Genomic DNA, 57,671 nt, shown 5'->3' with positions numbered 1-57,671 from the left:
AAGTGAATATGCTTAAAGAGGAAGTCATGCAGATCAGCGAGGTCACCTCTGTTATCAGCGCGATTTCAGACCAAACCAACTTGCTGGCACTGAATGCGGCAATTGAAGCCGCCCGCGCTGGCGAGCAAGGGCGAGGGTTCGCTGTAGTCGCCGATGAAGTGAGGCAACTCGCAAGTCGCACTAGGCAATCGACCGAAGAAATTCAAAACACGATTTCATTATTGCAACAACGGGCCGTGAGCGCCGCTAAGGCAATGGATGCAAGCCGAGCTTTGGCAGAAAACAGTGTGAGTCAATCGGCAAAAGCGGGGAAGGATTTATCGCTTATCGTTGCTCATATAAAACATGTGAGTGACATGGCAACCCATATCGCCACCGCCGCAGAAGAACAAAGTGTGGTCGCAGAAGACATGAACAGAAACGTGTGCGGGATTAATAACTCAGCGCTCGAAGTCTCTGAATCGGCAACTTATTTGGCTCAAGAAAGTGAAAGTTTGGCCGAATTATCACTGAATTTAAACAATAAACTGGCCGTATTCAAACTCTAGTCATGTATTTAGTTACACCCACAAACCTGTGTCAAACCGTTTAGCCAAGATAAGGCGCATAAAAAATTACGCGATTATCTTGGCATTTCGTTAAACGTGCCGACGTCACTAAACTCATGTTACCGAACACGTATACCAAGCTTATTTTACCAAGCTAGAAATCAAGGCACGTAGCGCGGCAGGTTTTATCATTTTCGCCATATAGTGATAGCCGCGGCGTTGAACATCTTCCACCAGCTCTTTGCGAGTATTGGCGGTAATCAAAATGCCGGGTAAATCTTGTCCATAAAGCGCGCGAATACCGTCCATCGCATCGACGCCATTTTGGCCATCATCTAAATGGTAATCCGCGAGCACAATATCAGGCGCGACGCCTTTCAGTCCTAGTTTAATGCGTGCATCAGATAAATCTTTTGCACAGATAACCTCACACTGCCAGCGGCTTAATAGGCTTTCTAATCCAGCTAAAATGGCCTCTTCGTTGTCGATACACAACACTTTGATACCCGACAATGGCTGCAGCAGCGACGGCAACGCTTTCACTTGTGGTTGACGCACAGTTTCTCCAAGTGGAACACAAATGGAGAAGACCGAGCCGCGCCCTAAATGGGATGAAACCTGAATACCGTGTTCTAACACTTTACTAATGCGATCAGCAATCGCCAGACCTAAGCCCAAGCCGCTAACATTGTTGCTCTTAGGATTATTCAACCGCTTAAATTCTTTGAAAATTTCTTGGGTTTCTTTTTCATCAATACCACAACCCGTGTCTAACACTTGGATTTCAAGGTAATGACCTCGATGACGACAACCAAACAAAACTCTGCCACCGCGAGCATAACGGTAGGCATTGGTTAAAAAGTTTTGCAGGACACGCCGTAACAGCGAAGGATCGGAATTAACGGTTGCGCTGCATGGGATCATCTTAAAACGAATTTGGTTATCCGCCGCCATCGCTTCAAATTCAACGGATAAGCCATTGATCAGTTCTGAAATCGCAAAGTCACGGCGATTAACATCCACCATACCTGAGTCGAGTTTAGAAATATCCAATAGGTCGGTGAGCAATTCACCGGCAATTTTTAGCGAGCTATTCACATGGGATAAGGTGGTTCTGGCCTCACGATCTAGATTGGGATACTGAGATAACGACGCAGTGAACAGTCGCGCAGCATTAAGTGGCTGCATTAAATCATGGCCGACGGCGGCCAAGAAGCGACTCTTAGAAGCGTTGGCAATTTCTTCCTGCGCTTTAGCCTCCAGTAACTCACTGTTTAACATGGCTAATTCATAGGTACGTTCGTTAACACGGCTCTCTAAGGTTTCATTGGCCTCAAGCAGCGCGCGCTCCTGTTCGCGATACTGAGTAATGTCGGTAAAAGTCATCACAAAGCCGCCATCTGGCATAGGATTTCCCTGAATTTTTATCACTTTACCGTCCCTGCGATGGCGCTCAGAAGTGTGCGGCGTGCCATTACGCATGTGCTGCACCCGCTGCTCAACCTGCTGTTCTATTTCCCCTTCACCACAATAACCCCGCGCCGCATTAAAGCGAATCACTTCACTGATCGGCATGCCCTGCTGCAAAAATCCATCGGGATATTGATACAGCTCCACATATTTGTAATTCCATGCCACAAGATTGAGATCGTTATCGATAACACTCATGCCTTCATAGGCGTGTTCAATCGCGCCGCGCAACATGTCTTGACTGAGCATAATCTTCGATGAGGCTTCATCGACCAGACTAAAGACTTCATCCAGCGCTAAATCGCGCCCTTGCAGCACGGAATCCATCACCAGCGCTGCGCTTGAAGCGCCAAGCACCCCCGCCAATAAACGTTCAGTGTGGGAAATCAACTCCGGCGGCGCCGCTTTATGCCAACTATCACTTTTTACCGCATCAATCGAGAAACGGCTAAAACTCTCATAGGCGCGTGTTGGGCTAACGAAACGACTCGCCAGTATCAGTAAGTCCTGCTGTGAAATCGGACCATTTTTCTTATTGGCGCTGTTTTTTAATTTACCCGGACTCACAAAAGCACTGGCCTGAATACGCTCAGCCACACCGGCTCTAAACCAAATAGAACCCAAAATATAACAGGCAATATTGGCAAAAAGAGCCGTCAGCGCATCACGCACATTGGGCGTTATCGCATCTAGCAGGCCTTTCTCGCTCGCGACACTAGACAAGAACGCCGATGAACTTTGCACATCGGTCATGCCCTGCAACATGATGTAGAACCACAGCGAAAAGCCCACGCCGAGCCCTAAAAATACCCCTGCCCGATTGCCGTGTTTCCAATAGAGTCCACCGACTAAAGCTGGCGCGAGTTGGGCAAACGCACCAAAAGACAACATGCCTAAATGGGACAAGGAATCACTGTCTGATAATGCCAAATAGCTGCCATAGCCTAAGCCCAGAATAATCACGATGGCTAAGCGGCGGGCATTAAGTAACAGGTGCGAGAACTGACTGAAGTTTTTCTCACGGATATGGCCCGTACGCAGCATCACAGGCACCAGCCATTCGTTACTCACCATCACACTGATAGTCACCACCGCCACTATCACCATGCCAGTTGCCGCCGAAAGTGTGCCCAGTAGCGCAATCACCGCCAGTAAAGGTTGGTCTAAAGCGAGTGGCAAATTAATCACATAGGTATCGGCCGACACTGAATCGCCGAGGATGATCTTCCCCGCCAAGGCGAGCGGCCCAACGAATAAACCAAAAAGCGCTAAATAGATAGGAAACAACCAACGTCCTTTCGACAACACAGACTCATCGGCACATTCCACCACCATCACATGGAACTGCCTTGGCATACACAAAAACGCCGCCATCCCAACAAGTAACTCAGGCATTAAAGCTTCAATACGGGGATTGGGATAATTGATCAGCGACTGCGCATTCGCCTGCTGCCAAATATCCCAAAAACCATCGAATACCCCGAAACTGATGACAACACCGACCAACAAAAATGCGGCGAGCTTCACCAGAGACTCAAAGGCAATCGCCAGCATCATTCCAGGATTGTGCTCAGTCGCATCAAGTTTGCGGGTACCAAATAAAATGGCAAATATAGCTAACAAAGACGTGATCAGTAGCGGAATCGTCACCCCATCGAGGGGATCGTCTGCAGGTTGAAATAGATTAAGGCTAAACACCATCGCCTTAAGCTGCAGGGCGATATAGGGCATGATGCCAAACAAGGCGATTAAGGTGACTAAGGCGGCTAAGGTTTGGGATTTGCCGTATCGAGCGGCAATAAAGTCGGCCACGGAAGTGATATTTTGCGCCTTAGACACTAATACCATCTTGCGTAACATGCCAAAGCCTAAAGTAAAAATCAGAATAGGGCCGATAAAAATCGGTAAGAAAGACCAAAAATCCTTAGCCGATTGCCCAACTGTGCCTAAAAAACTCCACGAGGAGCAATAAACCGCTAAGCTCAGACCATAGATAACGACCTGAAGCTTTTTAGTGATCTGAGTAAACCAACGCTCCGCCCCCCAAGCCAATAGGAATAAAAGCGAGACATAACAGACGGCAATAACAGCAACGACTAAGGTTAAATTCATACTTTGCTCTTTTTTCTGATTATTGTGCGATAAAACCTGTCTAAAATCTAGCCGGATTTTTAATGCAACAGACTAAATATAAAGGAAAATTTAACACTAGACCAAGGTCTAATGGAGTTGCCGCCCCCTTGCATACCATACTCAGTCCACGCAATTTTTCAAAAGGGAAGCCCTATGAGCTCGCAGTCTCTCTACAAAGTCTCCGGCAATATCGCTGCCAATGCACTTGTAAACAACGATAAATATAAAACAATGTACCAAGAGTCGATTGTCAATCCTGAAGGTTTCTGGAGAGAACACGGCAAGCGTATTGATTGGATTAAACCTTATACCAAAATTAAAAAAACCTCTTTTGATGACCATAACTTATCGATCAATTGGTTTTACGATGGCACCTTGAATGCTTCAGCCAACTGTTTAGACCGTCACTTAGCCGAGCACAGTGATCGCGTGGCGATTATTTGGGAAGGCGATAACGCCAGCGAACAACGCAAAATCACCTACGGTGAATTACATGCAGATGTGTGTAAGTTTGCCAACGCACTGCGCAGCCAAGGCGTGCGCCGCGGGGATATAGTCACAATTTACATGCCTATGGTGCCAGAAGCCGCAGTGGCTATGCTCGCCTGTGCCCGTATCGGCGCTGTGCACTCTGTGGTCTTCGGTGGTTTCTCACCTGATTCTATCGCCTCTCGCGTCATTGACGGAAAATCCAAAGTCATTATTACCTCCGATGAAGGTATGCGCGGTGGCCGTGCTATTCCATTGAAGCGCAACATCGATGATGCCTTAAAGCACCCTGATGTCACTACGGTTGAAAAAGTCATCGTACTTAAACGCACGGGTGGCAAAGTAGATTGGGTAGAAAGCCGTGATGTGTGGTGGCATTCACTGATGGAAACCGCATCAGAGCACTGCCAACCAGAAGAAATGGACGCCGAAGCACCGTTATTCTTGCTTTATACCTCAGGTTCAACCGGTAATCCCAAGGGCGTATTGCACACCACTGGCGGCTACATGGTTTATGCGTCTATGACCCATGAATATGTGTTCGACTACAAAGCGGGTGAAGTGTACTGGTGTACCGCGGATGTGGGTTGGATCACTGGCCACTCTTACATGGTTTACGGCCCGCTCGCCAATGGTGCGACTGTGCTTATCCATGAAGGTGTGCCGAATCATCCAAGCCCTGCCCGTTTAGGCGAAATGATTGACCGCCATAAAGTGAACATTCTATATACAGCGCCAACGTTAATTCGCGCATTGATGGCAGAAGGTAAGCAACACTTCGATAAGTTCGATGGTAGCAGCTTGAGGATCATGGGCTCGGTAGGTGAACCTATCAACCCAGAAGCGTGGCGTTGGTACCATGAGGTCATAGGTCATGAACATTGCCCTATCGTCGATACTTGGTGGCAAACTGAAACGGGCGGCATTTTGATCACCCCACTGCCAGGCGCGACCGATACTAAACCCGGCTCAGCTACCCGCCCGTTCTTTGGCGTTCAACCCGCCTTAGTGGATAACATGGGGAATATTTTAGAAGGTGAGAACGAAGGTAACTTAGTGTTACTCGATTCTTGGCCGGGCCAAATGCGTACTGTGTATGGCGACCATGAACGATTTGTACTGACCTACTTTAAAACCTTCCGCGGCATGTATTTTACCGGTGACGGTGCACGCCGTGATGAAGATGGCTACTACTGGATCACTGGCCGCGTCGATGACGTGATCAACGTGTCCGGCCACAGATTAGGTACGGCAGAGGTCGAAAGTGCGCTGGTATCACACGAACTGGTTGCAGAAGCTGCGGTAGTTGGCTACCCACACGATATTAAAGGCCAAGGTATTTATGCGTATGTCACGCTAACCCGCGGCACTGAAGAAACCGAAGAACTACGTCAAGAGCTGCGTCAATGGGTTCGTAAAGAAATTGGTGCGCTGGCCACCCCAGATCTCATCCAATGGGCGACGGGCTTACCTAAGACACGTTCAGGCAAGATTATGCGCCGCTTCCTGCGTAAGATTGCCGCTAACGAAGTGACCAACTTAGGGGATGCATCAACCTTGGCCGATCCAGCTGTGATCGAGACCTTGATTGAATCACGTTTAAATCGTACTGAGTAATATCCGAGTTAAGAATAACGTCCACAACGCTTAGTCTATGCCCAATAGGTTAAGCGTAACCTGAACCTCCCTTTTTAAACCTCAGGTTAAAAGTGAACCCTGTTGAGAGAGTGTGTGTGATTGCTCCTTTCTCTAGCTTGCCCCTCCAACCAGGGGCATTTTTTTTGCCTGTTATGTTAAGCTTGCAACTTCACTTTTATTCAGCATAGATTTTTTATCAGCGTGTCAGTCAAACTCAGAGACTATCAACAGCAAGCGGTTAATGCCGCCATCGCCCATTTTAGGCAAAGCCAAGCTTCCGCCGTACTTGTATTGCCCACAGGCGCCGGCAAAAGCATAGTGATCGCCGAACTGGCGCGCATCGCCAAAGGCAGAGTCTTAGTGCTCACCCATGTGAAAGAATTAGTTGCGCAAAATGCCGAGAAAGTCGGCCTCCTCACAGCACAAGCCAGTATCTATGCGGCGGGACTCAATCAAAAAGCCACCGACGGAAAAACCGTCGTTGCCAGTATTCAATCGGCAGCGCGGGGATTAACGCAGTTCGATCAGCCGTTCTCGTTAGTCATTATTGATGAATGCCACAGAGTCAGCCTAGAAAAAACCAGCCAATATCAGCAAGTACTCAACCATTTACGCACGAAAAATCCCCAATTAAGATTGCTCGGTCTCACCGCCACGCCCTATCGCCTTGGCACTGGCTGGATTTATCAGCAACACTATCACGGCAAAGTGGGGTCTCCCGAACATGCCGTGTTCAAACATTGTGTGTTCGAGCTGCCCATAAGGCCGCTCATTAAGCAAGGTTACCTCACAGCGCCAACCCTGTTTGATGGCCTCAGTGCCCAGTACGATTTCAGCCAACTTAAAGCAAACGAGAATGGCGAATATGCCGAAGCCGAGGTTAACGATTTACTGGGACATTACGGCCGCGCGACCACTGCGATTGTGAAACAACTCATTGAACTGAGCCAACATAGAAAAGGTATTATCATTTTTGCGGCAACGGTGCGCCACGCTAATGAGATTTTTGACCTACTCAACCAAGCTCACGCTGCACAAAGTGCCATTATCACAGCACAAACGCACGACAATGAACGTGACGCGACGATTGAACGCTTTAAAGCCCAAGAGCTTAAGTTTTTAGTCAACGTGGCTGTGTTGACGACAGGCTTCGACGCGCCCCATGTGGATTTGATTGCAATTTTGCGCCCTACCGCCTCAGTCAGTCTGTTTCAACAAATGATCGGCCGTGGATTGCGAATCGCTGAAGGCAAAAAAGATTGTCTTATCATCGACTATGCTGCCAATGGTTATGACTTGTATTTCCCTGAGGTCGGCCAAGCGAAACCCAACAGTAAATCGGTCCCCGTGCAAGTGCATTGCCCAGTATGCGATTTTGCCAATATATTCTGGGGACTCACGGACGACGATGGCGACATTATCGAACACTTTGGTCGCCGCTGTCAGGGCATAGTCGAACTGCAAGGTAAAAAGCTGCAGTGCGACTTTCGATTTAGATCTAAATCTTGCCCTGATTGCGGCGAAGAGAATGATATCGCGGCGCGCATTTGCCAGCACTGCCAATCGACCCTCATCGATCCCGATAAACGCCTACGCCAAGTGCTCAGCCTGCAGCACCATCATTTATTCCGCTGCCAGCATATGAGCCTCATCGACGATGACGGCAATCTGAAAGTGCAGTACCTCGATATCGACGGTAATGAATTCAATCGCCGCTTTAAATTACAAACACCGGCCCAGTGGCGAGCCCTATATGCCTTATTCATCTTTCCCCATAGCCGTACACCGGGATTAAAACCGAAAAAATACACTAAGGTGACAGAGTTAATCAGCGACGCGGATAAATTCCGCATGCCCGATCTCTTGCTGCTGAAGAAACATAAAAAAGGCTGGGATCTGCTCGAAAGCTATTTTGATTATCAAGGTCGCTATCAAACTGAAAATAAACGTGGCTGACATTATCAATTCACTTAGGCCTATGGTATAAAACGACTAAAGTAATCCTAAGGAGCTATTATGTTCGTTGTTATTTTTGGCCGTCCAGGCTGTCCTTATTGCGTTCGTGCTGTGCAATTATCTGAGCAACTCGTTGAAAAACGTGATGACTTTAAGTTCAGATATGTCGATATCCATGCAGAAGGCATCTCTAAAGCAGATTTAGAAAAAACTGTCGGTAAGCCAGTTGAAACCGTACCGCAGATTTTTGTCGATGAGAAGCACATAGGTGGCTGCACAGATTTCGAACAATATGTTCGCGAAAACAATCTGTTAGATTAAACTCTATAGATATGTGATCCGCTTAATGCAAAAGGAGACCTAAGGTCTCCTTTTTAGTCTTTATCACAACCAAGTGGGATTAGAGCTTTCCATAAATAGTGCTCGGTACATAAACTGCCTAGACCCCCCCAGAATTATACGCACCATTGTCATCATCACTGCACATAATGTCAGCTTTAATATAATCGCCAAACTCAAGATACATTTCTTTTTAAAGATGCTGCATTAGTCGAACTTGCTAATGCCAATAATTATGTTAGAAAAATATTTTGCAGTGGAATAAGTAAAACGAAGGTATTAAATTCGGTACTCAGTATTGGAGTTTAACGAGGGACATTCAGGGAGAAATTCGAGAGAGATACAGCTGAAAAATAAGTGGTGGGTCGTGAAGGATTCGAACCTTCGACCAATTGGTTAAAAGCCAACTGCTCTACCGACTGAGCTAACGACCCATCGAGGTATTACGATAAAAATGTTCACTTATTTTGGCATCAACAATGCGAATAATAAGTGGTGGGTCGTGAAGGATTCGAACCTTCGACCAATTGGTTAAAAGCCAACTGCTCTACCGACTGAGCTAACGACCCATCTAGGTATTACGATAAAAATGTTCACTTATTTTGGCATCAACAATGCGAATAATAAGTGGTGGGTCGTGAAGGATTCGAACCTTCGACCAATTGGTTAAAAGCCAACTGCTCTACCGACTGAGCTAACGACCCATCTGATGTTGCGCTGATTTATGCACTTTCAGTAAAGTGGTGTGTCATTAAGGATTAGAACCATTCGACTGATTGGTTAAAAGCCAACTGCCCTAGCTTTATAAAAAAGCGACTGAGCTAACGACAAATTGTACTACTGACTATCTCGTTAAATACCACTAACTTATTCTATTTATTAGATTAAGTGGTGGGTCGTGAAGGATTCGAACCTTCGACCAATTGGTTAAAAGCCAACTGCTCTACCGACTGAGCTAACGACCCATTTACTGGTATTTCACGCCCCGAACGACCTCGCCGCTCTGAGGGCGCCTATAATACCTTTTTCATCTTCTCATGCAAGCGCAAATTCCCAATTTTTTGTCGTTTGCATGAAAAACAGACTAAGAGTATGTTTTTTAGTTAATTACGCTTTAATTGCAGCCAGTTGCTGCTGTGCAATGCGTGCTGCGGCGCTATTTGCGTAATCTTTGACAACTTGTTGGTAGTATTGCATCGCACCAGCTTTATCACCGGTTTTCTCGGCGATCATGCCAAGCTTCACTAAACTATCGCCACGTTTATTAGAATCACTAAAACGATCAACCACAGTTTTGAAGGCTTGTTTGGCTTCTGCAAATTCGCTCTTATTAAATAATAGCTGTCCTAACCAATAGTTCGCATTCGCGGCATACACAGAGTCTGGGTATTGTTTGATAAAAGCACGGAAGGCAGGAATGGCATCGTCATACTTACGCTCTTTTAAGACTAAGTTAACGGCATTTTCATAACTTGCAGTTTCACTTAAACTACTTGCGGCAGCATTGGTCGATACCACAGAGGGGATAGATGTCGCTGCAGCTGCAGGTGCGGCAGATGCCTTTGAGGATAAATTAGCAAGCTCATCATATAACTGACGCTGACGCTCTTGCATCTGCTCAATCTGATAATTCTGTTGTTCGGTTAAACCGCGTAAATCGAGAACTTCCTGCTGCAGTGTATCAAGACGACGTTGCATCTCGAGCTCACTTTGTTGTCTCGATTTTACAATACGTTCGATACGAGCAAGTCTGTCATCACCCGAACCACCAGCAATATCTTCCACAGGAGCAGGCGCTGCAACTGCAGCGCCCGCACCAAGGAACATTGCCGTAATTAAGACGGCACGTTTCATTGTGTTACTCTCCGAGATTCAATCTTAGTAAACTAAAACTGCACGACGGTTTTTGCCAAAACCTTCATCAGTGCGAGAAAAATCAAGTGGTTTTTCTTCGCCATAGCTGACTACGCTCATTTGGCTTGGCTGTACGCCCATACCTTGTAGGTATTTAGCAACGGCTTTAGCACGACGTTCACCCAGAGCAATGTTGTACTCAGGAGTGCCACGCTCGTCCGCATGACCTTCAATCAGTACGCGCACACTTGGGTGCTCAACTAAGTAAGTACCATGAGCTTCTAATACAGCGGCGAATTCAGTTTGAACTTCACTGCGGTCGAAATCGAAGTAAATGATGTGTTCTTTTCTCAACTCTTCTAACTGCTGACGTTGCTGCTCTTCAGATGACAACATAGCACCCACACCACCAGTTTGAATGCCACCATTCAGTTCGCTACCTGAACCGTTTGTTGAGCCCATTGCATCAGTTTCTGATTCTGAAGTTGAGCTACATGCACTAATAGCCATAATTGGAAGTGCTACCAACATAGCTTTTAACAACTTATTCAGATCCATTACGTGTTCCTTATAAAATTAAATGTGATTAAATCAAGGTATAACATTAGAGAAACGGAGACCAAGAAGGTGATTTCACCTCGCCTTGACCCACGGGTAATCTCGCTTTAAAGCGTCCATCCGTAGAAACAGCTGCTAATACTTGCTTACCTTGGTGTGTAGTGCCATATATGACCATAGTACCATTAGGCGCCACACTTGGGGATTCATCCAAGCGTGTAGAGGTTAGCACCTGCATAAAACGCGTATTTAAGTCCATACGCGCAATATTAAACTTACCGTTAGTACGGTTAACAAAAATCATACTACGTCCATCTGGCGTAATTGAACCGCCAAGGTTCCATTCACCTTCAAATGTTTCACGACTCACTTTACCTGAACTTAACTCTACGCGATAAATTTGCGGTCTACCACCACGTTCAGAGGTGAAAATCAACGACTTCCCATCAGGATACCATGATGGTTCAGTATCGATAGCATAGTGATTGGTAATACGCTTAATCGCTTTTGTCGCAATATCGATAACATAGATCTCAGGCTGACCATCCTTAGACAGCGTCACAGCCAAAGATTTGCCATCAGGAGAGAAAGCCGGCGCACCGTTAATACCAGGGAAAGAGCTCACTTTAGTGCGCACTTGGGTATAAAGGTCTTGTACGAAAATCTCTGCTTTTTTATTTTCAAAGCTAACATACGCCAAACGACGCCCATCGGGTGACCAAGTAGGTGACATTAATGGCTCAGGTGAGCGCAGTAACATTTGCTCGTTAAAACCATCATAGTCCGCAACCATCAACTGATAAGGTGCTTTTTGAGTATGATTGACCACGACGTAGGAGATCCGCGTTAAGAATGCACCGCGAATACCGGTTAACTTTTCATAGACGATATCGCTAATTCTATGACCATATTGACGAAATTGCGCTGCTGAAATCACAGTTTGGCGACTGTCCATCAAAAATTCTGTAGCACTGACTGAGCCTTTCAATGCTTGGTTTTGTGCTTTAACTAAATCGATTAAATCAAAGCTCACCAAATACTGATCGGTCCCGTAAGGTTTCACAGTACCTAACACCACAGCTTCTGCGCCAACGCTAGACCATGAACTAGGTTGAAACTGAGCCAAAGCACCAATATTGCGCTGAGGTAGTCCGAGCTCGTCTAAAGGTTTAAAGGTACCGCTACGAGCTAAGTCAGACATCACCACATCAGCAATCGCTTGTGGCGGTGCGCCAGGACCTTGCCATACAAAAGGCATCACAGCAATCGGACGCGCTGCATCAACACCTCCGGTAATTACAATATCCAGCGCCGCTTTTGCGGGGGTGGTGCACAGCAGAATCGCCACTGTTAACCATTTTGCCAAAATCTTCATGTGACTCCTTGTTAATTAAACGTTGGTTCAACGATTAAGTTAAGTTCTTTCATAAAATTATATACTTGTGGATCCGGTGACACTGGCAGTTTACCCGCCTTTAAAATCGCGCTCTTAGCAGCACGGCAAACCGATTCATCACCGCTTTTTGTTTGACTACTGATTACAAAACCATCGCTGGCTAAACGTACTGAAACAGTACAAGTCTTGCCCCGCATCGATTCATTCTTCACTAAATTACGTTGTATGACAGATTGAATCATCGAGGTGTACTTACCCACTTCGCTTTCCACTTGTTTACTCATGGTTTGCGACAATGCCGCCTGCTCCGCCGCTAATGCATCGGCCATTTCCTGCTCTTGATCGGCACGGGCTTTGGCATCCGCTTTAGCTTTAGCATCCGCTTTAGCTTTAGCATCTGCTTTAGCTTTAGCATCTGCTTTAGCTTTGGCATCCGCTTTAGCTTTGGCATCCGCTTTAGCTTTGGCATCAGCCTCCGCTTTAGCTTCCGCATCTGCTTTTTGCTTACGGTCAGTTTCAGCTTTCACTGCAGCAGCTTCTTCAACCTTGCGTTTTTCAGCGGCTTTTTGTGCAGCGTCTTCAGCAACCTTACGCTCCTGCTCTTTCAGCTTGCGGTCGGCTTCGGCTTTGACCGCTTTTTCCTTTTCCTGCTGCTGTTTCACCTGGGCTAATTTGGTCGCTTCATTGGCTTTTTGAATCTCAATTTCCTGCTGCTTACGTTCTTGCTCTAGCTGTTTAATCTGAGCTTGTTCGCGCTCGCGTGCCTGTTTCGCTTCTTGAGCTTTGCGTTCAAGCTCGGCTTGACGTTCTTGCTCACGGCGTTCGGCATCACGCTTTTCTTGCTTAAGTTTCTCAACTTGATTAGCCACTTTTTGCTGATCAACCATAACCGCTTTGATTGCTGGTGCGCTAACTTGTTGCATAGGCTCAGGTTTGTGAGAAAAATCTATTCCTAATGCCAGAATAATTATCACGCCAATATGAATACCCGCTGAAATTGACAGAGGTAATGTTACATCTGACTTATCTGCCACCTATTTCTCCTTGGGTGAATCCGTCATCAAACCGACTGATGGCACGCCAGCTTGCTGCAGTGTCACCATCAACTGAATCACTTTATCGTAAGGAATATTTCTATCGGCTTTAACCACAACAGGACGCTCAGGTTCAGTCACGATAAGTGCAGCCACTTCCGTTGCCAATTCTTCCAAATCCATAGGCACATTCGTTGAACCGCCTTTATTGAGGAAGTAATCACCGTCACCATCGATTGAAGCAACAATGGGCGGCTTACTGTCATTGGGTAACACTTCTGCCGCCCCTTGAGGTAGCTCAACTTTGACCCCTTGGGTCACTATGGGTGCTGTTACCATAAAAATAATTAACAGCACGAGCATGACGTCGATATAAGGCACCACGTTGATTTCAGCAACGGGGCGACGACGTTTGCGCTGATAAGCTGGTTGCATTATGCCCCTTCCTTCTCACTGTATGCTTGGCGATGCAAAATGCTGGAGAACTCTTCCATAAAGTTTGCGTAAGCCATTTCTAATTTATCGACTTGGGTCGAGAAACGGTTGTACGCAATTACCGCTGGAATTGCAGCAAATAAACCCATAGCCGTTGCAATCAAAGCTTCAGCAATACCGGGTGCAACCATAGCTAAGGTGGCATTTTCCATCGAACCAATAGCGATAAAAGAATTCATGATCCCCCATACCGTACCAAATAAACCGATATAAGGGCTAGTCGAACCAATCGTTGCTAATAACGGTAAGTTAGCTTCTAACTTTTCCATTTCGCGAGACAAGGTCACACGCATAGCTCGCGATGTACCATCCATGACGGCATCGGGCACTTTGCTATTTAATTTATTCAGGCGTGAATATTCCTTAAAGCCAGTCACAAATAATGACTCTAAACCGCTATTATCTGGACGAGATGATAATTCTTTATACAAACGGTTTAAATCAACACCTGACCAAAATTTGTCTTCAAACTTCGCCGATTTACTTTTTGCGGATGTCAGTAAGCTACGGCGTTGTAAAATCACCGTCCAAGACATCACCGACAAGCAAAGTAAAGTGAACATAACAAATTTCACTAATAAACTGGCTTGTAAAAATAACCCAACAATCGACATATCAGCTTGCACTGTCAAACTCCTGCACAATATTTAAGGGAATAGCTCGGGGACGCATACGTGATAGCGCAACACAAACAACCAGCACTGTGCCTTCACAATAACAGTCTCCCTGTTTATCGACCAAGCGTTGATGAAAGATCAACGAGGCCTTTTTCAACTCTATGACCTTAGTTTCAACAATAAGGTTCTGTTCAAAACGTGCTGCTTTGCGAAAATCGAGTTCCGCACGCTTTACGACAAAAGCGGTGTCGTCGGCTAATAACGCAGTCTGACTCACGCCAAGGGCTTTTAGCCACTCGGTTCGCGCGCGCTCAAAAAAGTTGAGGTAGTTCGAATGATAGACAACGCCACCAGCGTCGGTGTCTTCGTAATAGACTGAAATTGGCCAATGAAACATAATTTGAAAATAAGCAAATTTTGGTTGAAAAATTGACGCTTACTATACCTAGGGAAACAAGACTTGTGAATGACCCGATGAAGATATAGATAGGAATAGCGCGGGTTTCAGATGAATAGGGGCAATTGTAAAAGAGAATGGGGTCAAACGACCCCATTTTATTAACATAGTTAGTTATTTTGCGATAGCTTGTGGCAAAGTTAAGCCAAAACTCTGCCACAAGAAACTGTAGATGTCGGCAAATTCGTCGATCTTCATCGCCGTGGGCTTACCCGCTCCATGACCAGCATTTGACTCAATACGCATAATGACTGGTTTATTGCCCTGCTGTTTCTCCTGCAGCATGGCCGCAAACTTGAAACTGTGTAATGGCACAACACGATCATCATGATCCGCAGTCATTACCATAGTCGCAGGATAAGCTTGCGCTTTTACATTGTGATAGGGCGAATAAGCCAATAGCGCAGGGAATTGCTCTGCTTTATCGGCACTGCCGTATTCACTCGTCCAAGCCCAACCAATAGTGAACTTGTGGAAACGCAGCATATCCAACACGCCCACCGCAGGTAATACGGCAGCAAAAAGTTCAGGACGTTGAGTCACAGCAGCGCCCATCAACAGACCACCATTACTGCGGCCATAGGCACCGAGTTTAGAGCTGTTGGTGTATTTTTCGCTGACCAGATATTCAGCAGCAGCAAAATAGTCATCAAACACATTTTGCTTTTTGTCGAACATCCCCGCTTGATGCCAGCTTTCGCCATACTCAGCACCGCCACGTAAACTCGGCACGGCATAAATGCCACCCATGTCTAACCAAGCGATATTGGCAGGGCTAAAACGTGGTGTCATCGAAATGGCAAAACCACCATAGGCATAAAGTAATGTCGGATTTTGACCGTTTTTCACTAAGCCCTTTTTATAGGAGAGCATCATAGGCACACGCGTACCGTCTTTGCTGCTATAGAAAACCTGTTCAGAAACATAGTCATCGGGATTAAACGAGACTTTGGGTTTAGCAAAAACGGTTGAACCGCCAGTTTTAAAATCAAACTTATAGGTGGTTTCAGGCTGAATATAACTATTAAACACATAGTAGAAATAATCTTTGCTGGCTTTACCAAAAGGCCCTGTCACATTGCCAAGACCAGGTAATGCCACATCTTGACGCTTCTGACCACCCATACTGTAAATCGATAATTGACCTAACACATCATGTAAATAACTCACCACTAAATGGTCATTAATAATGGCGACATTATTAATCGGATCTTTAGACTCAGGAATAATCGTTTGCCATTGCGATTTATCACTATTGCGGGTGTCAATCGCAATCACTTTACCGTTAGGTGCCTCTAAGTCAGTTTTGAAATAAAACACTGAACCATCATTACCGAGAAACTCATATTCAGCTTCTAATTTGAGGATCAATTCCACCACTTGGGATTTAGGCTCAAATAACGATTTATAGAAGAAACGATTACGCTTATCCGTACCTTGAGAAATCGACAGTAATAAGTATTCACCTTTCTCAGAGACATCAATGCCAAAGCCCCAATCTTTATTCTGTGGACGCTCATAAATCAATAGATCTTGATGTTGGTCTGTGCCTAATTTGTGGTAATACACTTTTTGGTTAAAATTAACGTCAGCTAAGACATCCCCCCCTGCTGGGGCATCATAACGGGCATAAAACACGCCTTGGTTTTCTTTATCCCACACTGCGCTAGAAAATTTAATCCATTTCAGTTCATCGCCCAGTTTCTTACCGGTTGCAATATCAACGAACTGCCATTGCTGCCAATCTGAGCCAGAATTTGAAACGCCATAGGCTAAAATTTTACCGTCATTACTCACAGCAACGCCGGATAAGGCAACAGTACCATCCGCAGACAGTTTATTTGGGTCAAGAACAGGCTTTTCAACACCATCTAAACCTTTAACGTACAAAACCGATTGCGCCTGTAGGCCATCATTACGGTAGTAAAATTGATTGTCGCCGTTTTCAAACGGAGCAGAGACTTTTTCGTAATTCCAAAGTTCTGTAATACGTTCGACCACAGCTTGTTTATTGGGGATCTTAGCGAGGTAGGCTTGACCAAAGTCTTGTTGTTCTTTTACCCACTCTTCAGTTTCAGGCGTATTGGCCTCCAGATGACGATAAGGGTCGGCCACAGCGACACCATGAATGGTTTCGACGAGGTCATCTTTTTCAGTAACAGGGTAAACGAGTTTAGTTGCGCTTGCCTGCTCAGTCGAATTTTGCTCAGGTGCATTGCCACTTTGGCAGGCACCGAGTGCCATCCCCAATGTGGCCACTAACAAACCTTGCTTTGCAAGGCGAAATCTTAATGCCATCGTGTTGTCGTCCTTCTTATGGTTTCGGGCTTAAGGCCTTTTCAGCAAGTACTATACAAGCAAAAAAAATCATGGCAATGGCGTAACTTAATATGAAGTTTTTTAAGCTGTATCGTGAATTTAACAAAATAGCAGCAAGGATAAGCTTATTGAAGTGTATTATTATGCATTAATAGTGAGTTATAAGTTATTAATCAAGGTAAATAGTGACTTAAGTGATATAAATCACCTTTGTAGCCATTAGAATTACTAATGTTTATGGGCAATTTTTCTCGTTTGTTTTACAACAGGTTTCCCAATAGAATGTGCTTGTTTTCAGGAGATAACTGCTTGCAGATATCGAAAACAAAGAACTTTTAAACTGGTGTGTTCCCAACACTTCAGTTTCTTTTCTGGTTCTTATGCTTGACTTCCTTCCTTCAATTTGTTGATTGCAAATGCATTATTTTTGCGGCCCGCTTAGTTTAAGCGGGCTTTTTTTTAGCATTTCAAACACAATCCTGATTATTGCAACGGCCAAGTTTTATACATCATCGATATTACTCGTACTTATCCCACTCTCGCTTTCTGCAGTACTTGTTGAGGTGGATATGTCATCACTACAAATTAAAAAATCTCATTATTTTTACCCATACTCGCAAATTGAGCGAATCATTCGATTAAAGTGGCATACTGCCTGAACTCTCCTTCTTTTAAAAACGACAATGCCAAGTCATAAACTTGGCATTGGAAAACACTTAAAACCTAGGTAAAAAAATCACTAAAAAGGTTTACTGATCCGTATAACAACGCGACGGTTACGCGCCCTTTCATCCATATCATCATTGGAAGCCACATGACGACGCTCACCATGCCCGAATGTGACAATACGATCTTGAGGAATACCACTGGCAACAAAGAACTCTTTTACCGACGCAGCTCGTGTATCCGATACTTTCTGGTTTACTGAACGGCCACCATAACTGTCGGTATATGCATCCACCAGCACTAACTCTACCAAGGGATCATAAGCTAAATATTCTTGCACCCGAGACAGTTGTTGCTGGGAGAAACGAGTTAAATCGGTTCCGCCTTCATCGTAATTTAATACAGTAAAAGCGATATCTTCAAAGCTATAGGGCAATAAATGCGCTAGACAAGCTTTAAACTCAGTATATTTACGGCCAAAATTAGCTGAAGACAAACCCACAGCTATCTTATTCGACTCGTTATACCAATCAGCATAGTAAAACGTTGGTTCCATACCGCGACTCAACTCTGCCAACATAGACCAAGCTGCGCGCTTAGGCACTTCACCGTTAAAGTACTTTTGATAATGTAATGAAGTGATCTCTTTCGATACCACACCAGGACGCCACTGCGGCGCGCGGCTAATTAATTTCGCCTGCGTCACTTGATCAGGTTTTACCCACATATCTAAGGTAAAAGTCATATTCTGCTGTTTACCCGCTTCACTGGTAAAAATCGCTTTACCGTAAGAAGGAATATCATGCTCAAGGCGACAGACGATGGGAGTATTTTCACTCACTCGCCACTGGGAATCACTTAAAGAGGCGACATAATGGCGCAACTCTGCCATTGCAGTTGCTGGAACGCATAAAATTGATACTAATATCAGTTTTCGCCACATAGCCTTTACTCATGTTTAATCGGTTACATGGCTTTATCGGCAAACTATTTAGTTCCTTTAGCTCATAAAACCACCAATCAAGCATGACACACCCCAACACATTTAGCATAATAGCGCCCTGTGAATTTTCTTGAGTACTTTATGAGTGACATTTGCGACGCGAACAAATTGAAATACCGATTTCGAGGCTACTTTCCCGTAGTTATTGATGTCGAAACTGCGGGCTTCAACTCTCAAACCGATGCGTTGCTAGAAATTGCCGTCACCCTACTAAAAATGGACAATGAAGGTGTGATAGGAATCGATAAAACCCTACACTTCCACATTGAGCCCTTTGAAGGCGCAAATTTAGAACCCGAAGCGTTAGCATTCAACGGTATTGATCCCACTAATCCGTTACGGGGAGCGGTGAGCGAGAAAGAAGCCTTTTTAGAAATATTTAAAGCCGTGAAGAAAGCCCAAAAAGCCTCCGACTGCCATCGCAGTATCATAGTGGCGCACAATGCGGCATTCGATCATGGTTTTGTGAGTAAGGCGATAGAACGTTGCGACTTAAAACGCTCGCCGTTTCATCCTTTTGCCACCTTTGACACAGCAACGCTCGCCGGACTCGCCATTGGTCATACCGTACTTGCCAAGGCATGTATTATGGCGGGTATTCCCTTCGATAATAAAGAAGCCCATTCGGCGCTATATGATACCGAACGTACCGCGGAGCTTTTTTGTCATATCGTGAATCGTTGGAAATCATTAGGTGGCTGGCCATTACTGGCTGTGGATGCGCAGGATGCAGAAAGCGGTACTGTGGAATAAATTGAACAGTTAACAATAGATCTTCAGCAATGAAAAACAAAAAAGCTGCCATTGGCAGCTTTTTTCATTTAACAGGCGACTGTGATTAGAAAAGTACTAATTACAGTGAGCTTGCGTTTTCAGACAGGTAAGCAGCAACACCTTCAGTGCTTGCATTCATACCTTTATCGCCTTTTTCCCAACCAGCAGGACAAACATCACCGTGCTCTTCATGGAATTGCAGTGCATCGATCATACGTAGCATTTCATCAACGTTACGGCCTAATGGCAGATCGTTAACGACTTGATGACGAACCATGCCTTCTTTGTCGATCAAGAATGAACCACGGAAAGCCACACCCGCTTCTGGATGCTCAACATCGTATGCTTTACAGATTTCATGTTTAACGTCAGCCACTAGCGTGTATTTAACTTGGCCAATACCGCCTTTTTCAACTGGGGTGTTACGCCATGCATTGTGGGTAAACTGAGAATCGATAGACACACCAATCACTTCTACGCCACGCTTAGTGAACTCTTCCATACGGTGATCAAAAGCGATCAACTCTGATGGGCAAACGAAAGTGAAGTCAAGTGGATAGAAGAATACGACGGCTGGTTTGCCTTTGATGGCTGCAGTCAAGTTAAAGCTATCAACGATTTCGCCAGAACCTAATACAGCTGCAGCAGTAAAATCAGGAGCCTGACGGCCTACTAATACGCTCATTTTATATCTCCATCTATGAGTTGAACTAAGTGTAAGGCAAGATGCCTTCTAGCCAGTATGTTCTCAACCTAGGTCAAGTTAAATCCTTACTGATTAAAAGGTGTTCTTACCAATCAAATCCTTAGGCATTATAAGTCGTGTGCTGTGCCTTACAACCTATTTAAGACCAATATCACATTTTTCAAGGGTATTTCCGTTTTGCCTGACTAAGGATAGAGCATTCTGCGTACCGAGTGTGCGGAGCAATCCACATTCGGCTAACAGACAAAACCCAGCATGATCACATTTTCAGATATTTTTCAGATAAGCCCTCGGCAAACTGGACATCCACTGCCTTTGCAGTCGAAAATAGCTCCTTTGGCTTAAAGAATTAAGAAAATTGATAATGAATGCAGTCGTAATTGCAGTGTGCTTAATGTTAGCACTCAGTTTAGCTAGGGTGAATGTGGTTATTGCCCTGACCGTGAGCGCCCTCGTGGCGGGATTGGTAGGCGGAATGGATCTGCACCAAACTATAGATGCCTTTAATACAGGCTTAGGTGGCGGCGCACAAATTGCGCTCAGTTATGCATTATTAGGCGCCTTCGCTGTCGCACTATCGCATTCAGGCTTAACGACGCTGATTTCTAGAAGCATCATTAGTAGCCTTGGACAAGATCCTAATCCCACTAACACTAACTGGGTACGCTGGTTACTGCTGTTATCGCTACTCGTTATGTCGATGGCTTCACAGAATATTTTACCGATCCATATCGCCTTCATTCCGATTTTAGTGCCACCACTCTTACATGTGATGACCAAACTGAACATCGACCGCCGCCTTGTGGCTTGTGTTCTCACCTTCGGCCTAGTCACCACCTATATGATTTTACCGATTGGTTTTGGTGGCATTTTCTTAAATGATATTCTGCTTTCCAACTTAACCAGCAATGGCTTAGCCGCTGCTCGCGAGCAAATTCCGCCAGCCATGTTAATTCCAGCGGCGGGTATGGTCGTAGGGTTACTCACAGCAGTATTCATCAGTTACCGTAAACCTCGGACTTACGACGAGGCAAAAGTGTTAGTCGCTGAACCTGAAGAAAATCTCAACAAACGCAATATCATCATTGCTGCACTGGCGATATTAGCCACTCTCGTCGTACAACTTGAAACTGACTCTATGATTTTTGGTGCCTTAGTCGGCTTCATGATTTTCAGTTTTTCGGGTGCCTTGAAGCATGTCGCCGACCAAGATATCTTCAACCAAGGTGTGCGAATGATGGCCAATATCGGCTTTATCATGATTTCAGCCGCAGGCTTTGCCGCTGTAGTGAAAGAAACCGGTGAAGTGGGTACGCTTGTGGCCTCGCTTAGCGACATCATTGGGGATAATAAAGCCCTCGCAGCCTTCTTGATGTTACTGGTTGGTCTACTGATCACTATGGGAATTGGGTCGTCTTTCTCCACCATTCCAATTATCGCGACGATATATGTACCATTGGCATTAAGTTTTGGTTTTTCAGTAGCGGCCACAATCGCGTTAGTTGGCACTGCCGCCGCGCTGGGTGATGCGGGCTCGCCAGCATCAGATTCCACCTTAGGTCCCACTGCAGGTTTGAATGCCGATGGTCAACACGATCACATTCGTGACAGCGTGATACCAACATTTATCCACTACAATATTCCACTATTAGTGTTTGGTTGGATTGCAGCAATGGTGTTGTAACACCGGACAACACACTCAATAAAAAGGCCGAATTGTATTGCAATTCGGCCTTTTAGATCGAGCGCCCAAATATTAACAAGCGATATGAATAGGCATGTTAACAAGCACAGGAACGATTATTTAGTACCAAAGATTTTATCGCCCGCATCACCCAAACCAGGCAGGATATAACCTTTCTCGTTTAAGCATCTATCGATAGCGGCAGTATATAGTTCGATATCCGGATGCGCTGCCTCTAAGGCTTTAATGCCTTCAGGCGCAGCCACTAGCACTAAGGCCTTAATTGAAGTACAACCGCGCTTTTTCAATAAATCGACGGTCGCAATCATAGAACCACCCGTCGCCAACATAGGGTCGACAACTAAGGCGATACGCTCGTTCATGTCGCTGGCCAGCTTCTCAAAATAAGGCACAGGCTCAAGGGTCTCTTCATCACGGTAAATACCGACAACTGAGATACGCGCACTTGGAATGTGCTCGAGTACGCCGTCCATCATGCCCAAACCCGCACGCAAAATTGGTACGACAGTGACTTTTTTACCTTTGATTTGATCGACTTCAACCGGACCATTCCAGCCTTCAATCGTCACCGTTTCAGTTTCGAAATCTGCGGTAGCTTCATAGGTTAATAAACTACCCACTTCGGCGGCTAGTTCACGGAAACGTTTAGTGCTAATGTCACCTTCGCGCATTAAACCGATTTTGTGACGCACTAAAGGATGTTTAACCTCGACAACTTTCATTTTTCTCTCCTGCTTATTTTTCGGCGTATTATTTTAGGCAAATTTTTCAGATTCTAGTTGATTTGTTTACTAGGTAAAACAGAAAGTTTTGCCATTCGGTCTAATCGTGAGCTATCTCGCAAGAATAATCCCCAATCGTCTAAGATACCTACTGTGATTTACTATTTTGTGACCAAACTCAAGACCTCTAAAAATAGAATATCTCGCATTCAGACCAAAAAAACTCCGCCAAGGGGCATAAATCCAAATCATGACTTTCGACCCCTAGCACAAGCTGGTAGAATACCGCCGCATAAAATCCAATAACGATGTACCCGAGAGGATCCCTCCGTGAGCACACCTACCCCACTGAGCTATAAAGATGCCGGCGTTGATATTGATGCAGGTAATGCACTGGTAAGTAACATTAAAGCAGCCGTTAAACGTACCCGTCGTCCAGAAGTTATGGGCAACTTAGGTGGTTTTGGCGCCCTATGTGAAATCCCCACTAAATACAAACAACCGGTTTTAGTGTCTGGCACCGACGGTGTTGGGACTAAATTACGTTTAGCTATCGACTATAAAAAACATGACACTGTCGGCATAGACTTAGTCGCCATGTGTGTGAACGATCTGATCGTTCAAGGCGCTGAGCCACTGTTTTTCCTCGATTACTACGCAACAGGCAAGCTTGATGTTGAAACGGCAACGTCCGTCGTCAACGGCATCGGCGAAGGTTGTTTCCAATCTGGTTGTGCGTTAATTGGCGGTGAAACCGCTGAAATGCCAGGCATGTATGAAGGTGAAGATTACGACCTAGCGGGTTTCTGCGTGGGTGTAGTTGAAAAAGCCGACATTATTGACGGTAGCAAAGTGGCAGCGGGTGATGCGCTTATTGCATTAGCCTCAAGCGGCCCTCATTCAAATGGTTACTCTTTAGTACGTAAAGTATTAGAAGTGAGCCAAGCAGACCCTCAACAAGATCTCAACGGCAAACCGCTGATTGAACATCTACTTGAGCCAACCAAAATTTACGTAAAATCATTGCTCAAACTGATTGAAGCATCTGATGTCCATGCGATGGCGCACATTACTGGCGGCGGCTTCTGGGAAAACATCCCGCGCGTACTGCCAGATAATTTAAAAGCGGTTATCCAAGGCGATTCATGGCAATGGCCTGCTGTTTTCAGTTGGTTAATGGAAAATGGCAACATTGCAGAATACGAAATGTATCGCACCTTCAACTGTGGCGTCGGCATGTTAGTTGCGCTGCCAGCCGATAAAGTGGATGCAGCACTTGCATTACTGGCTGCAGAAGGCGAACAAGCATGGCTTATCGGTGCTATCGCACATCGTGAAGGCAATGAAGAGCAAGTGGAGATCCTGTAATGCCCCAGAGCTGTCGTGTAGTTGTATTAATTTCCGGAAATGGCAGTAACCTGCAAGCGGTTATCGACGGTTGCGACGATAATCTGCAGGCCGAAGTTGTCGGAGTCATCAGTAATAAACCCGATGCCTATGGCCTAGTGCGCGCCCATCATGGCGAAATTGATACCAGCTGCGTGATAGCTCACCAAGGTGAATCTCGCTCTGAATACGATGCACGTTTAATGACTGTGATTGAAAAGTATCAGCCCGATTTAATCGTGCTGGCGGGATTTATGCGGATCTTAACTGATGATTTCGTGAATCATTACCTAGGTCGCATGATCAATATTCATCCTTCGCTGCTACCTAAATATACTGGCTTAAACACCCATCAACGTGCCATAGACGCGAACGATAGCGAACATGGTGCTAGCGTGCATTTTGTCACGCCTGAGCTGGATGCAGGCCCGGTGATTTTACAGGCCAAAGTGCCTGTTTATGAAGACGATACGGCTGATATGCTCGCCGCCCGCGTGCATGAGCAAGAACATGCCATTTATCCGCTCGTGGTGAAATGGTTTAGTCAGCAACGTCTTAACATGCAAAATGGCCAAGCCTATCTCGATGGCAACCTTATCGGCCCAAGCGGTTACGCGCCCGATTAGTTCCACTTGATAGTAAGTTGTACCAATCAAAAAAATAGAGACCTTCTGGTCTCTATTTTTTTAACTATTTTCAACAAAAGCATTGTTTTCTTAGGCAATGTGGCATTAGATAACTTAACGAAAAAGTGATTTTTGATCGGCATGACAAGAGACTATTAGATGAAAAATATTATCTGCGATATCGATGGTGTACTACTGCACGACAATAAACTGATCCCCGGCAGCGACAAATTTATCCAGCGCATTTTAGAGCAAGGCAATCCGTTAGTGATATTGACTAACTATCCCGTACAAACGGGTAAGGATCTGCAAAACCGTTTAAGTGCCGCTGGTATTGATATTCCTGAAGAATGCTTTTACACCTCTGCCATGGCCACCGCCGACTTTTTAAAACACCAAGAAGGCAGCAAGGCCTATGTCATTGGCGAAGGCGCCCTCACCCACGAACTCTACAAAGCAGGCTTTACCATTACCGATATTAATCCCGATTTTGTGATTGTCGGTGAAACCCGCTCCTACAACTGGGAGATGATCCATAAAGCGGCAGGCTTCATCGCACGCGGCGCGCGCTTTATTGCCACTAACCCCGATACTCACGGTCCAGCCTACAGCCCTGCTTGTGGTGCACTCTGCTCACCCATCGAACGTATTACCGGTAAGAAACCTTTCTACGTGGGCAAACCGAGTGCTTGGATTATTCGCTCGGCGCTTAATCATATTGATGGACACTCGGAAGATACTGTCATCATAGGCGACAATATGCGTACCGATATTTTGGCGGGCTTCCAAGCTGGGCTTGAAACCATTCTGGTCACCAGTGGTGTGAGTAAGCTCGAAGATATCGACAAAGAACCCTTCCGCCCGAACCATGTGTTTGCCTGCGCTGGCGATATCGACGTTGTTTAAACAGATGTCTAATCCTACGTCTAGCAATTCATCCTTGCCAGTCGCTTAAACATTACCTATGCAACACGCCTCGCCCAAAGGCGTATTGCATAGGGTAAAGCAACATTAAGTAACATATTCGCCTTCTTCTCAGCCTTGTGGCTCACAGCGGCTTGCTTCATGATAAGCCTCGCTTCTGATTGATTAACATAAATCTAAAATACCGTAATTAAAACAACAGTAGGATTAACCTATGCGACGTCTGTATCCCCTCTGTGCGTTGGCCATGCTCAGTGCCTGTAGTCCAAATGTATCAGAGCCTGATGGCAACAGCACTTTGGCTGAACTCAAACCAGTACAGTTTAATGAAGCGCGCTTTAGAAATGATATTAAAGCCCTGTCATCCGATGAATTTGAAGGCCGTGCGCCCACCACTCACGGTGAAAAACTCACCTTGGATTATTTGACCAAAGCCTTTACAGAGATGGGACTCAAGGGCGCGTACCAAGGCAGCTTTTTACAACCTGTGCCTATGGTGAGCTATACCGCAGATGAAGCGCAGCAAGTCACGCTGGCAGGATTACCCTTTAAATACCGAAAAGATCTAGTGCTCAGCAGTCGCCACGATAACGGTGGTATTAGTATTGAGAACGCGCCATTAGTCTTCGTCGGCTATGGGGTGAACGCCCCTGAATATGGTTGGAATGATTACCAAGATCTCGACATGAAAGGCAAAATCGCGGTGATCTTAGTGAACGATCCCGGCTTTGCTCGCCCTGACTCGGGTAAATTCAACGGCAAAGCCATGACCTATTACGGCCGTTGGAGCTACAAATTTGAAGAGGCCAGTCGACAAGGCGCACTCGGCGCACTGATTATCCATGATACCGAGCCCGCCTCTTACCCTTGGTCCGTGATAGAAAATAGTTGGACTGGACCACAGCAAGATCTGGTCCTCAGTAAAGCAGAACAAGATAGCCGTATCCAAGTCGAAGGCTGGCTTACACTGGACGCAGCTACACAACTGTTCGATAAAGCCGGTTTATCACTGCCTAATTTAATGGCACGCGCCGCCGACAGCCCCATCAATTTATCCCTTGAACAAACGGCCAACATCGCCTTTAAAAATAAAGCCGAATACGCGAATAGCTACAATGTGGTCGCCACACTCCCCGGCAGCACACAAGCCGACGAGCAAATCCTCTACACCGCCCATTGGGATCACATAGGTAAAGACGAGACAAAAGCAGGCGATCAGATTTATAACGGTGCAATGGATAATGCCTCGGGCACTGCCGGCATTCTCGAAATCGCCAGACAATTAGCCGACAATGCGAAACAAGGCCATGGTTTAGCGCGCTCGGTCACCTTTATTGCCACCACAGGTGAAGAACAGGGCTTACTCGGTTCACGCTATTACGCCGCTAATCCACTTTATCCTATCGACAAAACCGTGGCAGTGTTAAACCTCGACAGCACTAATATCTATGGCAAAACCAAAGACTTTACCATCGTCGGCAAAGGTAAATCTGAGTTAGAAACTTATCTTATCGATGCGGCTAAACAACAAAACCGCATCGCCATGGGTGAGAAAAATCCCGCTTCGGGCGGTTTCTTCCGTTCAGATCATTTCAGCTTTGCCAAACTAGGCGTGCCCGCCGTCTTTGCCGGCGGCGGTAGCGACCCCGTTGATGAAGCCACGGCTGCTTATAAAACTCAGATGCAAGCGACAATGAAAGGCTGTTATCACAATGTCTGCGATGAATATCGTGAAGATTGGGATTTGAGCGGCGCGCTGCAAGACTTGCAAATCTACTACCAAGTCACACGCACATTGGGCAACAGTGAAGATTGGCCGGGATATTATCAAGGCACAGAATTCAATAGCCTGCGCCCAGCCAAAACAACGCTGGTAACGGACGCAAAATAACAGGCTAAGTCAGTGGCTTCTTACGAAAGGCAGCTGGGTTAGTCGTCTCTTATTGACGCCTGCTAGTCGCACCTGTGAAATAAAGCGCCAGCTGAATAAAGAGCCTCCTGCGCCAGCCAAAGCGCCAAACAAGACCTACAAGCACGTGAACCATTCACGTGCTTTTTTGTTTTCAGCTCACAAAAATGCAGTTATCGCGAAATATCCATTCCACAACGCCATTATGAATAGGCTTATGCCATTTGTTGATGTCAAACTCGACGCATTAATTGATTAAAAATAAAACACTTAAACGAGCCAACTCATTATTTATGGTCTTTTTTAACGGTTTTTCTGTCATCGACACTTTTTTAAAACACATTGTGAATTCCCCAAAACCCCTCACACCAAATCAAAAAATAAAAACAAATCATCAAAAATAACTCGAATTAAATGAATTATTCTCAAATAAAACCATAAAACATAAACACCTAAATCAACAAAAGCGTCAATAAACAGATAAAACATCAAAAATAGTGTTTGGCAAATGCCTAAATTGCTGGCACATTAAACCTCAATTGAGACATCCTCAAATGACAGACAGTGTGGGAGTTGTACTATGTGTTCAATCTTTTCGATTTTAGATATCCAATCTGATGCCAAAGAACTGCGCCAAGTCGCGCTAGAAATGTCTAAGCTCATGCGCCACCGTGGCCCTGACTGGTCAGGTATTTATGCCAGTGATAAGGCAATTCTTGCCCACGAACGTTTAGCGATTGTTGACATTGAACACGGTGCCCAGCCACTGCTGACCGAAGATGGCAGCTTGATCCTTGCGGTCAACGGCGAAATCTATAACCACAAAGAATTGAAAGCCCAATTAGGCGATAAGTACAGCTATCAAACCAACTCTGACTGCGAAGTGATCTTGGCGCTGTATCAAGAATACGGCACTGAATTTCTTGATAAATTAAACGGTATCTTCGCCTTTGTGTTATATGACAAAGCCCAAGACAGATACCTTATCGGCCGCGATCACATGGGTATTATCCCGCTATACACGGGCCGTGACGCTGCGGGTAACTTCTATGTTGCCTCCGAAATGAAAGCCTTGATGCCAGTGTGTAAAACGGTAGAAGAATTCTTACCGGGCCAATATTTGTACTCAAGCGATGCCGCTGCGGTGAAATACTACACTCGCGATTGGCAAAGCTATGATGCGGTTAAAGATAACCCAGCCAGCCAAGAAGAATTGCGTGACGCATTAGAAGCGGCGGTCAAGCGCCAATTAATGTCAGACGTGCCCTATGGTGTGTTGCTGTCGGGCGGCTTAGATTCATCGATCATTTCCGCCGTGACGCAAACCTTTGCTAAACGCCGCATTGAAGACGATGGCGAAACCAACGCTTGGTGGCCACAGTTACATTCCTTTGCCGTCGGCCTTGAAGGTGCGCCAGATTTAATCGCCGCCAAAAAGGTCGCCGAAGCGATTGGTACGATTCACCATGAGATCCATTTCACCTTCCAAGAAGGCTTAGATGCGATTAAAGAAGTGATCTATCACTTAGAAACCTACGATGTCACCACCATACGTGCTGCCACGCCAATGTATTTAATGGCGCGAAAAATCAAAGCGATGGGCATTAAAATGGTGTTGTCGGGTGAAGGTGCTGACGAACTATTTGGCGGCTATTTATACTTCCATAAAGCGCCAAACGCACAGGCATTCCACGAGGAGTTAGTCCGCAAACTCGATAAACTGCATCTGTTCGATTGTCTGCGAGCCAACAAAGCCATGGCCGCTTGGGGATTAGAAGCTCGCGTGCCCTTCCTCGATAAAGAGTTTATGGATGTGGCGATGCGCATCAACCCTGAAGCGAAAATGTCTAAGGATGGCCGTATTGAGAAACATATTCTGCGTAAAGCCTTTGAGCATAAATTGCCAAAAGAAGTGGCGTGGCGTCAAAAGGAACAATTCAGTGACGGAGTGGGCTACTCTTGGATTGACGGTTTGAAAGAACAAGCTGCAGCGCGGGTGGATGATTTACAATTGGCGAACGCGAAATTCCGTTTCCCATACAACACGCCAGAAACCAAAGAAGCCTACTTCTATCGCTGCTTCTTTGAGGAACATTATCCACTGAGCGGCGCTGCAGAAACGGTTCCAGGCGGTAAATCCGTCGCCTGTTCAACGCCAGAAGCATTGGCTTGGGACGAAAGCTTACGCGGCATTATCGACCCATCGGGCCGAGCCGTACGCTCAGTGCACACCTCAAGTTATTAATAGCCTAACGTTGAAGGACTAAGTTCATAAATTAGGTTGATGAGCTAGATTGATGAGCTAAGTTAATTAGATTGATGAACTGGTTAAAACTGCAAACCACAAGCGCCACCCTAGGGTGGCGCTTGTATTTTAATGCTTTTTACTTTTATTGCTTACTCGCGTACAAAATGGTGACTTAGCTAAAATACCAAACTAGGCCGACAGCGCACTGAATGGCTGGATTTGAGCCTGAGTATGAGCGTTAGTATGAATTTGAGTCTTGTCGTTGGTTTGCACTTGAGTTTGAAAATAAGCATTACTCTGCGTCAATGCCATCGGATCTTGGGTTAAAAACTGCTTTCCAGCACTCAGCCCCGCATGATAATCATGGCGTAAATCCGCATCGGTACTGCCCAGCAATTTACTTTGCAAATTTTCAGCAGCAAAAATCTGCACTATCTCCACATCCTCTGGTGGATTAGCGATAAAGTCCAATTCATCCTGATAGGCTTGTTCGTGCTGCACTAAGTAATCTATGGTTTTCGGGCAAAAGCCAGAAACACAAATCCAAGATTTTAATTTGTGAACCCAAGCCGATTGCGCCTGAAAATCCTCGCTCACAGTACGGATCACCACAATTTTGCGGGCACCTCGACGATAGGCCTCACGCACAGGTAAAGGCGCAGCTAAGCCGCCATCGAGATAAAAATCACTATCAATACCTTCGCTTAATGCAGCGCCATGATCAGAGGCGCTGTTATCAGAAGCGCTATGATTAGCCGCGCCGTTATTAGAAGCCTTGTCGCTATTACAGGCGTTGTCACTCAGCCAAGGCGTGAGTTTCACCCCTTGTTTATATAAAAATGGTAATGCGCTAGAAGCTTTTAGCAATTCGCGCCACTGGCCTTTACTGCTTGGACTTAAAAAATAACCTTTGCGATCACTGGCATTAGTGGTGGTGATCAGTAACTGCCGATGACCGAGTGAGGCTGTCGCCGCGTTAAGATCTAATTTAAACATCCCTTGTCGAGTCTGCTCAAAATACCAATCTAAATCGACTACATTGCCGCCGACTAACCCGCGACCGAGTCGATAGAAGCGTTTATGACGCGATAAACCGCGGATTAAGCGCTTGGCATAACCCTTTTGGCGGGCCAAAAAACTGCTGAGATTCTGTGAGCCTGCTGAGGTACCGATAAACAAATCAAAGGGATCGAATCCGCCATCAAGCCAAGCATCGAGCACGCCTGCGGTGAATATACCCCGCTGACCGCCACCTTCTGCAATCAGGGCCACCTGTGGGCTAGCGTTAGATTGAGCGTCTTTGGAGGTTAAGTGGCTGACGGCGTGCATAGGAAAACCTTATCGAATAATTCATATAAGGCGAGTCTAAACAAGCTGAATGAGAAAATATAACGGATAGAAACTATCATCTTAATAGGTAAACACTATTAAGATGATAGTTACACAAGGTTAATCCATGCTAAAGGCACGAATACAGACAGAGAGCTACGGCGGTTATTCGCGCAAGATTAACCCATTCGCTCCAGCTTGCTCATCATCATTAACGAACAAGCTATTTTTACATCAATGCATTAAAACTTATGACTCAGTTCAAGCGTGATATTACGCGGCTCACCGGGGAAATGGCCATTACGCTCGCTAAAACCACTGACGGCATATTCTTTATCGAAGATATTTTTAAGATTTAAGCGAACTTGAGTTTGATCCCACTGGGTCGTCCAGCTCATGTCAAAAATCGTATGGGGCTTCACCGTTTGGCCATCGAGGCTGAACTGTTCACCCACGTAATCCATGCCAAAGGCAATCGCCGAATCGAGTGCATTGATATCGTAACGGGTCCATATCCCTGCTTGATGGCGTGGCGCATTGGCAAAGTGCTTACTATCAAACGTATTGGTTAAACTGTCGTTCGTTACCCCTTTAACCACTTCGGTCTCGTTATAGGCATAGTTTGCCGTGACGGTCAGGTTATCGGTTAAATCCCCCACCAGCGTCCATTCAAGGCCTTGACTGTGTACTTCACCCAAATTAAGTAAAGCGGGAATACCATCGTCATCGCCAGTATCTAAAGGGTTAGCTTGGGCGACATTTTGTTTTTCAATACGATACACAGCAAGCGTGGTCATAAACTGGCCATCAAGCCATTCATTTTTCATCCCAAGTTCAATTTGATTGCCCGTTTCTGGATCGAGGAAACCGTCACCAATATCTTCAGCTTGATTGGTTAAAGATGCTGGATTGAAGCTCTCTGAGTAATTCAAATAAAAGGACATTGAATCGATTGGACGATAATTAAGCCCTGCTCTTGGCGTTATCGCGTTATCGCTGAAAGAGAACCCGGTATTTTTATCATAATCATCAAACTGGCTAAAACGCAAACCAGCAATCAATGACCACTGTTCATTAAAGTGCAGATGTTCCTGTACATAAATGCCGTAACGGTTAGCGCGGGTACCATCGGTATTTTTATCCTTCAAGTTGTAACTATTAGGGTTGGTTTCACCATAGTTAAGGTCAAAAATATTCAGGTTACCAACACCATCTTTATCAGTCGCCAATTTGTACTGATATTCGGTTTCGACATAGTGATAGTCGCCGCCGAACAGGAATTCATGTTCAAAACCTAAAGCATCGAATGCATAGACAAAATCATTGGTTAAACTGATTTCATCATTAGCCCGTACTTGAACTCGGTATTCACGCTTAATGGTGCCATCACCCATAATGGGCTTTTTATTGGCATCTAAGGTCGCCCAACCTCTCGATTCATGATATTGCTGCGTCGAATCATTATTCAGATAACGGATCTGAGTCTTGACCGAGAAATTATCGGTAAATTGATGATCGAGAATCGATTGCAGCACCAGTGCATCCATCTTCTGGAAGTCACTCTTCTCATTGGCATTATAGGATGGCGCAACCAGGAAGTTACCGTCATTATCGACAGGAACGCCGCGCAGTCGATTGCCACCTAAATCCTGCTTAATAATATCGAAAGTGGTAGTGAGCTTAGTATCATCACTGATTTCGTAGAGTAACCCACCCGCCACTTCGGCATTTTGGCTATCGGCATTATTTCGAAAGCTATCTTCCTGCTGATAATAGGCGCCAAAGCGATAGGCAAGATTTTGGGTTAAGCCACCGGTGAAATCCAGCGAGCCGCCCATCATATCCTCGCTGCCCGTACTTAAGGTCAGCTCTTTACTCTCGACAAAGGTTGGTTTTTTAGTGACATAGTTGATCATGCCGCCGGGTTCACCGCCGCCATAAAGTGCGGATGCAGGGCCTTTTAACACTTCAACCCGCTGCACATTAAAGAGTTGCGGCACAGAAAATCCCGAATAGGGATCGCCCTTTACCCCATCATAAAAGACGTTGGCATCGTCACGGAAACCGCGAAAGGTCACGCCAGAATAACTGAACTCACTTACGCCAGCGATTGAGCGGTATAAATCGGTAATATTGCGCGCTGCTTGGTCAACGATTAACTGCTCGGTCAGCACTTGCACCGACTGCGGCAATTCCATCACATTAATCGCCGTCTTAGTGCCAACCGTTGTTTCTTTATCGACGTACATTTGCATCGCGCGGCCATGGACGGTAATACGCTCAGGTGCTGCGAGTGTTATCTCCCCATCGGCTGCGGATTGAGTCGATGCAGGACTGGGAACTGGTGAGCTCGTAGACAAGGTCTGCTGTGGAGCCTCTTTATCGAGTACGGTTTCAGCGGCAAATGCCGACTGATGTTGAGCGAGTGCAAGTGCGATTAATGAGTAGGCGAAACGAGTCTTCACAGAATGTCCCCAGCGCGAGCGCATAAAAATGGCATAAACCAAAGGGTTTACAAATGTATTCAAACGAATTGGCCGTCATTATAAAGAATGATTTACGAATGACAATAATTATCATTTGAATTTACACAATTGTGAAAGGCGTTTAATAAATCATCGACATCAGCCCACATAATCCTTGTTATGTTTGGTTATGACTCAAACGAAAGAGAGCGCCAGTAACACAAACCTTCGATGGAAGTTTTTATGTGGAATGAGAAAGAGACGCACAGCATCAAGCTGATGTATTTGTGTGTAACCTAATAAAAACAAAAAGTTAAATATTTAAACGATATAAAAATAAAAACCAGCGACAGTGCGCTGGTTTTTGGCTGTTGTTGTGCTGTTCTTAAGCTGATTTAACTCAGCCTATAGGGTAAATGCTTAAAAGATAGCTTCATCCAATTGAGTTAGCATTTCACTCGCCTGCTCGATTTGCTTACGCAGACTGCGACCTTGCACCGCCCAGTAAGCCATGTAGAAATCGGCAGTTTTCAATTTAGCTTGGTAAAATGCGGTTTCTTCGGTGCCCTGCTCCAACGCCGCTAATGCCACCGCGGCACTTCTGGCCCACATCCATGCCAGTGCAGTCACCCCAAATAACTCCAGATAAGCCATAGAGGCTGCGCCGATAATGTCTGGATTGGTCGCAGCTTGTGCAGCTAAATAACCACTAGCCTTTTGCAAATCACCCGCACAATCCATTAAACCACTCACGTAGTGTTGCATCGCCGCATTCGTGCTATGTGACTTAATAAACTCAGTCACTAACGCCGACCATTGCTGCATCGCCGCGCCGCGGTCGCTAAGCAGCTTACGCCCCACTAAATCCAATGCCTGAATACCGTTAGTGCCTTCATAAATCAGTGCAATACGGCTATCACGCACAAATTGCTCCATACCCCACTCATGAATATAACCATGTCCGCCAAACACTTGCTGTGCATCGACACAGGCATTAAAACCACGGTTAGTGATAAAACCTTTCACCACTGGCGTGAACAGTGCCGCTAATTGGGAAGCAACTTTGGCTTTGGCGGGATCGGTATGACGCTCAGCTTCATCTAGCCACAAAGCTTGTTGTCCTACTAAGGCTCTTGCGCCTTCATTGAAAGCTTTTTGCGACAGCAACATGCGGCGCACATCGCCGTGAACCAAAATCGGATCGGCGGCTTTTTCGGGGGCTTTGGCACCGCTTAAGGCGCGGCTCTGTAATCTATCTTTGGCATAGGCTAGCGCATTTTGATAGGCGATTTCAGAGACGCCCAGCCCTTGCACGCCCACGCCTAAACGCGCTTGGTTCATCATAGTAAACATGGCGCGCAGTCCTTGGTGCGGCTCGCCAACAAGCTCGCCCAATGCACCTTCAAATACCATCACACAAGTTGAGTTACCGTGAATGCCCATCTTATGTTCAAGGCCACTGGCATATAAAGTGTTCGGTGCGCCTAAACTACCATCGTTATTCACTAATACTTTAGGCACGGCGAACAAAGATATGCCCTTCACACCTTCAGGTGCATCGGGCAAACGAGCTAATACGAGGTGCACTATGTTGTCGGTGAGTTGGTGATCGCCTGAGGAGATAAAAATTTTCTCACCGCTGATAGCAAAAACACCTTCGGATACTGGCACGGCTTTGGTGCGTAATAAGGCTAAGTCAGTACCGGCGTGGGACTCGGTCAAATTCATGGTCCCAGTCCATTCACCGCTAACCAGTTTACTCAAATATTTTTGCTTGAGCGCATCACTGCCGTGGGCATGGATGGCGGCATAGGCGCCATGGGTCAAACCGGGATACATGGCAAAGGCCATGTTGGTTGCCGTTTGTATCTCAGTGGCAAAAATCCCTACCACTTCGGGTAAGCCTTGGCCGCCATATTCAGGGGAGCAGGTCAGCGTAGGCCAGCCATTATCAACAAACTGCCGATAGGCATTATCAAATCCTTCCGGTGTAATCACCTTACCATCGACCAACTTACAGCCTTGCAGATCGCCGACACTATTGAGCGGTAACATCACTTCAGTACTAAAGTCGGCCATACCTTGCAGGATCGCATCGACAAGATCTGGATCGATTTCATCGAACCCCTTGAGTGCATCTTGCTGATAAATATTTAACATTTCATCGAGGATAAATTGATAGTCGCGCAGCGGCGCTTGATAAACTGGCATAATCGCTTCCCTTTTCTTGTTAGACTGCAACTCAACTAAGTGATCTGACCACTTTGGTGCTCTGACCACTTTAGCTAAATCTGCCGAAAAAGAAAGCACCTCAGTATCCGCCACAGACTTTTGTTTACACAAACGAACAGCGAAACCGTAAATTGATCGCAACAAAGCCTTATGTTATCGCGGAAAACTTTGTAAGCTAACTGCCTGTTTTTCTGATATGCAAGCAGAGTTAAGGATATTGCTACTATGGGTTCTGTCACTACTAAAAAACACGCCAACGGGCTCGATTATGTCGAAGTGAATACGGCGTTATGTCAGGCAAGAATTTTTTTGCAGGGCGCGCAAATAGACTATTTTCAATCCGTAGGCAAACCACCTTTGCTGTGGGTTTCATCGGCTGACGATTATCAACCCGGTAATGGGATCCGTGGCGGTGTGCCCGTATGCTGGCCTTGGTTTGGCATGAGTAGTGAAGCGAACTTTCCCCAACACGGTTTTGCCCGTACCCGCATTTGGGCGCTGGGATCGGTAGAAATGCGTAATCAGTTAGTGGATTTACGTTTTAGCTTAAAAATCAGTGAGCAAGATAAAATCTATTGGCCGCATAACACAGAGGTCAGCGTGTTATTCACCCTAGGCGACACCCTAAGCATTAGCCTTGTGAATACCAATTTAGGCGATGAAACCGTCACGCTTACCCAAGCGCTGCACAGCTATTTCCCGATTGAGGATATCCACCAACTCAAAGCCAGCGGTTTTAGTGGGTCAAAATACATCGAATTTGCACAAGGGCCTTATCCGCAAAACACGGATGAAGTGCTGTTTGATCGTGAGACAGACCGTGTCTATACCGATCTCGGCCCTGCGCAGTTATTGCATACGCCGCAGGGGACAATCGAAGTCAGCCGTGAAAACAGCCAATCCGCCGTATTATGGAACCCATGGATTGAAAAGTCACAACGCCTTGGCCGATTTAATCCAGAGGATTATCTGACCATGGTCTGCCTAGAAGCGGCCAATGTATTAGAAGATAAAGTCGTGCTTGCTCCAGGTGAAACCCACAGTTTAGTGACCCATATTCGCTGGAAAGACTAACGATTAAATATCCTAGCTCTTAATGTCCTAGTCAAAAAACGATACACACAAAAATGCCCAGTCCTATTTGCCAACGCAATTGGGACTGGGCATTTTTATCACTGCAAAACCTATCACTGCGAAACCAGAGTGTTTATCACTACGAAACCAGAGTTTTATCACTACGATAACCTAAGTTTTTATAACGATAAAACTTAAGGTAAAGCTTATTTCGCCGATTTTTCTAAACGTGCCAACAGGCTAGACGTATCCCAACGGTTACCGCCCATGCCCTGTACTTCTGAATAGAATTGATCAACTAACGCGGTTAATGGCAAGTGTGAACCATTGCGGCGAGCTTCTTCTAAGGCGATGCCTAAATCTTTACGCATCCAATCGACGGCAAAACCAAAATCATAGCTTTGGCCCCACATCGTCTTGTAGCGATTTTCCATCTGCCAGCTTTGCGCCGCGCCTTTGCTGATCACTTCAATGACTTTCTCGCCATCGAGTCCCGCTTTACGAGCAAATTGCAGCGCTTCCGCCAAACCTTGCACCACACCCGCGATACAAATTTGGTTCACCATCTTAGTTAACTGACCTGCACCAACCTCACCTAAACGTTCGGCGCAGCGGGCAAAGGCTTCAATCACGGGTTTAACACGCTCAAATACCGCTTCATCGCCGCCGACCATCACAGTCAAGGCGCCATTTTCGGCGCCCGCTTGACCACCCGACACAGGCGCATCGAGGAAATCAACGCCCTTTTCCGCTAACACTTGATGAAGCTCACGGGCAACATCGGCCGAAGCCGTAGTATGGTCAACTAACACTGCGCCCTTTTCCATCCCATGAATAACGCCATCACTGCCTAATACCACTTCACGCAGATCGTTATCATTGCCCACGCAAGTAAACACAATATCTTGACCCTCTGCCGCTTCCTTTGGTGTTGGACAGCAGCGGCCACCATAGGTGTCGACCCAAGTTTGCGCCTTGGCAAAAGTACGATTATAAACAGTGACCTCATGGCCTTTGTTCAGTAAATGCCTCGCCATGGGATATCCCATTACGCCTAAACCAATAAATGCGACTTTTGCCATGAGCTGATCCTTAAATAGATAAACAAAATGAATCGATTCAAAATAGTAGCCGCAGTTTAACATCCATCTACGATAACGTCAGAGTGAAATCGGAGCGAGTGATAAACGCACTTTTCGCTAGAAACAACAAAGGCGCCTTAAGCGCCTTTGCTGATTTAATTTATGGGGCTATTTCACCACATGGGCTTCCATTTCGGCGCCAATCTTTTTACGCATTTCCATCAAGCGCAGTGCAGAATCCCGCAAATGAATATCATGTTCCGTCTGTGGTATCCACTCAGGCACTGGCGTAGGTAGGCCATCTTCATCAACTGCTACCATGATCACAATACAATGGGTGGTGAGATGACGCTCAGAAACTTTAGGATCGCCCGCTCGCACATCGATACCGATATGCATAGAAGTTTTACCCGTATAAATCACTTTTGCGCTGACTTCAACGATATTGCCCACCAAAATGGGTTGCACAAAACGAATACCGCCCGCATAAGCAGTAATACAATATTTACCGCTCCAGCCCGCTGCACAGGCATAGGCCGCGAGATCGATCCACTTCATCACAGCGCCGCCGTGAACTTTACCACCAAAATTCACATCCGCAGGCTCTGACAAAAATCTCAGGGTACTTTGTCTATCGATACCAGCCATATAACCTCAACTTATTCAGCCACTGTGGCTCAATGTTTCGTGCAATAGGCTGAGTTTACGATAGAAAGCGCCATTAGCGTAAAAATAATTACGATTGACCTCGTCAAAAAATTCGATTTAACCAAAGTGGCTAATAAGCACGCAGCAAAGCAATAAACTCGGCAACGCTAAACGATAAATCCATAGCTGAAATTCACTACTGACGAAACGCGTACCCTTAGCAAAAGTGTAAACGCCTAAGCCAAACATAAAGAAACCAAGCACTTCGAGGCCCGAAGACATATTGCTATCGCCACCGACGTTAATCGCCGTCACCAATAAGGCAAACCAAACCACCACGTAAGCAGCGATTGCTAAGGTAAAAGTCTTGATCCCAATGTCCATGTTTGGATGCCACACTTTAAACTCACCACGGATCAATTCGGTCAGATTGGCAGTTAATGCGCCAATGAGGGGAACAAGCGGGATCACCGCGGGATTTAACATGACACACTCCATTAAGATTGAATATGTCTGTCATTATCTGTGGTCATTAGAATTAAACAAGCTTGATGAACAAATGTTAACACTATGGATATCATACAGTTAGAAAGTGACATCCATCACAATAAAGTCATAAGATAACGGAGTTCAACTCACATGAGCAATGAATTTGACCCATAAAAAATGCGCCCTCAGGCGCATTTTTTCACTGTTTTTTACACCATAAATGCGTGTTTTACACTTTCTTGAACAGTAACGAACCGTTAGTCCCACCGAAACCGAAGGAGTTACACAGAGCGTAATCCATTTTCACGTCACGGGCTGTGTGGGCAACAAAATCTAAGTCACAACCTTCATCTGGATTATCCAAGTTGATGGTTGGCGGTACGGCTTGGTCGCGCAGTGCTAGCAAAGTGAAAATCGCTTCAACCGCACCCGCAGCACCTAACAGGTGACCCGTCATCGATTTAGTCGAGCTAACCAGTACTTTATAAGCGTGGTCGCCAAATACTGACTTAACCGCTGCCGCTTCCGCTTTATCACCAGCTGGCGTCGACGTACCGTGGGCATTGATATAACCAATTTGCTCCAGTGATAACTTAGCATCATTAATAGCATTGACCATAGCAGCTGCAGCGCCTGCTCCGTCACTTGGAGGCGATGTCATATGGAACGCATCACCGCTCATACCAAAACCGACTAATTCGCCGTAAATGGTCGCACCGCGCGCTTTTGCGTGTTCGTACTCTTCCATCACCATAACACCAGCGCCATCACCGATCACAAAACCATCACGGTCTTTATCCCATGGACGGCTCGCCGCAGTCGGATCGTCATTGCGTGTCGATAACGCTTTCGCTGCACCAAAACCTGCAACGCCTAAAGGAGAAGTGACATCCTCAGCACCGCCCGCAACCATCACGTCTGCATCGCCATAGGCAATGGTACGCGCCGCGAAACCGATATTATGCACACCCGTAGTACAAGCGGTCGTCACGGCAAAATTTGGGCCTTTCATGCCAAACATGATCGACAAGTGGCCTGAAATCATATTGATAATGGTACTAGGTACGAAGAAAGGAGAAACCTTACGCGGGCCACCATTCATCAATGCGCTGTGACCTTGTTCAATCAACCACATACCGCCCATACCCGCACCAATAGCAGTACCGACACGACCTGGGTTTTCTTTACTCATGTCCAGACCTGAGTCTTGGATAGCTTGGATGCCAGCCGCCATACCGTATTGAATAAAGAGGTCCATCTTACGGGCGTCTTTTTTCGTTACGTATTGCTCAACATCGAAATCTTTTACTGAACCACTGAAACGAGTGGTAAATTCACTGGCATCAAATTTGGTTATCGGTGCAATACCACTCTTACCCGAAAGCAAAGCCTTCCAAGTAGTATCGACAGTATTGCCCACTGGAGTTACTAACCCCAAACCGGTTACCACTACACGACGTTTAGACACGGCAGTCACCTTTAAATGCTAATTTGTTAATTCAGATAGAGGACGCAGGGTTTTCTATCATTAGACAATTTCTTAAATAACTTTTATTTAGAAAAATTCGCCAATCTGCGGCGAGCATCTCGTGGATAATAATTAAAACACGATCCAGAGACGATTGAATGGCACGGAGGCAGAATTTGACGGGGGTAAAACAAAAACAGGCGGCAAAAATGCCGCCTGTCTTCAAGAATTCAGAATTACTGATTCTTAGAAACGTAGTCGATCGCTGCTTGAACAGTAGTGATCTTTTCAGCTTCTTCATCAGGGATCTCGGTATCAAACTCTTCTTCCAGAGCCATAACCAACTCAACAGTGTCCAGAGAATCTGCACCCAGATCGTCAACGAAAGATGCCGCTGGCTTAACGTCTTCTTCTTTAACGCCCAGTTGCTCTACAATGATTTTCTTTACACGTTCTTCGATGTTGCTCATTAGTTTTCTTTCCTATTCAAATTACGCACTTGCGTAAGATTGCGAGTAGTTTATTAGATTTGGCTGACAATGCAAGCTTAGTTTTCGTGGTCTAACCACGAAATTTCACTATCAATTGATACAGATCACTACTCAGTTGCGACAGAAATCCCTGCCATTCGCCCTTAAACCATGTACATGCCGCCATTCACATGCAAAGTTTCGCCTGTGATGTAAGCGGCTGAGTCCGAGGCCAAAAAGAGCACTGCATTGGCAATTTCTTGCGCTTGCCCTAATCGTTCCATCGGAACCTGTGACATGATAGCTTTTTGCTGCTCTTCGGTCAGCTCATCTGTCATATCGGTCTGGATAAATCCAGGAGCGATAGCATTAACTGTAATTTGACGAGATGCAACCTCTCTTGCAAGAGATTTTGTAAATCCAATCAAACCCGCCTTTGCTGCCGAGTAGTTAACTTGACCTGCATTGCCCATGGTGCCTACCACTGAACCGATATTGATGATTCGGCCAAAGCGCTTTTTCATCATGGTACGCATCACAGGTTTTGACAGTCTAAATAACGATGTCAGGTTGGTGTCGATAATATCCTGCCATTCATCATCTTTCATCCGCATCAGCAGATTATCACGGGTTATACCCGCGTTGTTGACTAGAATATCAACATCACCCGCTTTTTCTTTGATCGAGGCGAATAAATGTGTAACAGATTCACTATCTGTGACATTAAGCACTAAACCAAAACCTTTGTCACCCAGATATTCTTGGATCGCCGCAGCGCCCTTCTCACTGGTTGCGGTTCCAATAACCACGGCGCCCGCTTCGACCAGTGTCTCTGCGATCGCACGGCCAATACCGCGGCTCGCACCTGTCACTAAAGCCACTTTGCCTGTTAAATTCAGGTTGAAACTCATATAAACTCCTTACTCAGTTAATGCTGCTAATGAAGCAACATCATTAACCGCTTGGGCTGATAGTGATTTATTAATTCGTTTTGCTAATCCTGTCAATACTTTACCTGGACCACATTCCACCAGTTGGGTAATGCCTTTTTGGGCCATTAGCTCAACCGTTTCGCTCCAGCGGACAGGACAATATAACTGACGCACTAACGCATCTTTAATGTCATCAGCAGAGGTGGGTGATGCCACATCAACGTTATTAATCACTGTAATTGTTGGGGTATTAAACTGTACATCGTTTAATGCCACGGCCAGTTTATCCGCCGCAGGTTTCATTAATGCGCAGTGTGATGGCACGCTGACAGGTAGAGCCACCGCCATTTTAGCGCCCGCTGCTTTACAAGCTGCTGCAGCGCGCTCAACTGCGTCTTTTTGACCTGCAATGACCACTTGACCAGGACTGTTAAAGTTAACTGGACTCACCACCTCACCTTGAGCCGCTTCGGCGCAGGCATTAGCGATACTCTCGTTGTCCAAACCGATAATCGCATACATAGCACCCGTGCCAGCTGGAACCACTTGCTGCATCAGTTGACCACGTAATTCCACCAACTTAATCGCGTCTTTAAAATCCATAACACCGGCGCAAACTAAAGCAGAATACTCACCTAAGCTGTGACCCGCTAGTATAGCTGGCATAGGTTTGCCTGAAGCCACGTAGGTACGCCAAATCGCCACGCTCGCCGCTAATAGGGCTGGTTGAGTTTTATCGGTTTCATTTAAGCTTTCAACAGGACCTTGCTGAACCAATGCCCACAGATCATAACCTAAGACGTCACTCGCCTCAGCAAAGGTTTGTCCAACAACAGCATGAGATTCGGCAAGCTCGGCTAACATGCCTAGGGCTTGTGAACCTTGGCCCGGAAATACAAAAGCAACATTTTCCATATTCAAATTACCTATGGCTAACTTAATTTATTGAAAAATCATGTGGAACACACATGTAGAACTTAGAAACGAATGAGCGCACTGCCCCACGCAAATCCAGCACCAAAGGCCTCAAGCAACAGTAATTGTCCGCGCTGAATACGGCCATCACGTACGGCTTCATCCAATGCAATGGGCACTGACGCGGCAGAAGTATTACCGTGTTTAGCTAAAGTCAATACGACTTTCTCAAGACTCATATCGAGCTTTTTAGCGGTAGCATTGATAATTCGGAAGTTGGCTTGATGTGGCACTAACCAGTCAATTTCTGACTTATCGATATTGTTAATGCGCAGCGTCTCAGTCACCACATGGGACAATTGAGTCACAGCCACTTTAAAGACATCGTTGCCTTTCATGGTCATAAAACCGACCGCTTCAGAAGTTTCGCCTTTACGTGGTGGGAAAGCGCATTTCAATAAGTCACCTTGGCGACCGTCGGCATAAATGTGGGTCGAAATGATCCCTGGTGTTTCGGATGCGCCTATCACAACCGCGCCCGCACCATCACCAAATAAAATAATCGTTGAACGATCTTCTGGCTCACATAAGCGAGACAGTACATCGGCACCAATCACTAATACTTTTTTAGCCGCGCCCGTTTTTACAAATTGATCGGCAACAGATAAAGCATAAACAAAGCCTGAACACGCCGCTGCGATATCAAAAGCTGGAATGGTATGCACGCCAAGCATGGCTTGAATTTCACAAGCTGCAGCCGGAAAAGCATTGGGAGCACTGGTGGTGCCGCAGACGATCATGTCTAAATCTGATGCTTCTATGCCAGCCATTTCTAGCGCTTTTAATGCCGCTTGGTAGCCCATAGTTGAAACGGTTTCATCGAAAGCCGCAATGCGACGTTCTGATATACCTGTACGTTCAACAATCCATTGGTCAGTGGTTTCCACCATTTTTTCCAAATCTTGATTGCTACGCACCTGCACCGGTAGATAACTACCAGTTCCGAGAATTTTTGTATGCATAAGGAGGGATCAGTTATTTATATCTAAAAGAATCGACTCCAAACGATCTTTTATCATTTCAGGGAGTCGACGTTGAGCTTCCGTTACTGCCAAACTAATTGCTTGTAAATAGGCAGTTTCATCCGCGTTTCCATGGCTTTTTACAACTATTCCGCGCAATCCTATCAGACTTGCACCGTTATAGTGGTCGGGGTTCATCTGACTAAGGACCGCCTGGATACGAGGGGCGATAAGTTTAGCCAGAAAACGAACGAATAAACCTTGGGTTAGTCCCCGTTTTAACTGATGTACTAATAACTTGGCAATACCTTCAGAGGTCTTGAGCGTGATGTTACCCACAAACCCATCACAAACAATCACATCCACATTACCGGAATAGATTTCATCCCCTTCGATAAAACCTGTGTAATTGATTTGTTCTGTGTGTTGCAGCAACTGCGCGGCTTGCTGAACTTGGTCATTACCTTTAATTTCTTCAACGCCCACATTGAGCAAGGCGACTTTTGGCCGAGATTTCTTATCTACCGCTTCGCACAGGACTGAGCCCATCACAGCAAATTGAAATAAGGTTTCCGAGTCACAGGAAATATTCGCGCCCAAATCCAACAAATAAACCGGTTTTTGAGTCACCGCAGGTAAACAACTGACTAATGCGGGTCGATCAACACCAGGCAAGGTCTTCAGCAATACTTTCGCCATTGCCATCAGCGCCCCTGTGTTACCGGCACTCACACACGCTTGTGCGCGGTCGTCGCGCACTAACTCAATAGCCAATCGCATGGAACTGTTTTTACGTGTACGCAAGGCATGCACAGGCCTATCGGACATACTAACGACTTCATCGGTATGAATGATTTCTATGCGCGAAAGTAAACTCACTTCGGCTTGACGTAGATAGACATCAATTTCAGTCTTGTCACCGACTAAAATGATTTTAAGAAAAGAATGTAATTGTAGTGCCCGCAAGGCTGCAGGCACCGTGACGTGGGGGCCATGATCACCACCCATTGCATCTAACGCAAGCGTCAGATTCGTCATTAGGAAACCAACAAATTACTTGTTGATTACCTTTTTACCGCGATAGAAGCCATCTGCAGTCACATTGTGACGCATATGGATTTCACCGCTGGTAGCGTCTACAGACAGCTGAGCAGTGCTCAGTGCGTCATGTGAACGGCGCATTCCGCGCTTTGAACGTGATTTTTTGTTCTGTTGTACAGCCATTGGCCTGTCTCCTCGATTACTTGCTCTTCAGTTTTTCTAACACTGCAAACGGATTTGGACGCTCCTCTTGAGCGGGTTCTATCTCGCCTACAACCATGTCTTTAGATCCCGCACTGCAATCAATTTCTTGATGCATTGGGATTATCGGCATAGCGACTATCAATTCATCTTCGATCAATTGATGTAGACGCACTTCGCCAATTTCATTGCACTCAATTGGGTCATACGCATCCGGGAGCTCATCGATTTCTGCTTTAGTCCGACATGGACCAAAACAAAACTCGACCGTAACCTCAGTGGTAAATAGTGTCATGCAACGTTGACATATCAGAGTGAGCTCCGTCACAGCCTTCCCTTTCAGGTAGACTATCCCCTGTAAATCTACGCCACATTCAAGCGACACTGCCACATCGGAACAGTCGCCGGCACATAACTCAGTTAATCTTTTCAGTTGCACACCAGGAACAACGCCCTGATAAACTAGGCGACTCGAGGCGGCGCGAAATGGATCAATTGAAACCGGTATCTTTACTGTTTGCATAAGGCGCGCATATTATAGTTTGAAAACGCTAGAGTCAAAGAAAAAATACTAACTTAAGTCCCAGTTTGCGACTTAAGCCTTTCCCTTGCCCCAACATTGAAATTGACGGAAGCGAAATAGTACCCAAGCATGAAGCCGCATACAAGCGCAAGCCGACTAAAATAGTCGCATTCATTGAAAAGAAACCGTAAAAGACGAAACTCTTGCACTCTCCCGCATTGATTGGTCACAATATGAGTCACTCTTTTGCGGATATCTCATTATGCCAACCCCATTAATCTTAGCTTCGACGTCTATATATCGACAATCTTTACTGCAAAAACTCGGGTTACCCTTCGAATGCTGCAATCCTAATATTGACGAAACGGCGTATCTCGAAGAATCGGCCCATGCTTTAGTGCTGCGATTAGCCAAAGCAAAAGCCGTCGCGGGGGCAGAACAATTCCCCGATGGTCTGATTATTGGTTCCGATCAAGTTGCCGTCATTAATGGCAAGATTATCGGTAAACCCCATCATTTTAATAATGCCGTCGCGCAGCTCACTCAAGCCTCAGGCAAGGCCATCACCTTTTATACTGGTCTTGCACTCTATAATGCCAAAACTGGCGCTATGGCCGCTGAGGTTGAACCCTTTACGGTTCATTTTAGGCACCTTAGCCATTCGCAGATTGTGGCCTACATAGAAAAGGAAGAGCCTTATTATTGCGCAGGGAGTTTTAAGAGCGAAGGTTTAGGTATCGCGTTATTTACAGCGCTCGAAGGTCGCGATCCCAATACCTTAGTTGGCTTACCACTGATATTACTGACGGAAATGCTGTTAGCCCAAGGTGTAGACGTTCTCGCTTAAACGTTTACCAAGGCTTTGCTCTATTTGCTCAGTTTATTGAATCAATGACGCGCATCAAAAATACCGAGCTACTGAGTCGTTTCATCGACGAGAAGATGAGACGTAAATAAAAGTGATAAGGAAGTCTCATGCGCAGCGGCATGTATTGCCGCTCCAGCATTAAATAGCAGTGTTAGAGGTATTGCAGTAATTGCTTTGGTGAATCTATCAAGGCGATAGGTTTTGCCCGCAGCAACTTTTCGGCACTGTGAGCGCCATAGGTCACGCCAACGCTATCAATCCCAGCATTGGCCGCCATGGTTAAATCCAGCAGAGAATCACCCACCATTAAGGCTCTGTTCGGTGCTATATTCAATTCTTTCAGCAAGCTTGAGATCATTTCAGGGTGGGGTTTGCTGTGCACTTCATCGGCGCAGCGTGACGCAACAAAGTATCGACCTAAGCCTGTTTGCTCAAAGACGCGATCAAGTCCCGCACGGGCTTTACCAGTTGCGACGGCTAACTTATAGCCTTGGCTATACAAGTCATCGATTAATGCAGGAGTTTGTACAAACAAGGGCGTTGGCGTGGTGTCTAAATGCAAATATTGTACTTTAAACTCAGCGCGCATCTGCTGATATTGATCATCTTCGCCTTGGCTAAATGCATTTTTAGGATGCTGCTGATGCTGAGAATTGGCAGAAGAAGCGCTGAGATTGAGCCCGTGTGGAAATAGGACTCGCAGCGCTTCTGTCATAGAAAGACCAATAATATCGCGAATGTCACTTTCAGTTGGGATAGGTAACTGCAATGCCTTAGCCATATTTTCAATACAAGTGATAATTTTACCGATGGAATCCATCAGAGTGCCATCCCAATCGAAAATCACTAAATCGTATTGCTTTATCTTCATCCTTGAAACCTATCCCCGTCGATTACGCACGCTTTAACTTATCGAGTAATTGCGACAAATTTTCATCTAAAGGCGCTGAAACCCGCATCACTTCATCATTTTCTGGATGAATGAACATCAATTCAGCAGCATGTAAAAAGAGTCGAGTTAAACCTAATGCACGCATGCTATCGTCAAACCCTTGCTCGCTGTACTTATCATCACAGGCGATAGGATGGCCAGCAAATTGGCAATGCACCCGAATTTGATGAGTACGTCCAGTGACAGGGCTTGCCTTCACTAAAGTACAACCTTGGTAACGCTGCATAATTTTAAAGCGCGTTTCTGAAGGTTTACCCTCCGCATTAACACGCACAATGCGCTCACCGGATTTAAGAGTGATTTTCAATAAAGGCTGTTTAACGGCTTTATCTTGAGCAGACCATTCCCCTTTAACTAAGGCCAAATAGTCTTTCTGCATCTTTTTATATCGAAGCTGATCATGCAGATGTTTAAGCGCGCTACGTTTTTTCGCCACCAACAACACGCCCGAAGTATCTTTATCGAGACGATGTACTAGCTCTAAAAACTTTTGTTGAGGACGCAGTGAACGCAATGCTTCAATCACACCGTAATCGACTCCACTACCACCATGCACGGCAATGCCAGCAGGTTTATTCAGCACGATCAAATGATTGTCTTCATGCAAAATACGATCTTCGAGTTGCGAGACTTTACTTAAGTTCGCCGATGGTGCGGTACGGTTATCCGGCTCTGCCACGCGGACTGGCGGAATACGTACTATGTCGCCAATCTGCAACTTGTACTCGGGTTTGATGCGTTTCTTATTCACTCGAACCTCGCCCTTGCGGACAATGCGATAGATCATGCTTTTCGGCACGCCCTTCAGCTTGGTCATTAAGTAGTTATCGATACGCTGTTCGAAGTGATCTTCATCAATCGTGATCAACTGAACCTGTTGTGGGGTGGATTCTATATTCATGATGCGCCATCTAATTATAACGGTCGCCATTGTACAACAACTGAGAAGAATTGTGCCTTTCCATTGCTGAATTTTTTGATTATTGCTATATTTCACCAGCGATTAGGGATAAGCCGTGAATAAAGTGTTCACAACGCCCTGATCCCAAGCGGAAAATTTAACGGATAAAAAAAGATTTTCTTGATAGCAAATCATTGATTTGCAAATCGTATACAGAGTAAAAATACCACAAATGCGTTTTTTACGATTAAATCGAGAAAGTCACCTTACTTTAATAAGGTTTACCCTAGGTTTTCCTCCCCGATTTCGAAGGATATTTTAACTTGTCGTCAGACAAACCGATTCGACTTGGGCATTACCGGAACGAAACTAAAGAATTTATGGGGTTGGTTGATGTTTTACAACGAATTCCTTGTTTTTGTAATCATTAAAAAATAAGCCATAAATAGGATGCGACACGCAGCGACTGCGTCTAACAGTAATGCGCACCTCTTGCCTAGCCACCAGCCGTGAGGCTCAGTTGACCTACTGCTAGGCCCGTAATGCAGCGAAGCGCGATGTTTGATGACCTCTATTTAAAGAAGAATGACGTCATCATGAAACGTATGTTAATCAATGCAACTCAATCAGAAGAGTTGCGTGTTGCCCTTGTTGATGGGCAACAACTGTATGATCTAGACATTGAAAGCCCAGGTCATGAGCAAAAAAAATCAAACATTTACAAAGGTAAAATTACCCGAGTAGAACCGTCTTTAGAAGCCGCTTTCGTCGACTACGGTGCCGATCGTCACGGCTTTTTGCCACTGAAAGAAATCGCTAGAGAATATTTCCCGAAGGGATATTCGTTCCAAGGTCGCCCCAATATCAAAGAAGTGGTCAGTGAAGGACAGGAAGTTATTGTCCAAATTGACAAAGAAGAACGCGGCAATAAAGGTGCAGCCTTAACGACCTTCATCAGCCTTGCAGGCTCTTACTTAGTATTAATGCCAAACAACCCACGTGCTGGCGGGATTTCTCGTCGTATCGAAGGTGATGAACGCACTGAGCTAAAAGAAGCGATGGCTGACTTAGAAGTGCCTGCTGGCATGGGTCTTATCGTGCGTACTGCGGGTGTAGGCAAAGAATCTGCCGAGTTAAAGTGGGACTTAAAAGTTCTACAACACCACTGGGCGGCGATCACCGAAGCTTCACAAGTTAAAGGCGCACCTTTCTTAATTCACCAAGAAAGCAATGTGATAGTTCGCGCTATTCGTGACTATTTACGCCGTGACGTGGGCGAAATCCTCATCGATCATCCACGTATTTTTGAAGAAGCGAAGCAACATATCGCCTTAGTTCGCCCTGATTTCGTTGAGCGCGTAAAACTGTACGAAGCTGAAGTGCCATTATTCACTCACTTCCAAATCGAATCACAAATTGAATCCGCCTTCCAACGCGAAGTACGTCTGCCATCTGGCGGTTCGATTGTTATCGACCCAACTGAAGCCTTAACCTCAATCGATATCAACTCTGCCCGTGCCACTAAAGGCGGCGATATTGAAGAAACAGCACTTAACACTAACCTCGAAGCCGCCGATGAAATTGCCCGTCAATTGCGTCTCCGCGACTTAGGTGGCTTAGTGGTTATCGACTTTATCGATATGACGCCAGTACGTCATCAGCGTGAAGTTGAAAACCGTTTACGTGATGCTGTGCACCACGACCGCGCTCGCGTGCAGTTAGGTCGCATTTCTCGTTTCGGTTTGATGGAAATGTCGCGTCAACGTCTGCGCCCCTCTTTAGAAGAATCTGCAGCGCATATCTGCCCTCGCTGTCATGGCCAAGGAACGATTCGCAGTACCGAGTCTTTAGCACTGTCAATTTTACGTTTGATGGAAGAAGAAGCCATCAAAGAAAACACCTCACAAATCGAAGCGATTGTGCCTGTGGATGTTGCAGCTTTCTTGTTAAACGAGAAACGCAAAGCCATTCGCATCACAGAACAGCGTCACGATGTCGAAGTGTATGTGATACCTGACGCACACATGATGACGCCTGATTACCGCGTGATCCGTCACCGTAGTGATGATGAAATCAGTGAATCAAGCTATAAGCGTATAGAGCATCCTGAAGCCAAATTGTATGAGCCACGCAAACTGGAACGTACTGCGGCGCCTATTCCGGCATTAAAAGGTTTTGCAGCACCACAAAAAGTAGAACAAGCCCCATCACCAACGGTGAAAGTTGAAGCGCCACAACCAGGCTTCTTCAGCAAGCTTGTGAGTGCAATCAGTGCCATGTTTGCGCCAAGTGAAAAAGCTGAACCCGTAAAAGTTGTTGAAACTAAAGCAACGGATACCAGTGCGGCTAACGCAAATCGCCGTAACCGTCGTAATGACACTCGCCGCCCACGCAATGCCCAAGATGCCGACAAAGCAAAAGAAGGCACTCGTGAGCCGCGTAGCCGCAATCCAAAAAAACCGGCTGATGCAGTAGTCAGCACACAAGAACGTCCAGTACGCGAAAAAGAAGAAGCGGCTAAACGTCCAGCTAAAGCTGAACCAAAGCCACGCGTACAAGCGCCAAAAGATGTTGTTGCCGACATTGAAGCAGATGATGCCCCTAAGCAAGAAGTCGCCCGTGAGCGTCGTCAGCGCCGTAACATGCGTCGTAAGGTGCGTATCGATAATGGCCATAATACGCCAGATAATGCGATCCCAATTGCACCTGAAGATGCCGCAGAAGTGTTAGCGGAAATTGCAGCCCTTAACGCCGCAGCGGCAAGTACTATCAGTGTTAATACCAAAGCTGAAGTCATTGCACAAACGCCAGTAGAAACTAAAGCGCCAAGAACACGTCGCCAGCCTCGTAAGGAAGCTGCTCCTGCTCAAGAAGCGCAAGAAAATATTGTGCTAGAAGAGACAACTGTAATTTCTACTGTAGTAGAAACACCTGCGGTTGATGCTGTTAACGTAGCTGAAAACACCTTGGTTGACACAGCAGCTCATACTGTAGCAGCGGATGCTGTATCGCAAGATAGCGAAGTTGATGCTGACAACGAAAATGCGAATGCTGATGATCAATCAAAACGCGAGCAAAGAGATGGTCAACGTCGTAGCCGTCGTAGCCCTCGCCACCTTCGTGCAGCGGGTCAACGTCGTCGTCGCGACGAAGATGACCAAGGTACATCAACGCCAGCGCAATTCGTTCCTAATGACGAATTAGGTGCTGACCAAGAGTACCCAAGCGAAATCGTCAGTGTTCGAGTGGAAACTCCTGTTGTTGCAACTCAAACAACAGCGGTAACTGAACCGGCCGTTAAAACTGCTGACGTCGAAATAGCTGAAACAAGTGCAACTCCAGCTGTTGAAGCTCCTGCTGTTGTTAAAGTAGATGCAAAAGTTGAGCCTCAAGCAAATGACGTTGCAGCAGTTGAAACTCAGCAAGTTGAAACTAAACCTGTTGTGACTAAAACCACTGAAACGAAAGCGGAAGAGCCAAAGGCTGCTGACGTAAAAGTTGACCTTGCGTCAATCGTTGAAACTCAGGTGACCAGCGTTACTGCTGAAGCCGTAGTCGTTACAGTCCCATCAGTTGAAAGCTCAGTGACTAAATCAGTAGCAGTACCCAAAGCTGAAGCAGCTAAAACCGAAACACTTGTCGAGCCAAGTGTTGCACCGAGCGTTGAAGTAAAAGAAGCCGTGAAAGCAACAGCCTCTGCGCCAATGGCCAGACCGGCTGCTATCGCTAAGCCTCAAGCCACAGTACAAACAGTACAAACAGTTCCAACAACACCGCAAATCACGGATGCAGTTGTTGTCAGCAAGCCAAAAGCCGCCAGCCGCTTTGGCTCTATGGTGTCTTCGGATATGACCAAGCCTGTCGTTGAGGTGAGAGAACAAGTGGCAGTCCCTAAAGGACGAGAGTATGAGAATACTGCGAACGAAGAGTCTACTGCCAAAATCAAACTCGCTAATGGTGCAGAGTCTGATATGGCACGTCCATAATCACTTAAGCTAAACCAGAAAAGCCATGCAATTGCATGGCTTTTTTATTTACACTGTAATACTCACACAATATTTAAATTTAGATCAATCCATTTTTCGGCTTAATCGTAGTCCCTTGAATAACATAACCCATCAAAAGTTCCTCAGTATATAGTTATCAACTTTAAGTATTCTTGTATTGTCACCAACGTCACATTAGAAGCAATAAACATGCTAACAAAATATCAGGCCAATACCGCCAGTAGAAAGGGCACTTAATCCATTTAGTGCTAACTGTAGACCTCTCCTTTATAAGTTAGGGAAACTAGTCGAGGGAGAGCATTATCCCGCTATAAAGTAGCCGATAATTAAGTTGGATTAGCAGCCTAAAGCTTCTGTCGGAAATACTTAAATGTACGAAATGCAAGGCATATCAATAGCAATATTCGCTTTTTGGTCGACTCCAAAACACATCATAAATAAGCTAATACTCTTTAATATCAAACACTAAACGCTTTGCCAGCCTCAAATCTTTACTACAAGGCTTTCAGCCTTAGGTGCAGTTTAGCTTAGTATATGTAGGATGACTAAGTGCAAGAAATGTAAATGCACCAATAATATTCGGCAATATCTGAAGCCAGTGATTTACAACAAATGAATGATTAGACACATTCGCGTTCGACATTGAATATAAGATTATGCAAAAATAAACTCGATAAGAGCAAGCGTTAAGAGTTAGCATATAATGGAATTGAATGTTACAGGGGTAAAAATAAGGAGAGTGTATCAAATGGTTTTATTGAAAATCTTGGAGATATCAGAATTGGGTTCTAACAGAGAAAGATTAGAGAATTAACTTCAGATTTAAGCATTAAATAAATGCGACATGTTAAGTGGTTCTCGTCGCTTTACTGGATTCAACAATCTAAACTAAATGAAACTTCATCTTTCGCACAAATAAAAAGAGCCACGGAATTAACCATAGCCCTTTAATCCATTGCTATCAGCTCTAGGCTAACAGCACTGAAAATTAACCAATGATAGTTACGTTTTCAGCTTGTGGACCTTTTTGACCTTGAGTCACAGTGAAAGACACTTTTTGGCCTTCATCAAGAGTTTTGAAACCGTCAGAGTTGATCGCACGGAAGTGTACGAATACATCTGGACCAGATTCTTGCTCAATGAATCCGAAACCTTTGTCAGAGTTGAACCACTTAACAACACCAGTAACTTGAGACATAATATAAATCCTGTAAATAAAAAATTAAAGCCTTAACGGCGGGTGGAGCTGGAAAATGCCGGTATTACTTATGTTTACAGGACGAACTGGTCGTATTGAACACATAAATATAAGCCCAACCTTCAAGCTGATAAGACTATAAACCATTCTAAAGATAAGTCAACACACTGCGACACTTTGGATTATTTATTTTGCCTAAATCTACTTTACGGTTTTGCAACCGGCTAGCAGAACACTAGGTTCATGCTGTTTAACAAGTACAGTTAAGCATTTTAAATACTTTATTTCAATAGCTTAATCTTATCGCTTACTTTGAAATCCGATGCACTTCAATTTGGAAATCCAATTCACAGTTCAGTCCTTGCAACGCAAATGCTTGCTTTTGGGCATGAGTAAACTTCCAAGCATAGGGCGTCATTTCTAAAAAATGAGCAATATGTTCACTGTTTGCCAGTTCTAACTGGGAGATTAAGCGCTCCTGATGAAGACACTCAAATCCAGCAATATGCGCTGTGGAAACGGGATGTAATATTGGCTCAGCATAAATTTGTTGTTTCAACGCAAAATGGTGTAAAGGTCCCGGAGAAACTGTTATCAGTAAGCCTCCATCAGCCATAATTCGTTGTAACTCTTCTACTTTTGAAGGGGCATAAATACGAATGGCAAGATCGACACTTTGGGATGCGATTGGCATTTCATAGGCACTTGCGACACAAAATTGCAAATTAGGGTAACGTTTAGCTGCGTATTTAATTGCAGACTTAGAAATATCTATACCTTGTAAATTGCAATCATGGTGCTGGCTCAACACATGGAATAAACGTTGACTGTAGTACCCTTCCCCACAGCCTATATCGAGGATTTGTTTTGCTTCAGCACTAAACTCAAGCGCGAGCTCATTCACTCTATCACTCAAACCTTGATAGTAACCCGCGTTTAAAAATTCACGCCGAGCAAACATCATCTGTTTATTATCACCAGGATCTTTTGAGTTTTTCTTCTGTACAGGTAATAAGTTGACATAGCCTTCTTTGGCCATATCAAACTTATGTTGCTGTGAACAACCCCAAGTTAGCTCCGTTAACGTCAGTGGGGTGGCACACAGGGGACATAAATAATGCATAATGGACTCTTATCATTTAGCTAAATTTGGGTAAAAAAGTTTATGTTTCGTCTTCCATCAATCGATCTACCATCAGGGTCAATTCCGGTGAAGCGAGTAATTCATAACACTCTAATTTTCTTAATAGCTTATCAGTGTTATCGACATCATTAGCAGCGCGGCTGTAGTTTGGTCGCTCAAACATATGGGTATAGGTTCTAAATAACCATTGTTGTTTCTGCAATAGCAAGGGATCGATCCTTAATACTTCATCAGTAAGGCTGGCGTGACATTGACCAAGCTCCCCGCGCATAAACGCCTGCAATTCTAATCTAACCTGCTCGATTTCAGTCATGTAAATTGCAAGAGATTCAGATGATGCAGCATAGTCGTAGTGCCTTGCTAATAGTGCTTTAGCAACCATTAACGCTTTGGGCTCATGCAAAACCCGTAAATCCGCTTCTAAGGGAACTAACTCAAACTTTGAATTAGCTTGTAAGGCAAAAGTTAAGTAACTATTTGCACCTATTAAGTCATTATCTGCACCTAAATGACGAGTCGTATCTAAGGTAAAAGATACACCTCGCCTCAATTCAGCCGCACAAAATTTCGCAGCAGTTCCCATCCGTGTATAAAGCCTAAAACCTTGCCCAAGGCTGCGGGTTATTGGTGTATTGAAAGCCTGAGGGCTTTGCGGTAACGATTCGACCTTAAGACCCATAAACGGCTGGAAGCGGATGACTATATTTTGCTGAATTCCGGCTTCAGCTATGACGATAATCTCTAGTAAAGGGGCATTGATCGCCTGTGACACAATAAAATCACTCACATCGTCGGGTAGCCGTAATGTGAGTATTGATGCCTTTTCAATATCAAGCACCATAGGTTCATTTAGAAATTGATGGTACATAAGACATTATTCTCCTATTTAACCGCAATTGTACCGTCGAATCTTAATGAAGATCACCTATTAAGCCGTTATATTTTCAAGATAATGGCTTAATCACCTTTGTAGTGTAAATGTTCATTCGAGGAATATCGGTGTTAAGATGTTATTATTCGACAAACTGTCATTGAATTTAATTTATGTCTAATCATTCTCAGCTAAGCATATTTTGGCACGGCTACGAAACAATAACCACTTAACCATTGATTAATAATATAAAAATCAATGTACACACTCCAAATCTGTACACCCACATGTACACACTCAGTTTAATAACCTTCCAAATTAACTGTTCTGAGACAACAAGATTACGTATAACCTCAATATTCTTTCATGTTAAATCTGTTTACTCCCAACATTTTTGATTCTCATTTGCAGTCGATACACATCGTTTTAGATGCGGCCCACAAACCAGCTAAATAGGCCTCTTTAAAGCCACACCACAAGTTGCCTCAAAATAGCAGCTAGAATATTTGCTTATCCTAGTTGGTGGAATGCTCACATATCGTAAATATTTAATGAGTATAATTTATACAAGTCATTAGTTTTTTCGCCGTTCAGACCAATTAAGCTATAGTCTATTTGAGGATGTAGTAAATAGGTTTCTGAACATGGACATGAGTTTCTTATGTATAACTTACAAATAGTTAGAATTTTTTTGATTGTTATTCCCTTGATGGCCATAACAAGCGTACCTATCACTTATGCTAACGATCAATTCATTATCAATCACTCAGAATCGAACCTTGACCATAGGTACCAATATACATATGACCTTTTACAGCTAGTGATTGATGCAACCAATGCCGATTTCGGCCAAGCCTCACTGGAGGTTTCCGATGTCATTATGAGCAGAAATCGCATATTAAGAGAATTACAAGATGGTCAAACTATTAATGTTATAGCTGAAGCCTCTAGTTCAGAGTGGAATACTAAGCTTATACCAATAAAAATTCCTATCCGTAAGGGAATTCAAGGGTTTAGGATTTTCATTATTCAGAAGAAAAATGCGGAATCGTTAGCTCAAATAACCTCTATTATGCAATTAACGTCTCTTAAAACAGGGTCAGGTAGTCAATGGTCAACTAAAGTTGCCATGCAACAGGCTGGATTTGGGGTCGTAGAAAGCATTCAATATGATAGTTTATTTAACATGCTATCAAAGGGAAGGTTTGTTACATTTGGCCGTGGAGTGAACGAAGCTTATCAAGAACTTGAGCAGTTCAATCTACAGTATCCAAATCTAGTTATTGATGAAAACATTTTGCTGCATATTCCTCTTGCTACGTATTTTTATGTTTCACCTAACAAGCTGTAGTGGTCAAGTAAAATTGGCCACGATTTTAGAGTCATTCCAATATAAACGTTCTGACTCATTTGGCGTTAACCCACCATTATATTGATGGGGTCTGGTCTCACTGTAATATCCAGTGATGTAATTTGTGATCTCTTTATCTGCTTCTGTAAAATTCCCATAACCACTGGCGGGTATCCACTCAGATTTCAAACTTCTAAAGAAACGCTCCATTGGTGCGTTATCCCAACAATTCCCGCGGCGACTCATACTTTGCTCAATCTGAAGACGCCATATTAATTGTCTGAATTTCAAGCTTGTGTAATGCGAACCTTGATCGCTGTGATATATCACATTCTCAGGCTTACCCCTTAACTCAAATGCCATTTTCAAAGCTTTACAGGTCAGCGCACTATCTGGTGATAATGACAAGGCCCATCCAATAGGCTTGCGGGAAAATAAGTCAAGAACAACGGCTAGATAGGCCCAGCGATTACCGACCCAAACATACGTCACGTCGCCACACCACACTTGATCTGG

The 57,671-nt window shown here is 45.2% G+C and carries 46 protein-coding genes, 4 tRNA genes and 1 pseudogene (1 of these 51 running past the window's edge); 15 read left to right on the top strand and 36 right to left on the bottom strand.

Going from position 1 to position 57,671, the window contains the following annotated elements:
* Positions 1–548, top strand: partial view of a methyl-accepting chemotaxis protein gene (locus L5L77_RS11590; protein WP_263211835.1) — the end only. The gene continues 1,054 nt to the left of window position 1, outside the view; 548 of the gene's 1,602 nt are visible here — the last part of the coding sequence; the start codon falls outside the window, past its left edge; its stop codon occupies positions 546–548.
* A 141-nt stretch (positions 549–689) separates the two neighbouring features.
* Here the strand turns inward: L5L77_RS11590 and L5L77_RS11585 are convergent, their stop codons facing one another.
* Positions 690–4,130: a PAS domain-containing hybrid sensor histidine kinase/response regulator gene (locus L5L77_RS11585; protein WP_263222757.1), complete on the bottom strand. Its 3,441-nt coding sequence runs from the start codon at positions 4,128–4,130 to the stop codon at positions 690–692.
* Between the two features lie 174 nt (positions 4,131–4,304).
* On the opposite strand from L5L77_RS11585, the gene acs reads away from it, so the two are divergent.
* From acs to L5L77_RS11570, 3 genes are all read left to right on the top strand, one after another.
* A complete protein-coding gene (acs, locus tag L5L77_RS11580) occupies positions 4,305–6,257 on the top strand; it encodes an acetate--CoA ligase (RefSeq protein ID WP_198572683.1) in 1,953 nt (650 codons plus the stop codon).
* A 222-nt stretch (positions 6,258–6,479) separates the two neighbouring features.
* Entirely contained in the window at positions 6,480–8,234 is a 1,755-nt protein-coding gene (locus tag L5L77_RS11575; protein WP_263185939.1) for a DEAD/DEAH box helicase, read from the top strand.
* Positions 8,235–8,294: 60 nt separating this feature from the next.
* Positions 8,295–8,555, top strand: coding sequence for a GrxA family glutaredoxin (locus L5L77_RS11570; RefSeq protein ID WP_028760344.1), 261 nt, complete (start codon positions 8,295–8,297; stop codon positions 8,553–8,555).
* A 376-nt stretch (positions 8,556–8,931) separates the two neighbouring features.
* On the opposite strand, the gene L5L77_RS11565 is transcribed toward L5L77_RS11570, so the two are convergent.
* The 13 genes from L5L77_RS11565 to motY all read right to left on the bottom strand — a co-directional run bounded on the left by L5L77_RS11565 (position 8,932) and on the right by motY (position 18,912).
* Positions 8,932–9,007: transfer RNA gene (locus tag L5L77_RS11565), tRNA-Lys, on the bottom strand.
* A gap of 59 nt (positions 9,008–9,066) precedes the next feature.
* A tRNA-Lys gene (locus tag L5L77_RS11560) sits at positions 9,067–9,142 on the bottom strand.
* Positions 9,143–9,201: 59 nt separating this feature from the next.
* A tRNA-Lys gene (locus tag L5L77_RS11555) sits at positions 9,202–9,277 on the bottom strand.
* Between the two features lie 185 nt (positions 9,278–9,462).
* A tRNA-Lys gene (locus L5L77_RS11550) sits at positions 9,463–9,538 on the bottom strand.
* A gap of 142 nt (positions 9,539–9,680) precedes the next feature.
* The gene (gene ybgF, locus L5L77_RS11545) at positions 9,681–10,427 is read right to left on the bottom strand and encodes a tol-pal system protein YbgF (protein WP_028760345.1); all 747 of its coding nucleotides are present in this window, start codon (positions 10,425–10,427) and stop codon (positions 9,681–9,683) included.
* 24 nt (positions 10,428–10,451) lie between these two features.
* Entirely contained in the window at positions 10,452–10,985 is a 534-nt protein-coding gene (gene pal, locus L5L77_RS11540) for a peptidoglycan-associated lipoprotein Pal (RefSeq protein WP_028760346.1), read from the bottom strand.
* Positions 10,986–11,031: 46 nt separating this feature from the next.
* Positions 11,032–12,360 (bottom strand): Tol-Pal system beta propeller repeat protein TolB, encoded by a 1,329-nt coding sequence (tolB, locus tag L5L77_RS11535; protein WP_263163141.1) that lies wholly within the window; start codon positions 12,358–12,360, stop codon positions 11,032–11,034.
* Positions 12,361–12,371: 11 nt separating this feature from the next.
* Positions 12,372–13,415 (bottom strand): cell envelope integrity protein TolA, encoded by a 1,044-nt coding sequence (gene tolA, locus L5L77_RS11530; RefSeq protein ID WP_263222754.1) that lies wholly within the window; start codon positions 13,413–13,415, stop codon positions 12,372–12,374.
* Positions 13,416–13,850: a protein TolR gene (gene tolR / locus L5L77_RS11525; protein ID WP_113938780.1), complete on the bottom strand. Its 435-nt coding sequence runs from the start codon at positions 13,848–13,850 to the stop codon at positions 13,416–13,418.
* On the bottom strand, positions 13,850–14,536 hold the full coding sequence (gene tolQ, locus L5L77_RS11520; protein ID WP_028760350.1) for a protein TolQ: 687 nt from the start codon (positions 14,534–14,536) through the stop codon (positions 13,850–13,852). The genes tolR and tolQ overlap by 1 nt, the downstream gene beginning before the upstream one ends.
* Positions 14,526–14,927 carry a tol-pal system-associated acyl-CoA thioesterase gene (gene ybgC, locus L5L77_RS11515; protein WP_006081251.1) on the bottom strand — a complete coding sequence of 134 codons (402 nt, stop codon included), beginning with the start codon at positions 14,925–14,927 and terminating at the stop codon, positions 14,526–14,528. The genes tolQ and ybgC overlap by 11 nt, the downstream gene beginning before the upstream one ends.
* 171 nt (positions 14,928–15,098) lie before the next feature.
* Complete coding sequence (locus tag L5L77_RS11510; protein ID WP_263186558.1) at positions 15,099–17,282, bottom strand: prolyl oligopeptidase family serine peptidase; 2,184 nt, start codon at positions 17,280–17,282, stop codon at positions 15,099–15,101.
* A gap of 760 nt (positions 17,283–18,042) precedes the next feature.
* Positions 18,043–18,912 carry a flagellar protein MotY gene (gene motY / locus L5L77_RS11505; RefSeq protein ID WP_028760352.1) on the bottom strand — a complete coding sequence of 290 codons (870 nt, stop codon included), beginning with the start codon at positions 18,910–18,912 and terminating at the stop codon, positions 18,043–18,045.
* Positions 18,913–19,053: 141 nt separating this feature from the next.
* On the opposite strand from motY, the gene rnt reads away from it, so the two are divergent.
* The gene (gene rnt / locus L5L77_RS11500) at positions 19,054–19,725 is read left to right on the top strand and encodes a ribonuclease T (RefSeq protein WP_105252848.1); all 672 of its coding nucleotides are present in this window, start codon (positions 19,054–19,056) and stop codon (positions 19,723–19,725) included.
* A gap of 100 nt (positions 19,726–19,825) precedes the next feature.
* On the opposite strand, the gene L5L77_RS11495 is transcribed toward rnt, so the two are convergent.
* On the bottom strand, positions 19,826–20,431 hold the full coding sequence (locus L5L77_RS11495; RefSeq protein WP_006081247.1) for a peroxiredoxin C: 606 nt from the start codon (positions 20,429–20,431) through the stop codon (positions 19,826–19,828).
* A gap of 385 nt (positions 20,432–20,816) precedes the next feature.
* On the opposite strand from L5L77_RS11495, the gene L5L77_RS11490 reads away from it, so the two are divergent.
* Positions 20,817–22,136 (top strand): Na+/H+ antiporter family protein, encoded by a 1,320-nt coding sequence (locus tag L5L77_RS11490; protein WP_173496537.1) that lies wholly within the window; start codon positions 20,817–20,819, stop codon positions 22,134–22,136.
* Positions 22,137–22,252: 116 nt separating this feature from the next.
* On the opposite strand, the gene upp is transcribed toward L5L77_RS11490, so the two are convergent.
* On the bottom strand, positions 22,253–22,879 hold the full coding sequence (upp, locus tag L5L77_RS11485) for a uracil phosphoribosyltransferase (protein WP_011789711.1): 627 nt from the start codon (positions 22,877–22,879) through the stop codon (positions 22,253–22,255).
* Between the two features lie 330 nt (positions 22,880–23,209).
* Between upp and purM the strand changes: the two genes are divergently transcribed.
* The 5 genes from purM (at position 23,210) to asnB (ending at position 29,969) form a co-directional block, all read left to right on the top strand.
* Positions 23,210–24,247 (top strand): phosphoribosylformylglycinamidine cyclo-ligase, encoded by a 1,038-nt coding sequence (gene purM, locus L5L77_RS11480; protein ID WP_113938786.1) that lies wholly within the window; start codon positions 23,210–23,212, stop codon positions 24,245–24,247.
* Positions 24,247–24,891 (top strand): phosphoribosylglycinamide formyltransferase, encoded by a 645-nt coding sequence (gene purN / locus L5L77_RS11475; RefSeq protein WP_028760357.1) that lies wholly within the window; start codon positions 24,247–24,249, stop codon positions 24,889–24,891. Before purM ends, purN begins: the two co-directional genes overlap by 1 nt.
* Positions 24,892–25,050: 159 nt before the next feature.
* Positions 25,051–25,797, top strand: coding sequence for an HAD-IIA family hydrolase (locus L5L77_RS11470; protein WP_028760358.1), 747 nt, complete (start codon positions 25,051–25,053; stop codon positions 25,795–25,797).
* Positions 25,798–26,029: 232 nt separating this feature from the next.
* The gene (locus L5L77_RS11465; RefSeq protein ID WP_263192453.1) at positions 26,030–27,706 is read left to right on the top strand and encodes a M28 family metallopeptidase; all 1,677 of its coding nucleotides are present in this window, start codon (positions 26,030–26,032) and stop codon (positions 27,704–27,706) included.
* A gap of 598 nt (positions 27,707–28,304) precedes the next feature.
* On the top strand, positions 28,305–29,969 hold the full coding sequence (gene asnB / locus L5L77_RS11460) for an asparagine synthase B (protein ID WP_105252850.1): 1,665 nt from the start codon (positions 28,305–28,307) through the stop codon (positions 29,967–29,969).
* A gap of 192 nt (positions 29,970–30,161) precedes the next feature.
* On the opposite strand, the gene L5L77_RS11455 is transcribed toward asnB, so the two are convergent.
* From L5L77_RS11455 to L5L77_RS11445, 3 genes are all read right to left on the bottom strand, one after another.
* Positions 30,162–31,301 (bottom strand): patatin family protein, encoded by a 1,140-nt coding sequence (locus L5L77_RS11455; RefSeq protein WP_263186557.1) that lies wholly within the window; start codon positions 31,299–31,301, stop codon positions 30,162–30,164.
* Positions 31,302–31,543: 242 nt separating this feature from the next.
* The gene (locus L5L77_RS11450) at positions 31,544–33,790 is read right to left on the bottom strand and encodes a TonB-dependent siderophore receptor (protein WP_263186560.1); all 2,247 of its coding nucleotides are present in this window, start codon (positions 33,788–33,790) and stop codon (positions 31,544–31,546) included.
* 396 nt (positions 33,791–34,186) lie between these two features.
* Positions 34,187–35,977 carry an acyl-CoA dehydrogenase C-terminal domain-containing protein gene (locus tag L5L77_RS11445; protein WP_263186556.1) on the bottom strand — a complete coding sequence of 597 codons (1,791 nt, stop codon included), beginning with the start codon at positions 35,975–35,977 and terminating at the stop codon, positions 34,187–34,189.
* A gap of 246 nt (positions 35,978–36,223) precedes the next feature.
* Between L5L77_RS11445 and L5L77_RS11440 the strand changes: the two genes are divergently transcribed.
* The gene (locus L5L77_RS11440; RefSeq protein ID WP_263222752.1) at positions 36,224–37,072 is read left to right on the top strand and encodes a D-hexose-6-phosphate mutarotase; all 849 of its coding nucleotides are present in this window, start codon (positions 36,224–36,226) and stop codon (positions 37,070–37,072) included.
* A gap of 206 nt (positions 37,073–37,278) precedes the next feature.
* Here the strand turns inward: L5L77_RS11440 and L5L77_RS11435 are convergent, their stop codons facing one another.
* The 11 genes from L5L77_RS11435 to yceD all read right to left on the bottom strand — a co-directional run bounded on the left by L5L77_RS11435 (position 37,279) and on the right by yceD (position 45,863).
* Positions 37,279–38,154, bottom strand: coding sequence for an NAD(P)-dependent oxidoreductase (locus tag L5L77_RS11435; protein ID WP_263186554.1), 876 nt, complete (start codon positions 38,152–38,154; stop codon positions 37,279–37,281).
* 168 nt (positions 38,155–38,322) lie between these two features.
* The gene (locus L5L77_RS11430; protein ID WP_105252855.1) at positions 38,323–38,802 is read right to left on the bottom strand and encodes an acyl-CoA thioesterase; all 480 of its coding nucleotides are present in this window, start codon (positions 38,800–38,802) and stop codon (positions 38,323–38,325) included.
* Positions 38,803–38,919: 117 nt separating this feature from the next.
* Positions 38,920–39,288 (bottom strand): hypothetical protein, encoded by a 369-nt coding sequence (locus L5L77_RS11425; protein ID WP_028760367.1) that lies wholly within the window; start codon positions 39,286–39,288, stop codon positions 38,920–38,922.
* Between the two features lie 232 nt (positions 39,289–39,520).
* Positions 39,521–40,759 (bottom strand): beta-ketoacyl-ACP synthase II, encoded by a 1,239-nt coding sequence (gene fabF / locus L5L77_RS11420; RefSeq protein ID WP_006087466.1) that lies wholly within the window; start codon positions 40,757–40,759, stop codon positions 39,521–39,523.
* Positions 40,760–40,995: 236 nt separating this feature from the next.
* A complete protein-coding gene (acpP, locus tag L5L77_RS11415) occupies positions 40,996–41,229 on the bottom strand; it encodes an acyl carrier protein (RefSeq protein ID WP_006081231.1) in 234 nt (77 codons plus the stop codon).
* Between the two features lie 164 nt (positions 41,230–41,393).
* Positions 41,394–42,140, bottom strand: coding sequence for a 3-oxoacyl-ACP reductase FabG (gene fabG / locus L5L77_RS11410; protein ID WP_006081230.1), 747 nt, complete (start codon positions 42,138–42,140; stop codon positions 41,394–41,396).
* A gap of 9 nt (positions 42,141–42,149) precedes the next feature.
* Positions 42,150–43,076 carry an ACP S-malonyltransferase gene (gene fabD, locus L5L77_RS11405; RefSeq protein ID WP_263186553.1) on the bottom strand — a complete coding sequence of 309 codons (927 nt, stop codon included), beginning with the start codon at positions 43,074–43,076 and terminating at the stop codon, positions 42,150–42,152.
* A gap of 62 nt (positions 43,077–43,138) precedes the next feature.
* A complete protein-coding gene (locus tag L5L77_RS11400; protein WP_131523925.1) occupies positions 43,139–44,098 on the bottom strand; it encodes a beta-ketoacyl-ACP synthase III in 960 nt (319 codons plus the stop codon).
* A 9-nt stretch (positions 44,099–44,107) separates the two neighbouring features.
* A complete protein-coding gene (gene plsX / locus L5L77_RS11395) occupies positions 44,108–45,136 on the bottom strand; it encodes a phosphate acyltransferase PlsX (RefSeq protein ID WP_263222751.1) in 1,029 nt (342 codons plus the stop codon).
* A gap of 15 nt (positions 45,137–45,151) precedes the next feature.
* Positions 45,152–45,322 carry a 50S ribosomal protein L32 gene (gene rpmF, locus L5L77_RS11390; RefSeq protein WP_006081226.1) on the bottom strand — a complete coding sequence of 57 codons (171 nt, stop codon included), beginning with the start codon at positions 45,320–45,322 and terminating at the stop codon, positions 45,152–45,154.
* Positions 45,323–45,338: 16 nt separating this feature from the next.
* Positions 45,339–45,863 carry a 23S rRNA accumulation protein YceD gene (gene yceD, locus L5L77_RS11385; protein WP_028760371.1) on the bottom strand — a complete coding sequence of 175 codons (525 nt, stop codon included), beginning with the start codon at positions 45,861–45,863 and terminating at the stop codon, positions 45,339–45,341.
* Between the two features lie 262 nt (positions 45,864–46,125).
* Here yceD and L5L77_RS11380 point away from each other — a divergent pair, with 262 nt between their 5' ends.
* Complete coding sequence (locus tag L5L77_RS11380; RefSeq protein WP_263186158.1) at positions 46,126–46,710, top strand: Maf family protein; 585 nt, start codon at positions 46,126–46,128, stop codon at positions 46,708–46,710.
* A 172-nt stretch (positions 46,711–46,882) separates the two neighbouring features.
* Here L5L77_RS11380 and L5L77_RS11375 read toward each other — a convergent pair whose 3' ends face one another.
* The gene (locus L5L77_RS11375) at positions 46,883–47,602 is read right to left on the bottom strand and encodes an HAD family hydrolase (protein ID WP_263186157.1); all 720 of its coding nucleotides are present in this window, start codon (positions 47,600–47,602) and stop codon (positions 46,883–46,885) included.
* Between the two features lie 22 nt (positions 47,603–47,624).
* Complete coding sequence (rluC, locus tag L5L77_RS11370; protein WP_105252860.1) at positions 47,625–48,584, bottom strand: 23S rRNA pseudouridine(955/2504/2580) synthase RluC; 960 nt, start codon at positions 48,582–48,584, stop codon at positions 47,625–47,627.
* Between the two features lie 542 nt (positions 48,585–49,126).
* Here rluC and rne point away from each other — a divergent pair.
* A complete protein-coding gene (gene rne / locus L5L77_RS11365) occupies positions 49,127–52,570 on the top strand; it encodes a ribonuclease E (RefSeq protein ID WP_263186156.1) in 3,444 nt (1,147 codons plus the stop codon).
* Positions 52,571–53,579: 1,009 nt separating this feature from the next.
* Here the strand turns inward: rne and L5L77_RS11360 are convergent.
* The 3 genes from L5L77_RS11360 to L5L77_RS11350 all read right to left on the bottom strand — a co-directional run bounded on the left by L5L77_RS11360 (position 53,580) and on the right by L5L77_RS11350 (position 55,801).
* Positions 53,580–53,789 carry a cold-shock protein gene (locus L5L77_RS11360; RefSeq protein ID WP_011789734.1) on the bottom strand — a complete coding sequence of 70 codons (210 nt, stop codon included), beginning with the start codon at positions 53,787–53,789 and terminating at the stop codon, positions 53,580–53,582.
* A gap of 307 nt (positions 53,790–54,096) precedes the next feature.
* Positions 54,097–54,912, bottom strand: coding sequence for a 23S rRNA (guanine(745)-N(1))-methyltransferase (gene rlmA, locus L5L77_RS11355; protein ID WP_263186155.1), 816 nt, complete (start codon positions 54,910–54,912; stop codon positions 54,097–54,099).
* 40 nt (positions 54,913–54,952) lie between these two features.
* Positions 54,953–55,801: a hypothetical protein gene (locus L5L77_RS11350; RefSeq protein WP_263186154.1), complete on the bottom strand. Its 849-nt coding sequence runs from the start codon at positions 55,799–55,801 to the stop codon at positions 54,953–54,955.
* Between the two features lie 664 nt (positions 55,802–56,465).
* On the opposite strand from L5L77_RS11350, the gene L5L77_RS11345 reads away from it, so the two are divergent.
* Positions 56,466–57,155 (top strand): hypothetical protein, encoded by a 690-nt coding sequence (locus L5L77_RS11345; protein ID WP_263222749.1) that lies wholly within the window; start codon positions 56,466–56,468, stop codon positions 57,153–57,155.
* Between the two features lie 3 nt (positions 57,156–57,158).
* On the opposite strand, the pseudogene L5L77_RS11340 reads toward L5L77_RS11345, so the two are convergent.
* A pseudogene (locus L5L77_RS11340) lies at positions 57,159–57,671 on the bottom strand (IS3-like element ISSba5 family transposase); the annotation flags it as partial.

This window comes from Shewanella sp. SM29 (assembly GCF_025654245.1).
Classification (GTDB): Bacteria; Pseudomonadota; Gammaproteobacteria; order Enterobacterales; family Shewanellaceae; genus Shewanella; species Shewanella oncorhynchi.
This window is presented reverse-complemented; position numbering and strand designations above follow the sequence as displayed.

Coding starts and splice junctions, on each gene's coding strand:
- plsX (WP_263222751.1), bottom strand. CDS start 45,136: ATGACGAATCTGACGCTTGCGTTAGATGCAATGGGTGGTGATCATGGC.
- asnB (WP_105252850.1), top strand. CDS start 28,305: ATGTGTTCAATCTTTTCGATTTTAGATATCCAATCTGATGCCAAAGAA.
- fabG (WP_006081230.1), bottom strand. CDS start 42,140: ATGAGTTTCAACCTGAATTTAACAGGCAAAGTGGCTTTAGTGACAGGT.
- L5L77_RS11360 (WP_011789734.1), bottom strand. CDS start 53,789: ATGTCTCAAGTTACTGGTGTTGTTAAGTGGTTCAACTCTGACAAAGGT.
- pal (WP_028760346.1), bottom strand. CDS start 10,985: ATGGATCTGAATAAGTTGTTAAAAGCTATGTTGGTAGCACTTCCAATT.
- L5L77_RS11350 (WP_263186154.1), bottom strand. CDS start 55,801: ATGTACCATCAATTTCTAAATGAACCTATGGTGCTTGATATTGAAAAG.
- rne (WP_263186156.1), top strand. CDS start 49,127: ATGCAGCGAAGCGCGATGTTTGATGACCTCTATTTAAAGAAGAATGAC.
- rlmA (WP_263186155.1), bottom strand. CDS start 54,912: ATGCATTATTTATGTCCCCTGTGTGCCACCCCACTGACGTTAACGGAG.
- tolB (WP_263163141.1), bottom strand. CDS start 12,360: ATGAAGATTTTGGCAAAATGGTTAACAGTGGCGATTCTGCTGTGCACC.
- tolR (WP_113938780.1), bottom strand. CDS start 13,850: ATGCAACCAGCTTATCAGCGCAAACGTCGTCGCCCCGTTGCTGAAATC.
- acpP (WP_006081231.1), bottom strand. CDS start 41,229: ATGAGCAACATCGAAGAACGTGTAAAGAAAATCATTGTAGAGCAACTG.
- L5L77_RS11450 (WP_263186560.1), bottom strand. CDS start 33,790: ATGCGCTCGCGCTGGGGACATTCTGTGAAGACTCGTTTCGCCTACTCA.
- L5L77_RS11425 (WP_028760367.1), bottom strand. CDS start 39,288: ATGTTAAATCCCGCGGTGATCCCGCTTGTTCCCCTCATTGGCGCATTA.
- L5L77_RS11510 (WP_263186558.1), bottom strand. CDS start 17,282: ATGGCATTAAGATTTCGCCTTGCAAAGCAAGGTTTGTTAGTGGCCACA.
- L5L77_RS11570 (WP_028760344.1), top strand. CDS start 8,295: ATGTTCGTTGTTATTTTTGGCCGTCCAGGCTGTCCTTATTGCGTTCGT.
- purN (WP_028760357.1), top strand. CDS start 24,247: ATGCCCCAGAGCTGTCGTGTAGTTGTATTAATTTCCGGAAATGGCAGT.
- L5L77_RS11445 (WP_263186556.1), bottom strand. CDS start 35,977: ATGCCAGTTTATCAAGCGCCGCTGCGCGACTATCAATTTATCCTCGAT.
- L5L77_RS11345 (WP_263222749.1), top strand. CDS start 56,466: ATGTATAACTTACAAATAGTTAGAATTTTTTTGATTGTTATTCCCTTG.
- L5L77_RS11585 (WP_263222757.1), bottom strand. CDS start 4,130: ATGAATTTAACCTTAGTCGTTGCTGTTATTGCCGTCTGTTATGTCTCG.
- L5L77_RS11430 (WP_105252855.1), bottom strand. CDS start 38,802: ATGGCTGGTATCGATAGACAAAGTACCCTGAGATTTTTGTCAGAGCCT.
- ybgF (WP_028760345.1), bottom strand. CDS start 10,427: ATGAAACGTGCCGTCTTAATTACGGCAATGTTCCTTGGTGCGGGCGCT.
- L5L77_RS11375 (WP_263186157.1), bottom strand. CDS start 47,602: ATGAAGATAAAGCAATACGATTTAGTGATTTTCGATTGGGATGGCACT.
- L5L77_RS11465 (WP_263192453.1), top strand. CDS start 26,030: ATGCGACGTCTGTATCCCCTCTGTGCGTTGGCCATGCTCAGTGCCTGT.
- L5L77_RS11455 (WP_263186557.1), bottom strand. CDS start 31,301: ATGCACGCCGTCAGCCACTTAACCTCCAAAGACGCTCAATCTAACGCT.
- L5L77_RS11470 (WP_028760358.1), top strand. CDS start 25,051: ATGAAAAATATTATCTGCGATATCGATGGTGTACTACTGCACGACAAT.
- fabD (WP_263186553.1), bottom strand. CDS start 43,076: ATGGAAAATGTTGCTTTTGTATTTCCGGGCCAAGGTTCACAAGCCCTA.
- yceD (WP_028760371.1), bottom strand. CDS start 45,863: ATGCAAACAGTAAAGATACCGGTTTCAATTGATCCATTTCGCGCCGCC.
- rpmF (WP_006081226.1), bottom strand. CDS start 45,322: ATGGCTGTACAACAGAACAAAAAATCACGTTCAAAGCGCGGAATGCGC.
- motY (WP_028760352.1), bottom strand. CDS start 18,912: ATGTGGCGAAAACTGATATTAGTATCAATTTTATGCGTTCCAGCAACT.
- L5L77_RS11380 (WP_263186158.1), top strand. CDS start 46,126: ATGCCAACCCCATTAATCTTAGCTTCGACGTCTATATATCGACAATCT.
- acs (WP_198572683.1), top strand. CDS start 4,305: ATGAGCTCGCAGTCTCTCTACAAAGTCTCCGGCAATATCGCTGCCAAT.
- rluC (WP_105252860.1), bottom strand. CDS start 48,584: ATGAATATAGAATCCACCCCACAACAGGTTCAGTTGATCACGATTGAT.
- rnt (WP_105252848.1), top strand. CDS start 19,054: ATGAGTGACATTTGCGACGCGAACAAATTGAAATACCGATTTCGAGGC.
- L5L77_RS11435 (WP_263186554.1), bottom strand. CDS start 38,154: ATGGCAAAAGTCGCATTTATTGGTTTAGGCGTAATGGGATATCCCATG.
- upp (WP_011789711.1), bottom strand. CDS start 22,879: ATGAAAGTTGTCGAGGTTAAACATCCTTTAGTGCGTCACAAAATCGGT.
- L5L77_RS11490 (WP_173496537.1), top strand. CDS start 20,817: ATGAATGCAGTCGTAATTGCAGTGTGCTTAATGTTAGCACTCAGTTTA.
- L5L77_RS11495 (WP_006081247.1), bottom strand. CDS start 20,431: ATGAGCGTATTAGTAGGCCGTCAGGCTCCTGATTTTACTGCTGCAGCT.
- L5L77_RS11400 (WP_131523925.1), bottom strand. CDS start 44,098: ATGCATACAAAAATTCTCGGAACTGGTAGTTATCTACCGGTGCAGGTG.
- L5L77_RS11440 (WP_263222752.1), top strand. CDS start 36,224: ATGGGTTCTGTCACTACTAAAAAACACGCCAACGGGCTCGATTATGTC.